The 57671-nt window shown below is 45.1% G+C and carries 55 protein-coding genes and 1 CRISPR repeat array (1 of these 56 running past the window's edge); of the genes, 32 read left to right on the plus strand and 23 right to left on the minus strand.

Going from position 1 to position 57671, the window contains the following annotated elements:
• Window positions 1–47 precede the first annotated feature (47 nt).
• The gene (locus WHS38_09220; GenBank protein MEJ5301153.1) at window positions 48–2105 is read right to left on the minus strand and encodes a methyl-accepting chemotaxis protein; all 2058 of its coding nucleotides are present in this window, start codon (window positions 2103–2105) and stop codon (window positions 48–50) included.
• 833 nt (window positions 2106–2938) lie between these two features.
• Here WHS38_09220 and WHS38_09225 point away from each other — a divergent pair.
• The 15 genes from WHS38_09225 to WHS38_09295 all read left to right on the plus strand — a co-directional run bounded on the left by WHS38_09225 (window position 2939) and on the right by WHS38_09295 (window position 23646).
• The gene (locus tag WHS38_09225) at window positions 2939–5401 is read left to right on the plus strand and encodes a glycosyltransferase (protein MEJ5301154.1); all 2463 of its coding nucleotides are present in this window, start codon (window positions 2939–2941) and stop codon (window positions 5399–5401) included.
• Between the two features lie 59 nt (window positions 5402–5460).
• Window positions 5461–7269, plus strand: a complete 1809-nt coding sequence (locus WHS38_09230; protein MEJ5301155.1) for a GNAT family N-acyltransferase — start codon at window positions 5461–5463, stop codon at window positions 7267–7269.
• Between the two features lie 407 nt (window positions 7270–7676).
• Window positions 7677–8501, plus strand: coding sequence for a substrate-binding domain-containing protein (locus WHS38_09235; protein MEJ5301156.1), 825 nt, complete (start codon window positions 7677–7679; stop codon window positions 8499–8501).
• Window positions 8498–9211, plus strand: a complete 714-nt coding sequence (locus WHS38_09240) for an ABC transporter permease (protein MEJ5301157.1) — start codon at window positions 8498–8500, stop codon at window positions 9209–9211. Before WHS38_09235 ends, WHS38_09240 begins: the two co-directional genes overlap by 4 nt.
• Complete coding sequence (locus WHS38_09245) at window positions 9202–9870, plus strand: ATP-binding cassette domain-containing protein (protein MEJ5301158.1); 669 nt, start codon at window positions 9202–9204, stop codon at window positions 9868–9870. Before WHS38_09240 ends, WHS38_09245 begins: the two co-directional genes overlap by 10 nt.
• Before the next feature lie 152 nt (window positions 9871–10022).
• Window positions 10023–12194, plus strand: a complete 2172-nt coding sequence (gene glgX / locus WHS38_09250) for a glycogen debranching protein GlgX (protein MEJ5301159.1) — start codon at window positions 10023–10025, stop codon at window positions 12192–12194.
• A 176-nt stretch (window positions 12195–12370) separates the two neighbouring features.
• Window positions 12371–14269, plus strand: a complete 1899-nt coding sequence (gene glgB, locus WHS38_09255) for a 1,4-alpha-glucan branching protein GlgB (protein ID MEJ5301160.1) — start codon at window positions 12371–12373, stop codon at window positions 14267–14269.
• A 102-nt stretch (window positions 14270–14371) separates the two neighbouring features.
• Entirely contained in the window at window positions 14372–16705 is a 2334-nt protein-coding gene (locus WHS38_09260) for a cysteine synthase (GenBank protein ID MEJ5301161.1), read from the plus strand.
• 25 nt (window positions 16706–16730) lie between these two features.
• On the plus strand, window positions 16731–17810 hold the full coding sequence (gene rlmN / locus WHS38_09265) for a 23S rRNA (adenine(2503)-C(2))-methyltransferase RlmN (protein MEJ5301162.1): 1080 nt from the start codon (window positions 16731–16733) through the stop codon (window positions 17808–17810).
• 76 nt (window positions 17811–17886) lie between these two features.
• Window positions 17887–18279, plus strand: coding sequence for a phosphoribosyl-AMP cyclohydrolase (hisI, locus tag WHS38_09270; protein ID MEJ5301163.1), 393 nt, complete (start codon window positions 17887–17889; stop codon window positions 18277–18279).
• On the plus strand, window positions 18276–19148 hold the full coding sequence (gene hisG / locus WHS38_09275) for an ATP phosphoribosyltransferase (GenBank protein ID MEJ5301164.1): 873 nt from the start codon (window positions 18276–18278) through the stop codon (window positions 19146–19148). The genes hisI and hisG overlap by 4 nt, the downstream gene beginning before the upstream one ends.
• 119 nt (window positions 19149–19267) lie before the next feature.
• Window positions 19268–20275, plus strand: a complete 1008-nt coding sequence (locus tag WHS38_09280; protein MEJ5301165.1) for a tetratricopeptide repeat protein — start codon at window positions 19268–19270, stop codon at window positions 20273–20275.
• A 4-nt stretch (window positions 20276–20279) separates the two neighbouring features.
• The gene (locus WHS38_09285) at window positions 20280–21440 is read left to right on the plus strand and encodes a pyridoxal phosphate-dependent aminotransferase (protein ID MEJ5301166.1); all 1161 of its coding nucleotides are present in this window, start codon (window positions 20280–20282) and stop codon (window positions 21438–21440) included.
• Entirely contained in the window at window positions 21421–22056 is a 636-nt protein-coding gene (gene yihA, locus WHS38_09290; GenBank protein ID MEJ5301167.1) for a ribosome biogenesis GTP-binding protein YihA/YsxC, read from the plus strand. The genes WHS38_09285 and yihA overlap by 20 nt, the downstream gene beginning before the upstream one ends.
• Before the next feature lie 213 nt (window positions 22057–22269).
• Window positions 22270–23646, plus strand: a complete 1377-nt coding sequence (locus tag WHS38_09295; GenBank protein MEJ5301168.1) for a D-alanyl-D-alanine carboxypeptidase family protein — start codon at window positions 22270–22272, stop codon at window positions 23644–23646.
• A gap of 795 nt (window positions 23647–24441) precedes the next feature.
• A CRISPR array of direct repeats spans window positions 24442–25153; the repeat unit is 36 nt; unit sequence GTCGCAATCCCCTCGAAGCGGGGCGAGTCTTCCGAC.
• Between the two features lie 269 nt (window positions 25154–25422).
• On the opposite strand, the gene WHS38_09300 is transcribed toward WHS38_09295, so the two are convergent.
• Window positions 25423–26253, minus strand: coding sequence for an inositol monophosphatase family protein (locus WHS38_09300; protein MEJ5301169.1), 831 nt, complete (start codon window positions 26251–26253; stop codon window positions 25423–25425).
• 112 nt (window positions 26254–26365) lie between these two features.
• On the opposite strand from WHS38_09300, the gene WHS38_09305 reads away from it, so the two are divergent.
• From WHS38_09305 to WHS38_09315, 3 genes are read left to right on the plus strand one after another with little or no spacing between them, the layout of a single operon-like run.
• Window positions 26366–27223: an amidohydrolase family protein gene (locus WHS38_09305; GenBank protein ID MEJ5301170.1), complete on the plus strand. Its 858-nt coding sequence runs from the start codon at window positions 26366–26368 to the stop codon at window positions 27221–27223.
• Window positions 27220–28707, plus strand: a complete 1488-nt coding sequence (gene mnmE, locus WHS38_09310) for a tRNA uridine-5-carboxymethylaminomethyl(34) synthesis GTPase MnmE (GenBank protein MEJ5301171.1) — start codon at window positions 27220–27222, stop codon at window positions 28705–28707. The genes WHS38_09305 and mnmE overlap by 4 nt, the downstream gene beginning before the upstream one ends.
• 3 nt (window positions 28708–28710) lie before the next feature.
• Window positions 28711–29157 carry a pyrimidine dimer DNA glycosylase/endonuclease V gene (locus tag WHS38_09315; protein MEJ5301172.1) on the plus strand — a complete coding sequence of 149 codons (447 nt, stop codon included), beginning with the start codon at window positions 28711–28713 and terminating at the stop codon, window positions 29155–29157.
• A gap of 65 nt (window positions 29158–29222) precedes the next feature.
• Here the strand turns inward: WHS38_09315 and WHS38_09320 are convergent, their stop codons facing one another.
• From WHS38_09320 to WHS38_09420, 21 genes are all read right to left on the minus strand, one after another.
• The gene (locus WHS38_09320) at window positions 29223–30038 is read right to left on the minus strand and encodes a site-specific DNA-methyltransferase (GenBank protein ID MEJ5301173.1); all 816 of its coding nucleotides are present in this window, start codon (window positions 30036–30038) and stop codon (window positions 29223–29225) included.
• 99 nt (window positions 30039–30137) lie between these two features.
• The gene (locus WHS38_09325; GenBank protein ID MEJ5301174.1) at window positions 30138–30770 is read right to left on the minus strand and encodes a ThaI family type II restriction endonuclease; all 633 of its coding nucleotides are present in this window, start codon (window positions 30768–30770) and stop codon (window positions 30138–30140) included.
• A 250-nt stretch (window positions 30771–31020) separates the two neighbouring features.
• Window positions 31021–32070, minus strand: coding sequence for a type III secretion system export apparatus subunit SctU (gene sctU / locus WHS38_09330; GenBank protein MEJ5301175.1), 1050 nt, complete (start codon window positions 32068–32070; stop codon window positions 31021–31023).
• Window positions 32067–32849, minus strand: a complete 783-nt coding sequence (gene sctT / locus WHS38_09335; protein MEJ5301176.1) for a type III secretion system export apparatus subunit SctT — start codon at window positions 32847–32849, stop codon at window positions 32067–32069. The genes sctU and sctT overlap by 4 nt, the downstream gene beginning before the upstream one ends.
• Complete coding sequence (sctS, locus tag WHS38_09340) at window positions 32846–33115, minus strand: type III secretion system export apparatus subunit SctS (GenBank protein ID MEJ5301177.1); 270 nt, start codon at window positions 33113–33115, stop codon at window positions 32846–32848. Before sctS ends, sctT begins: the two co-directional genes overlap by 4 nt.
• 13 nt (window positions 33116–33128) lie before the next feature.
• Window positions 33129–33770 (minus strand): type III secretion system export apparatus subunit SctR, encoded by a 642-nt coding sequence (sctR, locus tag WHS38_09345; GenBank protein ID MEJ5301178.1) that lies wholly within the window; start codon window positions 33768–33770, stop codon window positions 33129–33131.
• Window positions 33771–33774: 4 nt separating this feature from the next.
• Complete coding sequence (gene sctQ / locus WHS38_09350) at window positions 33775–34809, minus strand: type III secretion system cytoplasmic ring protein SctQ (protein ID MEJ5301179.1); 1035 nt, start codon at window positions 34807–34809, stop codon at window positions 33775–33777.
• 15 nt (window positions 34810–34824) lie between these two features.
• Entirely contained in the window at window positions 34825–35925 is a 1101-nt protein-coding gene (locus WHS38_09355) for a type III secretion HpaP family protein (protein ID MEJ5301180.1), read from the minus strand.
• Window positions 35926–36402: a YscO family type III secretion system apparatus protein gene (locus tag WHS38_09360; GenBank protein ID MEJ5301181.1), complete on the minus strand. Its 477-nt coding sequence runs from the start codon at window positions 36400–36402 to the stop codon at window positions 35926–35928.
• Complete coding sequence (gene sctN / locus WHS38_09365) at window positions 36399–37724, minus strand: type III secretion system ATPase SctN (GenBank protein MEJ5301182.1); 1326 nt, start codon at window positions 37722–37724, stop codon at window positions 36399–36401. Before sctN ends, WHS38_09360 begins: the two co-directional genes overlap by 4 nt.
• A gap of 19 nt (window positions 37725–37743) precedes the next feature.
• Window positions 37744–38367 (minus strand): HrpE/YscL family type III secretion apparatus protein, encoded by a 624-nt coding sequence (locus WHS38_09370; protein MEJ5301183.1) that lies wholly within the window; start codon window positions 38365–38367, stop codon window positions 37744–37746.
• Window positions 38346–39035, minus strand: coding sequence for a SctK family type III secretion system sorting platform protein (locus WHS38_09375; GenBank protein MEJ5301184.1), 690 nt, complete (start codon window positions 39033–39035; stop codon window positions 38346–38348). The genes WHS38_09370 and WHS38_09375 overlap by 22 nt, the downstream gene beginning before the upstream one ends.
• 11 nt (window positions 39036–39046) lie before the next feature.
• Window positions 39047–39826, minus strand: a complete 780-nt coding sequence (gene sctJ / locus WHS38_09380; protein MEJ5301185.1) for a type III secretion inner membrane ring lipoprotein SctJ — start codon at window positions 39824–39826, stop codon at window positions 39047–39049.
• 1 nt (window position 39827) lies between these two features.
• Window positions 39828–40259, minus strand: coding sequence for a type III secretion system inner rod subunit SctI (gene sctI / locus WHS38_09385; protein ID MEJ5301186.1), 432 nt, complete (start codon window positions 40257–40259; stop codon window positions 39828–39830).
• Window positions 40260–40296: 37 nt separating this feature from the next.
• A complete protein-coding gene (locus WHS38_09390) occupies window positions 40297–40668 on the minus strand; it encodes an HrpB1 family type III secretion system apparatus protein (GenBank protein ID MEJ5301187.1) in 372 nt (123 codons plus the stop codon).
• Between the two features lie 25 nt (window positions 40669–40693).
• Window positions 40694–40939 carry an EscE/YscE/SsaE family type III secretion system needle protein co-chaperone gene (locus WHS38_09395; protein ID MEJ5301188.1) on the minus strand — a complete coding sequence of 82 codons (246 nt, stop codon included), beginning with the start codon at window positions 40937–40939 and terminating at the stop codon, window positions 40694–40696.
• A gap of 19 nt (window positions 40940–40958) precedes the next feature.
• A complete protein-coding gene (locus tag WHS38_09400) occupies window positions 40959–41183 on the minus strand; it encodes an EscF/YscF/HrpA family type III secretion system needle major subunit (protein ID MEJ5301189.1) in 225 nt (74 codons plus the stop codon).
• A gap of 100 nt (window positions 41184–41283) precedes the next feature.
• The gene (sctD, locus tag WHS38_09405) at window positions 41284–42657 is read right to left on the minus strand and encodes a type III secretion system inner membrane ring subunit SctD (GenBank protein MEJ5301190.1); all 1374 of its coding nucleotides are present in this window, start codon (window positions 42655–42657) and stop codon (window positions 41284–41286) included.
• A 10-nt stretch (window positions 42658–42667) separates the two neighbouring features.
• Window positions 42668–44608, minus strand: coding sequence for a SpoIIE family protein phosphatase (locus WHS38_09410; GenBank protein ID MEJ5301191.1), 1941 nt, complete (start codon window positions 44606–44608; stop codon window positions 42668–42670).
• A gap of 6 nt (window positions 44609–44614) precedes the next feature.
• Complete coding sequence (locus WHS38_09415; protein ID MEJ5301192.1) at window positions 44615–45577, minus strand: ABC transporter substrate-binding protein; 963 nt, start codon at window positions 45575–45577, stop codon at window positions 44615–44617.
• A gap of 6 nt (window positions 45578–45583) precedes the next feature.
• Window positions 45584–45994: an ATP-binding protein gene (locus tag WHS38_09420; GenBank protein ID MEJ5301193.1), complete on the minus strand. Its 411-nt coding sequence runs from the start codon at window positions 45992–45994 to the stop codon at window positions 45584–45586.
• 196 nt (window positions 45995–46190) lie between these two features.
• On the opposite strand from WHS38_09420, the gene WHS38_09425 reads away from it, so the two are divergent.
• The 14 genes from WHS38_09425 to WHS38_09490 form a co-directional block, all read left to right on the plus strand.
• Window positions 46191–47456, plus strand: a complete 1266-nt coding sequence (locus WHS38_09425; GenBank protein ID MEJ5301194.1) for a sigma-54 dependent transcriptional regulator — start codon at window positions 46191–46193, stop codon at window positions 47454–47456.
• A gap of 72 nt (window positions 47457–47528) precedes the next feature.
• Complete coding sequence (gene sctW / locus WHS38_09430) at window positions 47529–48623, plus strand: type III secretion system gatekeeper subunit SctW (protein MEJ5301195.1); 1095 nt, start codon at window positions 47529–47531, stop codon at window positions 48621–48623.
• Entirely contained in the window at window positions 48620–48994 is a 375-nt protein-coding gene (locus WHS38_09435; protein ID MEJ5301196.1) for a CesT family type III secretion system chaperone, read from the plus strand. The genes sctW and WHS38_09435 overlap by 4 nt, the downstream gene beginning before the upstream one ends.
• A gap of 2 nt (window positions 48995–48996) precedes the next feature.
• On the plus strand, window positions 48997–49338 hold the full coding sequence (locus tag WHS38_09440; GenBank protein MEJ5301197.1) for an STAS domain-containing protein: 342 nt from the start codon (window positions 48997–48999) through the stop codon (window positions 49336–49338).
• Window positions 49339–49349: 11 nt separating this feature from the next.
• On the plus strand, window positions 49350–49730 hold the full coding sequence (locus WHS38_09445; protein ID MEJ5301198.1) for a hypothetical protein: 381 nt from the start codon (window positions 49350–49352) through the stop codon (window positions 49728–49730).
• Between the two features lie 12 nt (window positions 49731–49742).
• Window positions 49743–50081, plus strand: coding sequence for a tetratricopeptide repeat protein (locus WHS38_09450; GenBank protein MEJ5301199.1), 339 nt, complete (start codon window positions 49743–49745; stop codon window positions 50079–50081).
• The gene (gene sctV / locus WHS38_09455) at window positions 50078–52171 is read left to right on the plus strand and encodes a type III secretion system export apparatus subunit SctV (GenBank protein ID MEJ5301200.1); all 2094 of its coding nucleotides are present in this window, start codon (window positions 50078–50080) and stop codon (window positions 52169–52171) included. Before WHS38_09450 ends, sctV begins: the two co-directional genes overlap by 4 nt.
• A gap of 174 nt (window positions 52172–52345) precedes the next feature.
• Entirely contained in the window at window positions 52346–52795 is a 450-nt protein-coding gene (locus WHS38_09460; protein MEJ5301201.1) for a CesT family type III secretion system chaperone, read from the plus strand.
• A 32-nt stretch (window positions 52796–52827) separates the two neighbouring features.
• Complete coding sequence (locus tag WHS38_09465) at window positions 52828–53103, plus strand: hypothetical protein (GenBank protein ID MEJ5301202.1); 276 nt, start codon at window positions 52828–52830, stop codon at window positions 53101–53103.
• A gap of 108 nt (window positions 53104–53211) precedes the next feature.
• Window positions 53212–53715, plus strand: coding sequence for a hypothetical protein (locus tag WHS38_09470; GenBank protein MEJ5301203.1), 504 nt, complete (start codon window positions 53212–53214; stop codon window positions 53713–53715).
• 201 nt (window positions 53716–53916) lie between these two features.
• Window positions 53917–54426 (plus strand): SycD/LcrH family type III secretion system chaperone, encoded by a 510-nt coding sequence (locus WHS38_09475; GenBank protein ID MEJ5301204.1) that lies wholly within the window; start codon window positions 53917–53919, stop codon window positions 54424–54426.
• Window positions 54427–54484: 58 nt separating this feature from the next.
• Window positions 54485–55456, plus strand: a complete 972-nt coding sequence (gene sctB / locus WHS38_09480; protein ID MEJ5301205.1) for a type III secretion system translocon subunit SctB — start codon at window positions 54485–54487, stop codon at window positions 55454–55456.
• Between the two features lie 20 nt (window positions 55457–55476).
• Window positions 55477–55926, plus strand: coding sequence for a type III secretion system chaperone (locus WHS38_09485; protein MEJ5301206.1), 450 nt, complete (start codon window positions 55477–55479; stop codon window positions 55924–55926).
• Window positions 55927–55964: 38 nt separating this feature from the next.
• Window positions 55965–57671, plus strand: partial view of a regulator of G-protein signaling domain-containing protein gene (locus WHS38_09490; GenBank protein ID MEJ5301207.1) — the 5' portion only. Its footprint extends 9 nt past the window's final position; only the first 1707 of its 1716 coding nucleotides appear in the window; the start codon lies at window positions 55965–55967; its stop codon lies beyond the right edge, outside the window.

A 57671-nucleotide genomic window follows, 5' to 3' on the forward strand; every position in this document is an offset into this window, starting at 1 on the left:
TCGGATCAACTTGAAACGAATCTCCCCTGCTTTTATCTCTCAGTTAGCTAGGTTGCACTACTTTTGAACATGAGCCACAATGTTTTATTCGAAATTGGAACTGTTTTTTCAGATTTTTCTGGAAGCAGGGATGTCTTACCGTTTCCCGATGACTTGCCGTTTCCTGATGATGGAACCAGAGCCACGGCACCGATTTTTTCAAGCTGGAGTTTTTCTTGTGGAATTTGAGAAACATCAATTGTCTTCTTCCTTAAAAAGATCTTTCCTGATCCGTTCTGTTTCTGATTTTCAACCAGAGCCGCCAGTTCTTTTAAGCCCAGTCGAATCTGCTCCGCCTGTCTGTTGAGTTCTTCAGCTTCCGAAGCCGATTCTTCAGCACTGGACGCATTTTTCTGTATCACCTTGTCTATTTCAGCTACAGCTCGGTTTATTTGCTCTATGCCTTGAGCTTGTTCACTGCTGGCAGCGGCAATTTCGCTTACCAGTTCTCTGACTTTGACTACACTTTCGTGAACTTGAGTAAAAGCCAGGTTGGTGGATTCCGTAAGATCCGCTCCATGTTTGACGCGATTCACCGTGTCTTCTATGATCTGTTCCGTGCTCCTGGCGGCTTCAGCAGCACGCATGGCTAGATTTCTAACTTCATCGGCCACGACAGCAAATCCTGCTCCAGCCTCACCAGCTCTGTCGGCTTCTACGGCGGCATTAAGGGCTAGCAGGTTAGTTTGAAAGGCAATTTCGTCGATATTCTTTATGATCTTTTTGGTTTCTTCGCTGGATCGCTTGATTTCTTGTATGGAGTTCAACAGTTCCTCCATGGTGTTCTTCGCCTGTTCGGCGATTCTGGCAACCTGTTTTACCAGGTCAGCAACTTGAGCAGCATTGTGGGCATTCTGGCGTGTTATTGAGGCCATCTCTTCCGACGCTGACGAGGTTTGTTCAATGCTGGCCGCCTGCTGAAACGCTCCTTCGGCTAGCTGCTGACTTTTTGATGCTACCTGTTCCGCCGCCAGGGCCACTTGTTCGGAACTCTGCAACATTTCAGCGATAGATTTTCGAAGCACGCCATTAAGGCGACGGATGGTTAAGGTAATGAATACCCCTAGAATTGCAGCTAGAATCAAACCAGCCATAGTTACAACGGTCATTATTTTTTGCGTGTGTAACGCAAAAGAACTCGCTTCGTTGGCAGCGTTTTTTCCTGCTTTTTTGTTAATTTCAACCACTTTAGCCAGAAGTGACATGACCCCGTTTTGTGCTTCCAAAACTGGCCCTAAAATCTGCTCTTGTAAGTTTTGCATTGTTCTATGAGCTTCGTCAGCTATAGCTTCGATGGCATGAAGATTCCTAAAAACCTTTTTACTCGCTCCACGAAACTGATTATCCAACACAAGGTGTGCTTCTTCAATCCGACCTGATGCCACGAGTTCCTTAATATTTCGAACTGCTTCATGGAACTGTCGATGTGGTTCAGCCACCCGACTCACAATGCTTTTCAGTTCCGGATTATCGGTCTTAAAGGTCGAAAGCCATTGTCCAAACCAGCATGATGTGTGGTCTTCTTTCCCTTCAAAGACTTCTCCGGTCATAATCATCTGTAAAACCATGGATTCGAGCTTGTAGTGATCCGATATAAAGGCAATAATATCTTGTTTCAACATGTCGGGATCCTGAATACCCAGACTGTCAAAGTGTTGAGCCATAGCAATAGCCTTGTCATTTTCTGCCTTCCAGGTATCTAAAGCCGCCCTAAATTGTTTCCATATCTCTGCCTCTTCGGAGGTTTTGGGTAGAAGTTCGTAGGCTTTCATGGCTTCTCGATACATTTCTCTTGCCCTGGCAATTCTGTCATACTGTGCTTTTCGAGTTTCTCTATCAAGATCCGGTATGGCCAGAGTCGAAAGGCTTCCGCTGATCCTTTCCAGATGTTGGGCAATGGTGAGAGTCGTATCCACGCTGGGAAGTCGGATATGTCCCACTTCTTCCAGGGCTATAACACTGCGTCGCGCCGCCTGGTAACCCATAATCCCCAAAACAACTAAGGCCATAGCAAGAACCGTAAAGCTCACGGCCAGGCTTTTTCCAATCGACCAGTGTCTACTCATGTTGCTTTCCTCCTTTAGTCCTGTAAAACGTCTTTATTTTATGATTCTTCCTGTGTGAATTTTGGCTAATCTTTGTGAAAAATTCATATTTGCTTTGCGTATCGTCACAGTTCAGGGTGATCTAGATATAATTTTTTAACTTGCGTTTTTCCTGGAAAAATATTTAGAGCGCTGATGAACTCCCATAATCTACGGGAAAATAGATCGGAACAATTTGATATAATGGGAGTTGTTTTAGCATAGAATACCTCCTGAATTTAGGCATGATTACTACCTAATTGATCTTGCAAAGCAATCGTTTAGCAACACTTTGTCTCATCAAGGATCATGCTGAGATTAAATAAGATTTGTTCCAACAATGTGATCGCTAAATGACATAATTAAGAAAACGAGATCATTCCATCCAGGAGCGCGCACGTGCCAGGCGCACTAGATTTGTAGGGGTGACGCATACATCGCCCCTACAACTTTTGAGCCTGTTGCCAGGACAACGCTGTATCGTTACAGGGGCTAAACCAAATTTTCAAAAACTTGATCAGAATCGTAAGCAAGCCCTAACCGGTAGGAATCAGAGAACGGATGGCGAGGACGCCGTCCATCCCAAGACGGCGGTAGGATATTGGGAGAGTCGCCGTCCTCGGTGACCGATACATAGGAAATTAACTCCCATCCTGGGTGACCTATGTATTGGAAGTTTTACGGTTCCTCGTGAACCTTAACCCACGAAAGTATTTTTAAGACGGTATTCGCCAAAATGTTAGCAAATCGACGCTTACGGGTAACCTTCCCGTGGAAAATGAGATCGGATGATAAACCAAAAATAGGGGGGCTTTATGAAAGGGGACTTACACGTGCACTCTAGATTTTCCACGAGGCCGTCTCAATGGATCTTACAAAAGATCGGTTGTCCCGAGAGCTTTACTCAACCCAAAGACATATATCGCATAGCTAAAAATAAGGGGATGGATATCGTGACCATTACTGATCACAACACCATCGCCGGTGCTGAGGAAATCGCTCATTTGCCCGGCGTTTTCGTAAGTGAGGAGATTACCACATATTTCCCCGAAGACAGGTGTAAAGTCCATGTGTTGGCTTTCAACATTTCAAGTTCCCAACACGAAGATATCCAAAAAATACGGCAAAACATTTACGACCTGGTAGTATATTTAAGACAACAAAAGATTGTTCATGTTGTAGCCCATCCGCTCTTCAGTATAAATGGTAGGCTGACCATTGAACATTTCGAAAAGATGCTTCTTCTCTTTAGTGGTTTCGAATTAAATGGATCAAGAAACGACCACCAGAACCAGGTATTGCGAGCACTTATACCCAACATAACTAGTAAGAGCCTTAAGCGCCTTGCAGAGAAGCACGACAATATTCCTGTTTCATTGGATTTTGGTCGCAAATGGCTCATCAGCGGATCTGATGACCATAGCTCATTTAACATAGGACGATATTGGACATCTGTCCCTGATGCTTCCGATGTGCCTTCATTTTTAAAAGGACTTCTCGAAGGAAAAGCTCTTACCGATGGGACGCCATCCACCCCTCTTACCATGGCGCATAATTTATACGGTATTGCCTATCAGTATTATCGAGAACGTTTTCAAATAGCTAAACATGTTCATAAGGACATTCTTCTTCAATTCCTGGAACGCGTTCTTGATCTGAATCGCGAGTCTATTCCCAAACCATGGTCCAGTCGCTTTTACAACGTGGCACGTTCGATGCATTTATGGCCTCGGCAAGATCCCCCTGAAAAGGAACTGCCCCCCATAAAAGCGATATGGAAAATGTCACAAACCTTGTTAGCTCAAGACAGACAGCTTTTGACAGTTGTAGCAGGAAACAAAAAACTTTCCGAAACTGCAGCCGAAAAGGCGTGGAGTCGTTTCTTGGAACGCGCCAGCAATGCCCTGCTGGTGCATTTGTTTACTCAGATAAGCCATCAGTGGAATAACGCCAACGTTTTTGACATCTTTGGCACCCTTGGCTCTGCTGGAGCTCTCTACACTCTTATGGCTCCCTACTTTGCAGCCTTTTCCTATTTCACTAAGGACAAAATCATCTCCAGAGAGGTTGCTCGTCACTTCGATGTGTCCAACGTGACAATCCCGATGGACAACAAACTTTCTGTTGCCCATTTCTCCGATACTTTGCTTCAGGTGAACGGAGTTGCAAAAACGCTCCTTCAGCAACTACGTGTAGCCCGAAGCCTCGGTAAACAGCTTGTCTTGATAACATCAGAGGATGCAGAGGAAGAGATTCCTTCGGGAGTTGTCAATTTCAAGCCCATTGGTCGCTATACTATACCTGAATATCCTGAGCTTTCTCTAAATATTCCACCCTTTCTACAACTCCTATCCTACTGCTATGAACAAAACTTCACTCAAATACATGTTGCCACTCCTGGTCCAATGGGTCTGGCAGCTTTAGCCGTGGCTCGCATTCTGTCGATTCCTATTGTGGCTACCTACCATACCGCCTTGCCCGAATATGTGTTCCGCCTAACTGAGGATGAAGTTTTAGAATCAATTACACGGCGCTATATAATGTGGTTTTATAACCAGATGGATCGTGTCTATGTGCCGTCCAGTGCTACAGCTCGAGAACTCATAAATCAAGGACTTCCACAAGACAAAATTTTAATATATCCCCGAGGTGTTGACATCCGTAGATTCAGTCCGGAGAAATATTCTCCCAGATTTCGCTTGCAGCATCAACTCGATGGCAAAGCAGCAGCCCTTTATGTAGGACGTCTTTCTAAAGAAAAAGATCTGGATATCCTGTGCCGAGCATTCCGCCGTCTTCATGAAAAGGAACCCAAAACGGCATTAGTAATTGTAGGTGACGGACCCTATCGAAGCGAAATGGAGAAGATGCTCTCGGGCACTCATGCTGTCTTTACGGGTTACCTTACCGGAGATGCTCTCTATGAAGCCTATGCGTCATGCGATTTTTTCGTTTTCCCCAGCACGACCGACACTTTTGGGAATGTGGTTCTGGAAGCGCAAGCCAGTGGTCTTCCGGTAATTGTAAGTGACCGTGGAGGACCTCAGGAGAACATTATTCCGGGGCGCACTGGTTGGATTTTCCCCGGGAGAGATGAAGATAGCTTACTTCAAATAATGGAAAAAATGTGCCTGGATGTTTCGATACGTTCTCAGATGGGCAAGGAAGCCAGAAAAAATGCTGAAGGAAGAGCTTTTGAAGCGGCTTTTCAAGCTACGTGGCAATTATATGCCGAACCCTTTGACAAAAAAGAGGAACAATTTTCGGAAGCCGTATAGGGGCAAGTAAACAGATCGACAGTGAACTTGTAATAAGGAGATATAAACACGAGGTAAGTATGGACAAGATGAACTTTCAACTTCATTGGTTTTCCCAGGGTTCCCAATTGTGGAAACCGATCAGGCAGTGTTTGGGAAAATTTATGGCATTGGAAAAACTGGAACATACTTATAAAAGTTTGGTCCCTGCACCAAGTATTGAAAATTTCTTGAAAGATCTCGTGGATAGACTGGGAATTCGACCACTTGTTCAAGGCGATGTTGAAGCTATCCCTGCAAAGGAACCTCTGATTGTGGTGGCTAATCACCCCTTTGGAGGATTGGAGGGAATTTTAGCAGCCAAAATCCTTTTGACTGTCCGATCTGATGTGAAGATTATGGCAAACTTCCTTCTGGAACGAATTCCCGAGATGAATTCCTTGATATTCGGTGTAGACCCCTTCGGGCGCAAAGAATCCCGAGATAGAAATATCCTTCCTTTAAGGCGATGTTTAGAGTGGATTCAAAAAGGAGGTGTCCTGGTTGTTTTCCCATCAGGAACCGTTTCCCATTTTCATCTTCGTAACTTAGCCGTTCTGGATCCACCATGGAATTCCACCGTTGGACGTCTTGTCCTGAGAACGCAGTGTTCCGTGCTACCGATGCATTTTAACGGTTCAAATAGTTTATCCTTCCATCTTTTGGGTCTCCTGCATCCAAACTTTAGAACGCTTTTATTGCCTCGAGAGTTACAAAATAAAATCGGTCGAACTATTCACATTACCATCGGTAAAAAAATTCCTTTTGAAGAACTGACAAAAATAGGATCGGCTGAGGGAATCACGGAATATCTCCGAGCATCTACCTATGCTTTAGGCCTGTCCCAGGTCAACCATCGATCCAAAATATTTTTTTTAAGAACAGGATGGATGTCTCGTCGTGGAAAATCAAAACAAAAATGTCAGCCCATTTCCAATGCTATACCCGAAACACTCGTTGAAAAGGAAGTGGAAGATTTACCCACTGATCAGTGTCTTTTTACCAGTGGACATTACAAAATCTTCTGGGCTTCAGCATCTCAAATACCCAATCTTCTACTCGAAATTGGTCGGTTGAGGGAAATTACGTTTCGGACTGCAGGGGAAGGGAGTGGAAAATCGGTGGATCTGGACCGCTTCGACCTTTATTACGACCATTTATTCGTATGGAATCAAAAGACTCGCGAAGTCGTGGGTGCTTACCGTATAGGACGGGGAGATGTTATCTTGGACCAGCGAGGTCTCAAAGGGTTTTATACTCAAACCCTCTTTCGATATGATCAGGGTATTGAACCACTTTTGGAAAAGAGCCTGGAACTGGGACGGTCCTTTGTTAGACCAGAATATCAAAAAGAATATGTTCCCTTATGGTTCCTGTGGAGAGGTATTGGTCGATATGTGTCATTACACGGACATTACAGATATCTAATTGGACCAGTAAGCATAAGTGACAAATATCATACTCTGAGTCGCCACCTAATTGTTATGTATCTACGCCACCATCATTTTAGTAAAGAATGGGGAGCCTGGGTGCGACCACGCCGACCCTGGCGCTATGTGGCTCCAAAACCATGGGATATTAATCTACTGTGCAATCACATCACTGATATGGATTTATTAGGCAAACTCGTAAGCACCATTGAAGGAAACTCCCGGGCAATACCTGTATTACTTCGCCATTACATCAAACTGGGCGGGAAAGTGTTAAGCTTCAGTGTGGATCCCAAATTTTCCAATGTGCTGGATACACTCATTCTGGTGAACCTATCTCTTGTGGAGCCTTCTTTTTTAGAAAAAACCATGGGACGAGAAGAAGCCCATAAGTTTCTATTACTTCATCAAAATGCCTAGACGATTATCAGGTAAGTGTAAACATCATTCGTAAAATACTATGGAGATAAACACACCAGCAACAATCAATAAGAAACTAAAGGTATTCAAAAATTACTAGCTTCCCTTTTCGGAAGAACTTTCCGGGATAGAAAGATAGTAAACGGCTGTTGAAAAGGCAACGCATGCGTCGCCCATACATTATTTGGTGAATCACATATTGATTCGTTTACTGGCTATCTATGTCTGAGAAGGTCTTCCAAGTTGAGTTCCATCCATGTGTTTTCCATTTACTTTACCACCCAATAAAGGAAGTTTTAGAACTGTCCTACACCTTCTTTGTGTAATGCCCTTAAGTAAAACTTGAGAACCTTAAAAGCCATTTCTATAATGCGGTCGAAACTACGAGCTACAGAAGAGGTAATACGATGAGAGTTCTAAAGATTCCGGGATTTGTATCATTATTTGCGTTGTTATTCTTTGTGAGTTTTTCGATGGCTCAAGATCGGGAAAAAGTTATTATCCTTGCCACCACAACCAGTGTGGAAAACTCAGGTTTGCTAAATCATATATTGCCCATTTTCGAAAATAGAACCGGAATTAAGGTCAAGGTCGTTGCGAGAGGAACCGGAGCAGCCATTGAGATGGGCAAAAGAGGGGACGCTGATGCGCTGTTTGTTCACGCAAAAGAGCTTGAATTGCAGGCTGTAAAAGAAGGATATTTCGTAAATAGACACGATGTCTGCTACAACGATTTTGTTATCATCGGACCAGAAAATGATCCGGCAAAAGTAAAAGAAGCCAAAACAGTCCAGGATGCATTCAAAAGCATTGTGTCATCCAGGAACCTTTTTGTATCGAGAGGGGATAAGTCTGGAACTCACATGAAAGAATTACAACTGTGGCAGGCGGTGGGAATTGATCCAAAAGGACAACCCTGGTATCTTGAAGCTGGACAAGGCATGGAAAAAACTTTGAGGATTGCAAACGAAAAAAGAGCCTACACTCTCACAGATAGAGGAACATGGCTTGCGATAAAGGACAATTTAGAGCTGGCAATTCTCTTTGAAGGCGATCCTGTTCTTTTTAATCAATACGGCGTAATGGCAGTAAATCCTGAAAAACACAAACACGTGAAATATAAAGAGGCTATGGAATTGATAAACTGGATAATATCGGAAGAGGGGCAGCAAGCCATAGCGTCTTTTAAGGATAAATCTGGAAATCAGTTGTTTATTCCAAATGCGAGATGAACTTTATACTGGAAGCCTTTAAGCAGGCATTTTACCTTATCCTGCACCTTGATAAAGAACTGCTGGACATAATAATCCTGTCCCTGAAAGTTTCGGGCACAGCTCTGGCAATAGCAACAGTCATGGGCGTTCCCGCAGGAACTGTGCTTGGACTAAAAAACTTTCCCGGTAGAAACTTTATCATAACTCTGCTTAACACCCTTATGGGACTTCCTCCCGTCGTGCTTGGATTGCTGCTGTATCTTTTGCTATCCCGAAGTGGTCCCCTTGGCTTTTTAAGACTTCTTTATACTCCCACAGCAATGGTAATCGCTCAAACAATTCTTGCCTTCCCCATCGTAGCGGCGCTTACCCATTCGGCTCTTGTAAAGATAGACCCTTCGGTAAAACTTGCAGCAAAAGCTCTTGGAGCCACATCTTTTCAAATAACCATGACAATGATAAAGGAAGCAAAATACGGCATAATGGCGGGTGTTTGTGCTGCTCTTGGAAGAGTAATGGCTGAAGTGGGGGCAATTCTGATAGTTGGAGGAAATATCGCCGGATACACGAGAGTAATCACAACAACCATCGCTCTTGAAACAGACAAGGGAAACTTTGAACTTGCAATGGCTCTTGGAATTATTCTTCTCACTATATCTTTTTTAATCAACATCGTTCTGTTTTCGGTCCAGAAAAAAGGCGCAACAGGAACTATCCAATGGCTTTAACTCTGACCATTGCGAACATCACAAAATTCTATAACGCCAGGATAGTGCTTGATGACTGCTCCTTTTCTTTTGAACAAAACAAAGTGTATGCCCTGATGGGACCAAATGGATCGGGAAAATCCACTCTTTTGAGAATATGCGCATTATTAGAAGCTCCCGATAGAGGCGACGTCATTTATCACGAAGACGGAAAAGCTCTGGAACCCGATTTGAATTTGAGAAGAAGAATAACGTTGCTTCTACCAAGTATCGGCATTTTTAATACAACGGTTTTCAATAATGTTGCTTACGGACTGAAGATAAGGAAATTAAAATCCAGGGAAATAAAAGAAAAAGTTGAGGAAGCTTTAGATTTCGTTGGGCTACTACACAAGAAAAATCAGAATGCTCTAACTCTTTCAAGCGGGGAAGCGAAGAGAATGGGCATTGCGAGAGCACTCGTCATACAGCCGGAAATTCTGTTTCTTGATGAACCAACGGCATTTGTTGATTACGAAAATACAGCAGCTATCGAAGATACTCTTATCGACTTAAAAGAAAAACTCAATTCAACAATTATCCTCGCAACCCACGATGCTCAGCTAGCAAAAAGAATCGGAGATGTTTATCTGTTTCTGGAAAAAGGCAAACTAAAATGCGAGCAAAATTTGCCTGCGTAAAACCAACTACTTTTAATGGGCTTGTATCTAGTCTTCACTGATTACCAACCTTCATTTATAACAATGCCTTTTGTTGAAACGCAATTTTTACTATAAATAACTGGCTGGGGACATTTCCCCGGCATACATATTTCCCCCGGAAGGAGCAACAATTGCGCATAAAAATTCCCAAAGATCTCACTGTATGCAAAGGAAACCCCTACCCTCTAGGTGCCACATGGGACGGCGAAGGGGTAAACTTCGCCATTTTTTCCGAAAATGCTGATAGGGTAGAATTGTGCCTTTTCGATTCTGTTACAGCATTCAAGGAATGTGTTCGTATTGAAATGCCCGAATACACTAACGGAGTATGGCATGTTTACCTTCCGGGTATAAGCCCTGGACAACTCTACGGCTATAGAGTTTACGGCCCTTACGATCCTTCAAAAGGCTTTCGATTCAACCCGGCTAAGGTTCTGGTAGATCCATACGCAAAGCTGGTGACCCGCACATCATCCTGGCACGAGACATGGTTTGGTTATCGCCCAGGAGTAAGCGATGCCGATCTGGTGCGTGACGATCGTGACAACGCTCCCTATGCGCCTTTAAGCGTTGTGGTTGACGATGCCTTTGATTGGGAAGGCGATAAACATCCTCAAATTCCATGGAATCAAACTATCATCTATGAAGCTCACGTCCGCGGCATGACAATGCTCCATCCCGAAATTCCTTCTGAACTTAGAGGCACCTTCCTGGGACTTTGCTCAGATCCAATCATAAAACATCTTAAGTCGCTTGGCATTACGGCAATTGAACTCATGCCCGTTCATCAGCATATTGACGAACAGCGACTCGTCCAGTTCGGACTAACCAACTACTGGGGCTATAACACTCTTTCCTACTTCGCTCCCGATATCCGTTTTGCCTGCCGATGCGATTCTTCAGATATTATCTCCGTCATAAGAGACTTTAAAACCATGGTAAAGACTTTTCACGATCACGGGATCGAAGTCATACTGGACGTAGTTTACAACCACACAGCCGAAGGAAACCATCTGGGACCAACTCTCTGCTACCGGGGCATCGACAACCCGACCTATTACCGCCTCAATGAAGAAAACAAGCGATTTTACGTTGATTTTACAGGCTGCGGAAACTCCCTTAATGTGGGTCACCCGCAAGTCCTCCAGCTAATCATGGACAGTTTGCGCTACTGGGTGCTGGAAATGCACGTTGATGGGTTCCGCTTCGATCTTGCCAGCGCTCTCGCAAGAGAACTTTACGAATTTGATCAACTTGCAACCTTTTTTACTCTCATTCAGCAGGATCCTGTCATATCACGAGTAAAGCTCATAGCAGAACCCTGGGACCTGGGCGAAGGTGGATATCAGGTAGGAAATTTCCCACCACTGTGGACTGAATGGAACGGAAAGTATCGAGACACGGTGCGAGCGATCTGGAATCTATCTCCTCATTCGCTCATGAACGAATTTGCTTTCAGAATAACAGGGAGTCCCGATCTTTACAACAAAAGTGGCAGAAAACCTCACGCAAGCATAAATTACGTCACCTGCCACGACGGTTTTACTCTGCAGGATCTTGTAAGCTACAACAGAAAACACAACGAAGCCAACAAAGAAGAAAATCGCGACGGGGAAAACAACAACATCAGCTACAACTTCGGAGTTGAAGGACCCACAACAAACCCGGAAATTCTTGAAAAGCGCTATCGTCAAAAAAGAAATCTTATTGCGACATTGATGTTTTCCATAGGCGTTCCGATGATCTCCGGTGGAGACGAACTCGGACGCACTCAGAAGGGAAACAACAACGCTTACTGCCAGGATAACATTATAAGCTGGTATCCATGGGAATTAAGCGACCGAGACAAAAGATTTCTTGAATTTGTAAAGGGAGTAATATCAATCCGGAAAAGCCAGCCGGTTTTCCACAGATCCAACTTCTTCCGGGGAAGACCTATTCATGCGTCCAGATATAAAGACATTACGTGGTTCACTCCCAATGGGATTGAGATGTCGCCAGAAGACTGGTCAAACTTCAATATGGAATCCATTGGAGTTGTTCTGGGCGGGGACGCCATAGATGAAATAGACGAATGCGGCAAAACCATCACGGGTGATACAGTGCTTATGCTGTTTAACTTCAACCGTGAAACTGCTCAGCCTTTTACACTGCCATTTTACAATCAGGGAAAAACCCATCTGTGGGAACTTCTTATTGACACAACATACGAGATTATCCCTCCAGAGGAAAAACAATGGTGGGAAGCCGGACAAATTTATGAACTTTCTCCAATGAACTTTACTCTTTTTAGACGTGGATAAAAATACAAAAGGAGGATTTTCAAAACTTACTATCATGTGGGAAACACGAAATTTCGCTTTACTTCCTTACTCTAATACAAGGTAAACTGAATGGTGTGCTTTCAAAAGGGCTCACAACAGTGCAGCCTACAAACCTTGTTCGAACATCCTCACATAAAGAAGGGGAAATGGATAATATGAAGCAACATCAGCCAGAAGCTTTCTTAACTGATTACGAGCTTTATCTTTTCGGAGAAGGAACTTACTACCGAGCCTGGGAAAAGATGGGCTCACATGAAATTGAACTGGACGGCGTGCCGGGAACTCGCTTTGCCGTATGGGCTCCCAACGCCGAATATGTTTCCGTGGTTGGAGACTTCAACAACTGGAATGAAGAAGCAAACCCTCTTAACTGCTGTGGAAATTCTGGTGTGTGGGAAGGTTTTATCCCGGGAGTTCGTTCAGGAAGCCGCTACAAATACGCCATTCGGTCGCAATATAATGGCTATCGAGTATGGAAGGCAGATCCTTTTGCTTTTTATGCAGAAACTCCTCCGAAAACGGCCTCCATTGTTTGGAATGTTTCAGGTTATGAATGGCACGACGAAGAATGGATGGCAACACGCCATCTGAAAAACCATCACGAAGCTCCAATAACCATTTACGAAGTTCATCTGGGCTCCTGGAAAAAGGGACTTTCTTATCGTGAGCTGGCTCACCAGCTCGCCGAATATGTTTCTTCCATGGGGTTTACTCATGTGGAATTCCTCCCGCCCATGGAACACCCATTTAACGGTTCCTGGGGATATCAGGTTACTGGCTATTTTGCGCCCACAAGTCGCTTTGGCACACCACAGGATTTTATGTATCTTGTGGACGTCTTACATCAGCACAACATCGGTGTCATCATCGACTGGGTGCCAGCTCATTTCCCTCGAGACGAACACGGGCTTGGTTATTTTGATGGAACTCATCTCTACGAGCATGCCGACCCCCGCAAAGGTATCCATCCTGACTGGAACACTTTTATTTTTAACTACGGAAGAAACGAAGTGCGGTGCTTTCTTCTCTCCAATGCTCTCTTCTGGTGCGAAGTTTATCACGTGGATGGATTGAGAGTAGATGCCGTAGCGTCGATGCTTTACCTTGACTACTCTCGTAAAGAGGGCGAATGGATTCCCAATCAGTTCGGCGGCAGAGAAAACCTCGAAGCTATAGATTTCCTGAAAAAATTTAATGAACTCATATACGGCAACTGCCCGGGAGCAATGACCATTGCGGAAGAATCAACCGCCTGGCCCATGGTTTCTCGCCCCACTTACATCGGCGGGCTTGGCTTTGGTTTTAAGTGGAACATGGGCTGGATGCATGACACTCTACTTTATATGTCCAAAGACCCAATCCACAAAAAATACCACCACAACAACCTGACCTTCAGTTTGCTTTACGCCTTCCACGAAAACTTCATACTTCCCTTTTCTCACGATGAAGTCACTCACGGCAAGGGATCTCTCATAGGCAAGATGCCCGGAGATTACTGGCAGAAGTTCGCAAACCTGCGAGCGCTCTACGGCTATATGTATGCTCATCCCGGAAAAAAACTTCTTTTTATGGGAGCAGAACTTGCTCAATGGTATGAGTGGAACCACGATGCGGAGCTGGACTGGGTTCTTCTCGATTTTCCTTCCCACCGCGGCATCCAGCTCTGGCTTAAGGATCTAAACAATCTCATCAGACAGGAGCCGGCTCTTTACGAACTGGACGGATCTTACGAAGGTTTTCGATGGATTGACTGTAACGACAGCGACCAGAGCACTCTCAGCTTCATCCGCATGGCAAAAAACAGAGAAGATATAATACTTTGCGTCTTTAATTTTACACCCGTTCCGCGTGATCCTTTCATAGTGGGAGTTCCAAGGAAGGGATTCTGGCGAGAAATCTTAAACAGCGACAGCAGCTACTATGGAGGAAGCGACATGGGAAACGGGGGAGGGTTGATGGCGCAGGAAATTCCGTGGCACGGCCTGCCCTACTCTATTAAAATGACCTTGCCGCCTCTTTCGGCATCTTTCTTCAAGTGGATCCGATCCTCTTAGTTTTAAGTTTTAGAACTGGGGGTTGGGAATCAGGAATTTGTAAAAGATCACGCACGGTATGCTGTGTCTTTACGTTGTAGAAGGAGATGGAAGGAAAAAGCGATGGGAAAGAATGTTTTCAACAACGTGCTGGAAGCAATTGGAAACACACCGCTTATAAAAATAAACAGGCTCAATCCTAACCCTAACGTAACGATCTACGTCAAATGGGAGGCGAAAAACCCTGGGGGGTCTATAAAGGATAGAGCGGCTCTTTCCATGATAGAAGATGCGGAGCGAAAAGGACTTCTTACAAAAGACAAAATCATAATTGAAGCCACAAGTGGAAATACCGGTATAGGGCTTGCTGTGGTTGCGGCGGTGAAAGGTTATCGTCTGATCCTTGCCATGCCGGAAACGGCAAGCCTCGAGAGGCAGAAAATCCTTAGAGCTCTCGGGGCAGAACTGCTACTTACTCCCGGAAACCTTGGAACCGACGGAGCCATAGAAGAGGTCTATCGCCTGGTCAGGGAAAACCCAGATAGATACTTTATGCCGGATCAGTTTAATAATCCCGCCAACCCCGAAGCTCATTATCTTTGGACAGGACCGGAAATTTACGAACAGACCGACGGCAAGGTCAACGTAGTCGTGGCAACTCTGGGAACATCCGGAACGGCCATGGGGCTTGCCAGAGCATTGAAAGAAAGAAACCCGGCAATTGAGATAGTTGCGGTTGAGCCTTACATGGGGCACAAGATCCAGGGACTTAAAAACATGAAGGAATCCTATGTGCCCGGCATATACAATCCGCAGTGTCTCGATCGAATTATGCACATTGGGGATGATGAAGCTTTTGAAATGGCCAGGCGGCTTGCAAGAGAAGAAGGCATCTTTGCCGGGATGAGTTCAGGGGCGGCAATGGCTGCTGCGGTAAGAATCGCAAAGGAGCGGAAAGAGGGAATCATAGTGGCTATCATCCCGGATGGAGGAGATCGCTACCTGAGCACCAATCTGTTTACGGTGATGATCGAACCTGATTTTAAATTCTACGATTACCTGTCTCGCCAGAAAAAACAAATTGTTCCGGTGGAGGAAGGAAAGATCAGATTGTTTATCACTGGACCGCCTCTGGATTCGCCGTTAAATCTCAAGGAAGCGCGGCGTCTCTTTGTGGCGGATTTGCTGGTGAGGTTCCTACAGTTTAAGCAGTTTACCGTGCATCCTGTTATTGTTCTTCCGGATTTTGACAGTCGCACCATTACGGGTTCTGTAAACGCAAACGTGGAACTTCCTCAGTATGTGAAAAAGAAGATGGAAGAACTGGCGGATCTTTTCAAGCGATTCTCAATGGACTCCAGCTACCATTTTGTAAAGATGTCCGATCTAGAAGAAACAATGATTGAACACGTAAAAACCCTTATAGCCCGAAAAGTAGCATATGAAAAACTCAGGTCGGTTTATTTTGATGTCTCTCAAGCCGCCCGCTATGGAGAACTGGCTCACATTGACATAAGCAGACTTTACCCCGGAAAAACGGTTGATCTCTCGCGATACGAAAAACTAAGCCCGCAGGATTTTGCTCTCTTCAAGAGAGCCACCCTTTCCGAATTGAAACGGGGAGTTTATATGAAAACCCTCTGGGGTAGTGTTATTCCAACCTGGCACATAGCTGTAGCCACAGCAGCAATGGGACAAAGCAGAAGCGGATCAAAGCCCGCCGTGGACATATATCTTAGCAGTATAGAATTTCTCTTTCCTCATCTTGAAAACGTCAGAGCCATAGTGGAAGCGCTGGGAGCAAAAGACCTCACTCAGGTATGGCTTATCTGCGAACAATGCTGGACTAGCAGAGACTGCCCAGCGGAAGAAATATGCGAAGACACTTCTCTGGAGCAACTCATCCAGGAAGGATACAAACCGGAAGAAATTCGATACTTCGTTCTTACAACCCACTACCGAAAGCCGCTTCATGCATCAAGAAAAGAGCTGGATGGAGCCATCAAGGGCTTCCAGCGCATCAGGCGCTTCCTTGCGCGAGTCCACAATGCGCCGATAAACGAAAGGAAAGAAGCCGGTTCTATCGCCGACGATCTCTATGCTGTTGAACAGGGATTCATCTCGGCGCTGGCGGACGATTTGAACATACCACAGGCAATGGCGGAAGTTTTTGCTTTCATTCGAAAGGTAAATCCCAGACTTGATACAGAAGGATTGCAGGAAAGCGACAAAACCGACCTGTTAGCCGTATTCGGAAAGATTAACCAGATCCTAGGTGGAATCTTTTCACGGGATATTGAACCGTTGAGCGAAGAAGAAAAAAGACTTATAGAAGAACGTGAAAAAGCACGCCGGGATGGTTTGTGGGAGCGAGCCGATGAAATAAGAAATGAGATTCTCTCAAGGGGGATTAAACTCTTGGACACGCCTAAAGGCACAATCTGGGAGAGACTATAAAAGGCAAGACTCAGGGTAACAGTAAATGAACAAAGTGCACTTAAAAGATTTTACTTTGAGCGAACTCGAAAAGTGGGTTCAGTCTATTGGTGAAAGGACTTTTAGAGCCAGACAGATATTTCATCATCTTTACGTCCGGCATGTTAATTCCTGGGGTCAGTGTACCGATTTAAGCAGAACTTTTCGGATCAAACTGGAACAGGCGTGCATTATAAATACTCTTTCTCTCACTTCACGTCTTGTCTCCTCGGATGGAACAGAAAAATTCGTCTTCCGCCTTCCTGATGGTCATGCAGTGGAAACCGTTCTGATTCCCGACCCGCCGCGGTTTACTCTGTGTGTTTCCTCTCAGGTAGGCTGTCCTTTGAAATGCCGCTTTTGCTACACAGGAAGCCTGGGATTCAAGAGAAATCTCACCGCTGGGGAAATCGTCGATCAATACGTTCAGGTGCAACAGCTAATTGGATCCCAGCGAAGAATCACAAACATTGTTTTCATGGGTATGGGAGAACCACTCCTTAACGAAGATGCGGTTTACAAAGCTTTATCGATTTTGCTTGATTCCCACGGTGTTAACTTATCCCACAGAAGAATAACAGTCTCGACAGTGGGAATCGTTCCCGCTATGGAAAGACTTGGAGAACGCTTCCCGGTAAACCTTGCAATAAGCCTACATGCACCCAGAAACGACCTCAGAACCTCTATAATGCCGATCAACTCAACTTATCCCTTAGAAAAAGTGCTAGAAGCCTGTGTGAGGTTTCCTCTTCCACCGAGAAAGCGAATCACCTTTGAATACGTCCTTATTGAAGGTGTAAACGACGGCTCGAGGGAAGCTCGAGAATTGATAGAACTTCTTCGCCCAGTCAGGTGCAAAATAAACCTCATACCCTACAACCCCCATGAAGGATCTCCCTACAGGAGACCGTCGGATAAGGCTATTGCTGAATTTCAGTCTATGTTGCAGAACGCTCACATGACTGCTACGGTGAGAGAAAGCAGAGGAGCGGACATTCACGCTGCCTGTGGTCAGCTTGCTGGATCACTTGCAAAGAATGAATCTCTAGCGGTGGAAACACTCAAAAAAGATGGTGGTCGAGCATAATTTTTTATATAGTTACCATATTGGACGGGCATTAGTATTATGCTGTGCTCTACCCCTCTAAGAGGAGTAAAAACCAATGAGCGAAAACAGAACAGTTGAGCCAGACTTTGCAAAAGGCGGTGGATTGCTTCCGGTTATCGTTCAGGATGTTGAAACCGGTTCCGTTCTCATGCTAGCTTACATGAATGAAGAAGCCTGGAAAAAGACGCTGGAAACTGGAAAGGCTCACTACTGGAGCCGCTCTCGAAAAAAAATCTGGCTAAAAGGTGAAACTTCAGGGCATACTCAGGATGTGGTTGAAATATTGATTGATTGCGACGAAGATACCATTCTACTTAAGGTGCACCAGCGGGGAGGTGCCGCCTGTCACACAGGTTACAGAAGCTGCTTTTACAGAAAGATAGCCGGAAACCAGTGTGTAATTGTAGAACCCCGCATATTTGATCCAGAGGAGGTTTATAAGAAGTGAAGCAATTGGTTTTGGGAATACCCAAAGGAAGCCTTCAGGAAGCAACTTTACGGCTTTTCAAAAATTCGGGATGGAACATTACCATCTCTGAGCGGAGTTACTTTCCAGAGATTAACGATCCTGAGATTAGCTGTGCGATCTGTCGAGCTCAGGAAATGTCCCGCTATGTGGAAAATGGAACCTTTGACGCCGGGATTACCGGAAAAGACTGGATTCTGGAAAACAACTCCGATGTGGTGGTAGTAGCAGATCTTGTCTATTCCAAAACCTCCAACAAACCAACTCGATGGGTTGTTGCCGTGCCCTTCGATTCCCCCATAAGGGACATAAAGGACCTGGAAGGAAAGAAGGTTGCAACAGAACTTCTTCAGTTCACAAAAAGATATTTTGCGGAAGCAGGTATCAATGTGAATGTGGAATTTTCCTGGGGAGCAACAGAAGCTAAAGTCATAGCTGGGCTGTGCGATGCGATTGTGGAAGTGACTGAGACGGGAAGCACTATGAGAGCCAACGGATTACGGATAATTAAGGAACTCATGGTGTCAAACCCTCAACTCATTGCTAACAAAAAAGCCTGGGAAGACGAATGGAAGCGAGACAAGATCCAACAGATCGCTACTCTTCTTCAGGGAGCTCTTAAAGCTGATGAATTTGTCGGGCTCAAGATGAACGTTCCTGAAAAAAACGTCGTTCAGGTGATGGAAATACTGCCCAGCATTACATCTCCCACTGTGTCTGTGCTCTACAACAGCGACTGGTTTTCTGTGGAAGTGGTGGTTTCAAAAAAGGTAGTTCGAGACCTAATACCTCAGCTCATCAAAAGAGGTGCAGAGGGCATTATTGAATATCCTCTAAACAAAGTAATTTAGCGAGAATTCCTTACTCTCCCCTCGCCTGAGGGGGGATGTAAAGGAACTTCCACTTTGATTCACGCATGGATAACCAGACGCCGGTTGTATTATCAAAAAAACTGTAGGGGCACGTTAATATGAAGGAAAGAGTGCAGAGCATAACCACATCCTGGATACAATCAAACAGTTTGGTAAGGAAGGGGGCACGGCGTGTCGCAGTTTTAAGAAATGCCCTGCCCTTGCTGTCAATCATTGTTTTTGCTCTCATCTCCTGCACTCCACAACACCCCCCTGTTCAGCAACCGGATAAAGCCCAGGACGGGGCAACTCACTCACTTTCTCCCCAAACTCAAAGACAGGCTCCCAGACCACCATCACCAGCACCAGCCCCTGCAGAAAGAATCGAAGGACCTGAATCCGCTACCATTCCGCAGCGTCTTTCCGGATCTCCTGAAGAACTCAAAGCCATGGGACAAAACTATCTTGCGGCGGGCAACATCGGAATGGCTTTGAGGTATCTCAAGGCGGCGGAAGCTCGTCGTCCCAAGGATCCTCAACTTCTTTACGAAATCGCTCTTGCCTACCAGAGGAGAGGCTTTAGAGATCAAACGAAGGAATACCTTCAGAAGGCTCTAGCCGTTCAACCTGACTATGCCGAAGCCAGTAACGCACTTGGAGCTATTCTCGCAGAAGAAGGCAGATTTGAAGAGGCTCGCAAAGCTTTCGAAAAGGCATTAAACAATCCCTATTATGAAACTCCCCAACTGGCGGCTTACAATCTTGGAAGCCTCTTTTATCGCATGGGTAAATATGAGGAAGCCAAAAAATATTATCAGCAAGCCATAGAACTTTCCCCAAACTATGCCGCCGCTCACCTTGAATTGGCAAGAACACTTGAAGCTCTTGGCGATAATGCGAAAGCCCTGGACGAATACAAGGAAGCTCTACAGTATGATCCTGACTCCGTTATGGCAAATTTCGGCTACGGAAGATTGCTTTACCAGCACGGGGACTACGTTGCTGCGAAGTATTACCTTGAACGAGTCACCAAACTAGCCCCAGACACGCCAACGGCTAAAGCTGCTCTTGATTACCTCAGCAATATGGAAACTCCAGGCAGAACAAGAAAAACAATCGGGAGATAGGAAAATGGTCAACGAACAGATAGCCTCAATACGTCCCTTCATTGTTATGGATGTTCTGGAAAGAGCTCAGGAGATTGAACGGGAAGGACATGATGTAGTGCACCTGGAAGTGGGAGAACCTGATTTTGAAACACCTAAAGCAATAAAGGAAGCGGCAATTAGAGCACTTCGCAACGGGGAAACTCACTACACTCACAGTCTTGGTATTGTTGAACTTCGAGAAGCAATTTGCGATCTTTACGAACGGACCTACGGAGTAAAGGGACTTGATCCCGACCAGGTGGTTATCACATCTGGCACATCACCTGCGTTTATCGTGGCTCTTGCTCTCGTTTTATCGCGTGGGGACGAAATCATCTTGAGTGATCCCGGTTATGCCTGCTATCCGAACTTCGCTAGATTTATTAGTGCTGTGCCTCGCTTCGTGAAAGTGGAGGAAAACAACGGGTTTCAGTATGATGTGGACGCAGTAAGATCTATTATCAACGTCAAAACAAAAGCCATCATGGTAAACTCCCCTTCAAATCCTACAGGGCAAATTACCGAACCTGAGCGGTTGCAAGCAATAGCTGACCTGGGATTGTGGATCTTCAGCGATGAAATCTACCACGGGCTGGTTTACGACGGGGAAAAAGCCCATTCGGCACTTGAATATACTGATAGATGCTTTGTTTTTAACGGCTTCTCCAAGCTCTACGCTATGACGGGATGGAGACTTGGATACGTAATCGTGCCGAAAGATTTTGTAAAAACTACAAAGTGCATGGTGCAGAATTTTTTTATATCCGCCAACTCTGTATCTCAATACGCCGCCTATGAAGCTCTCACAAACCCGGAAGTGGCTCTAGACGTGGAAAAGATGGTTAAGACTTACGATGAACGAAGGCGCTTCATGGTTAAGCGCCTTAAAGAAATAGGTTTTGGTGTGGCAAGGGAACCCAAGGGCGCTTTTTATGTTTTTGCCAATGCTTCTTCTTTTGGGCAGGACGCCTACCGGCTGGCTTTTGAAATTCTCGAAAACGCTCACGTGGGCGTTACACCCGGCATTGATTTTGGCGCCAACGGGGAAGGATTTTTGCGCTTTAGTTATGCTAACTCATTGGAACGCATTGATGAAGGTTTAAGAAGGATAGAGCTATACCTGCATGAAAGCACTAAATCGTGATCCAGAAACAGCTCCTATCAAGATTGTGTCTGCAGAATTCTTTACTTCTGCTTTCACTGTTCAACAATTGCCAGAAGAGAGTCTTCCGGAGATAGCCTTTGCGGGAAGATCCAACGTGGGAAAGTCCTCTCTTATAAACGCTCTTCTTCTTAGAAAAAAACTTGTGAAGACAAGCAACACGCCGGGACGAACTCAGAGCATCAACTTTTTCACCATCAACAAAGCCTTTTACTTCGTGGACCTTCCAGGATATGGCTTCGCGAAGGTGCCAAAGGATGTTCAGGCAAAGTGGAAGTATCTTATTGAAGGATACTTGCAGAACAGAAAGACCCTGAAAGGCGTTGTTCTAATAATGGACAGCCGCCATCCTGCCATGCCCAACGACGTTCAACTCTATCACTGGCTGTCAGCTCAATGTTTTGCCGTAATTCCTGTGCTCACGAAGGTTGACAAGCTTTCAAAAAATGAACTGGAAAAGTCTCGTAGAGAATGCGCCCGAATTTTGACAATCTCCCCGGAAGACATTGTTCTTTTTTCTGCTACTGAGAAAACAGGAAGGCAGGAACTGTGGGAGAAGATACTTAGACTTACAGGCAACAACATGGTTGATAGCTGATGGAAAAATAGCAAGGTAGGGCACGGCATGCCGTGACTTATCCGTCTCTCAATATTGTAAGATCTCGTTGTTAAGTGCTCTCCAATGAAGCAAAATGTTGGGGCAATTGCGAAGGAGACAAAAAAAATGAAAGGAATGCGGCATTTCCTACGGCAACTCTCAAATATTTTTTTGATTTTGTTCTTGATGCTCATGGTGGAGGCATGGCATGCCATGCCCCTGCATTCTGCTAATGCACCCAGCGGGGGCACACAGCAACCTGCTTCTTCTCTTTTACCTATAGAATCCAAAGCGGCTGTGCTTGCAGAGCCTGAAACCGGGTCGATTCTTTACGAATATAACGCTGATATGAAGATCGCCCCAGCCTCTCTGACCAAGATACTTACGCTATACCTTGTGTTTGAAGCACTTGAAAAAGGAACCATTCATCTTGATGATGAAGTTTACATAAGCCATCGAGCCTGGAAAACCGGTGGCTCTCAGATGTTTATCGAAGTAGGTAATAAAGTTTCTCTGGAAGAACTCATCAAAGGTATAGCCGTTGTTTCAGGAAATGATGCCTGTGTAGCCGTTGCGGAACATATAGCCGGGACGGTAGAATCCTTTGTGGCTCTGATGAATCAAAAAGCCCAGGAACTGGGTATGATTCAAAGCCACTTTGCCAACCCTCACGGACTTCCTGATCCTCAAGAATATTCAACGGCTCGAGATCTTGCTCGACTTGCTATAGCATACACAAACCGTTTTCCTCAGGCTCTTGCTTATCATTCAATGAAAGAATTCACATACAACAACATTGTGCAATACAACCGAAATCATCTTTTGAACAAAGATCCTTCTGTTGATGGACTCAAGACGGGATTTGTTGCAGCGGGGGGATACCATCTTATCGCTACGGCAAAGCGTGATGGCATGAGATTAATAGCTGTGGTGCTCGGGGCAACTAAGCCGAGCATTCGCGAACGTGATGCGATGCAACTTCTCAATTACGGCTTCAGATCCTACGCTATGGTTAAGCCGGTGAATTCATCAGAGGCGGTTGGGACAATTAAAGTGTGGAAGGGAAGAAAAGATGCTGTGTCGGTATATCCTCTCGAATCCAAGACTATGCTGATGTCAAAAGGAGAAGAGAAGAAGATCAGGACGGTTGTGGAAATGTCTCCTGAATTGATTGCTCCTGTGAGATCGGGGCAGATTGTTGGCCAGCTAAGTATTTACAAAGGGGACGAGTTATTGGAAGCCGTGCCGCTTGTTGCCGGGGAAGATATTGGCAGAGCAGGATTTTTCAAAAGAACGTGGCATTCTATCCAGAAATTTTTTGCTGGAGGATCGAAGAAACCAGAAGCCACTGAAGCAACCAAGAAAACCAAAGATGTGGCCAGCGCTAAGAGCGGACAGACCAAATCAGAACAAGCTACTGAAGAGAAAAAGGAACTGTGGTTGCTTTCCGTATTTTATAGCATAAAGCCTGTGCTAATGATTGTGGGGGGAGTATTTGGGGCGATTATTCTTCTTGCGGTTGTGGTAAAGATTCTTAGGCGCCGTAGAGCCAGAAAAGTTTTACCCAGGCGAGTTGTTAGAAAGTGGTAATTTAGCGAATAAACGAAATCGTAGGGACAATCCTTGCGATTGTCTTTGAATGATAAATGATAGGGCAATAAAAACTGCAGGGGCAACCACAAGAGTTGCCCCTGTTTTTTCTCTATTTTTTAGCCTTTGTTTTATCTCGGTCACCGACCGAGCAAGCTTGAGCGCCTCAGGAAGGCAGCCCTAATTTTGGGAAAACCCATCTGGTAAGAACTATCCACCCACAAACAGCACCAATAAAAATAAGCCAATCATACATAATATTCACAACCTCCCTGGATTTAGCGCAAATTGCTAACGCAGACTAAGATTCTAAAAGGTTTCTCAAAATTCTGTGTGATCAACCGAATGGTCATCCCTACAGTTCTCAATCCCCTCAAAGCGGGGCAGTTTTGCAACCAGAGAGTAAAAGAGCTAGCAGAAGCTCAGTCTTCTATCTCGCAATCCCCTCGAAGCGGGGTGAGTTTTTAGGTCGAGAATTGGGAATCGGAAACTGGATTTAGGATAAACCTTATTAAACAACCAGTGGAAACATAACACAACAACGCTTCAATTCCAACAACAAAAACTGCTTACTGACTATTCCTATTTATCAAACCAGGGATCAAACAAACCCGATCCCCGATACAACTCGCAATTTCTTCTAAACAGTGCGAGCTTCCAAGGAAGTCCCCCGCTGATGGTATGAACTTCCAACCAATACCCCCGTTTACGGGGCGAACTTCCAAAAACTCCCCCCCATTGACGGGATGAACTTCCAAAAACTCCCCCCGTTGACGGGGGGATTCAGGGGGGCGAGTCGCAATCCCCTCGGAGCGGGGCGAGTCTTCCGACGCATAGACTCGTATGCCCCCGCGGGGAGGTGCTACCTCGTCGCAATCCCCTCGAAGCGGGGCGAGTCTTTCGACGATTATGCAGTTATTGCCCCGGAAGGGGCGGACAGTGGCGTCGCAATCCCCTCGAAGCGGGGCGAGTCTTCCGACAGAGTTTGGCAGTTCGTATAGGACTGCCAGACTTATCTTTGTCGCAATCCCCTCGAAGCGGGGCGAGTCTTCCGACGGAGAAAATGAATTCCACGCCGAAAACGTTCTTGAAATTCTGTCGCAATCCCCTCGAAGCGGGGCGAGTCTTCCGACAGAGATATGGCCACCGTGACATCAAAGAGGCTTACAATGAGTCGCAATCCCCTCGAAGCGGGGCGAGTCTTCCGACAGGAGAAATAGGAGACAAATTGAGCGGTGGTGTAAGAGTCGCAATCCCCTCGAAGCGGGGCGAGTCTTCCGACTACGGCGGGAATAGCCTGCTGTGGGGTGGGCAGAGTCGCAATCCCCTCGAAGCGGGGCGAGTCTTCCGACTCTTAGGATCGAAGAAGGTTTCGGTATCGTACAGCTGGACGGCGTCGCAATCCCCTCGAAGCGGGGCGAGTCTTCCGACACACAGTGCTTTTCACGAGGAGAGAGTATGTCCCCGAGCTGTCGCAATCCCCTCGAAGCGGGGCGAGTCTTCCGACCGCATACCTTAAAACAAAAGAAATGTCAATACTTTATAAGCCAATTTTGGGGGACCTCCCCCTTTTGCCAGAAAAACCCCCAAAAATTTCATCCTAAATTACCCCCTAAAATAACATAAGATATTGATATTGCTAGAAAAACCCGTCAGGCAGGAACTCGAATGACCGCTTTCAATAATTTCAATAACTTAGACCAATTTTTAAAAACCCCCCAGACTTCCCCCTTAAATTGAACAAAATTGTGCAATTTCACTCGCAAAACATGTAAGTTACGCATTCAATTCACTTATAAGTCTCGAAGTCCTTATAATCTTCATAATCTCTTCGTGCAGCTCCATAGACGCAGCCGCCACAATGTTCCCGTTCCACAATACTTCCCTTTCACCACGCCCCCAGAAATCAGTCACAACCCCTCCCGTTTCGATTATAAAAAGCATAGACGCAGCAATATCCCACGGCTTAAGTCCTACCTCCCAAAACCCATCAACTCTACCACAGGCAACGTATGCAAGATCAAGAGCCGCTGAACCTCCACGCCGAATATCACTCACCACCTGAAAAACGGCAGAAAAAACATCCAGATAATCCTGCAAAAGATCTTTCCGCCTAAAAGGAAAACCCGTCGCTACCAGAGCCCTGGACAGACTTAGATTCCAGCGTCGAGCATCCAAACGCCTTTCGTTAACAAAAGCCCCCTTGCCTCTCAACCCCCAGAAAAATTCCTGCCTGAGAGGATCAAATACACACCCTGCTGTCACAATCCCGTTTTCAATTCTCGCAATAGAAACCGATACCATGGGAAAGCCATGAATAAAGTTCGTGGTGCCGTCAAGCGGATCTATAATCCAGCCGGGATCTTCCCCATTGTAAGAACCATCCCAGGATTCTTCAGCTATGATTACATCATCAGGAAAGACATCCTTAATAACTTCCGTTATGACTCGCTCAGATTCACGATCTACTTCAGTCACATAATCAAAGCTCGACTTTTCCTCAAACTTCCAGCTCCTTGCCGTCTCGTAAGCCGAAACTATTATGCCGCCAGCCTTCCTGGCTGCTTCTTCCATGACATTAAGAACCTTCTCTTCTTTTCCCTTCATCTTCCCTTTAACCCCGCTTTTCACTTGCCAACGTTTTCAAATCGCTCTAGCCTTAAACACGCAAGATAACCAACTCCAACAATAAAGTTCATCAAGGAGGCACAACACAATCATGATAATTGACGTTCACACTCACATCTTCCCCGATCAGGTTATAGCAAACCGTAACGATTACAGGAATAGCGAGCCTGCGTTCGACCTCCTTTACGGACACCCAAAGGCAAAAATGTCAACCGGTAAGGAACTCATAGATGCTATGGATGAAGCCGGAATAGACAGGTCGGTTGTATTCGGTTTCCCCTGGATAGATCGCAATCTCACAATGAAACACAACGATTACGTCCTGGAATGGGCAAATCGCTACCCTGATCGGCTGATTCCCCTGGTCTGCGTTCTTCCAACGGAAGATTGGAGCGTGCGTGAAGTTGAACGTTGCATGAAAGCGGGCGCAAAGGGAGCAGGAGAACTGGCTGTTTACGGAAACTGCGACCGAGAAAAAGTCTATGACTTATATTCCCAGATAGGCGAAGTGGTAAAAAGTCATCAGGGCGTTATTCTGATCCACGCAAACGAACCCGTGGGGCACTCCTACCCTGGCAAGGCTCCTCAAGGATTGGACTTCTACTACGAAATAACCAGGCGACTTCAGGACATCCCCCTTATCTTTGCTCACTGGGCTGGGGGATTGTTTTTCTATGCTCTGCTAAAAAAAGAAGTTCCCGATCTCTTCCGTCTTGTCTTTGTCGATACTGCCGCATCTCCCTTTCTCTATTCTCCGAAAATCTACAAAATCGCCGCAGAAATCCTCGGCATAGAAAAAATACTCTTCGGCAGTGATTATCCGCTCCTTGGATTCAAACGCTACCGCAGTGAAATGGAAGCGGCCGGGCTTACGAGCGAAGAGCGAAAACTGATCGAAGGAGAAAACGCTGCAAAACTTTTTACAATTTCTCACGAAAGCAAACCATGATCCGTGACATTCTGGGTCAGGATACCATCTGCGCCATAGCAACCCCTGTGGGAATCGGGGGGATAGGCATTGTCAGGATTAGCGGCAAAAATGCCGTAAAAATTGCAGAGAAAATTTTTCGCCCCGCATCGGCGTCCTTCCCTCTGGCATCTCATCGCCTTTACTATGGCTGGATTTACGACCCGGAAACAGGATCGTTGATAGATGAAGTGCTTCTTTCTGTGATGAAAAGCCCTCGAACTTACACTCGAGAAGACGTCGTGGAAATCAACTGCCACAGCGGGTATGCCGTGCTGGAAGAGATTCTGAGAGTGGTTATGGCTCAGGGTGCTCGGCTTGCTGCCCCCGGTGAGTTTACCTACAGGGCTTTTCTCCACGGAAGAATTGATCTGAGTCAGGCAGAAGCCGTGCAGGAGATTGTATCGAGTCGGTCTCGAGCGTCCCTCGACATGGCAAGGCGTCAACTTCAGGGAGAGTGCTTCTTGGCTGTCACGAACTGGATCGAAACTCTAACGGATATCCTTGCTCATATTGAAGCTCATCTTGATTTCCCGGAAGACGTTGAAGACGAGAGCGAATCAGGCGATCTAGCATCTGACGGTGACAGCATCTTTGCCCTTAACCAGCTTTTGACGAAAAGACTTGAGGATGAACTCATTCAACCCATAAGGCGAGTTCTAAAAAGCTTTGACAGCGTTCAGCTTCTGCGAGAAGGCGTTTCGCTGGCTCTGGTCGGGAAACCCAACGTGGGAAAATCTTCTCTCCTGAATGCTCTTCTAGAAAAAGACAGAGCGATTGTTACCGAATATGCCGGGACAACTCGTGATGTTATCGAAGACTCGTTCACAATCGACGGCGTGCTGGTGCGCATCATGGATACAGCCGGCATACGGGAAAAGGCGGACTATATTGAGGCTCTCGGCATTGAACGAACTCTTCGGGTTATCAAGGAAGCCAATATAATACTGTGGCTTTTAGATGTTTCGGAAAATCTTACCCGTGAGGACGACTACATATTTGAAATAATCAAGGACAGTCGCTATCTGATGCTCATAAACAAAGCTGACTTGCCTCACCGCTGGGAAGAATCCGTTTTAAGAAGTCGCTACGACACAAGAGCTCCGGTAATTATGATGTCGGCCAAAAGAAAAGAAGACGTTGAGTCTCTTAAGAACTTTATTCGAGAACACTTCCTCAAACAGGCAATAGATGATGCATCTGAGAGCTTTGCTATAAACAAGCGTCATAATGAACATCTGGTAAGAGCTTTAGAAAGTCTTGAGCGAGCCAGGCTACTGCTGGAAGGCGAGAATGGAGAAGAAGGAAGGACGCGGCATGGCGCTCTACATTTCCTTCCGCCCTATGAACTCATCGCCTACGAGCTAGAGTCAGCACGAAAAGAACTTAACGCCATTGTTGGCAAAGAAGCGTCAATGGAGGATGTGCTGGATCGAGTGTTTTCTCAGTTCTGCATTGGAAAATAGGAAATGAGACTGTGGTCATTACATCCTGAATATCTTGATGCCAAGGGATTGGTTGCTCTGTGGCGTGAAGGACTTCTGGCAAAGGCTGTGCTGGAAGGAAAAACCAGGGGCTACGTTCATCATCCACAACTTACCCGGTTTCGATTCCAGCCGGATCCGATACAGGCAATCAATGTTTATCTACGGGCTGTGTTTGAAGAAGGAGAAAGGCGCAAATACCGGTTTAATCCATCCAAGATAGATTTCTCCGTTCAGCCTATCAGTATCTTTGTCACAACCGGGCAGCTTGAATACGAATGGAAACATCTCTTGGAAAAATTAAAAATTCGTGATCCCCGCCGTTACTGCGAACTTTTAGAAATTGCCGTCATAAAACCGCATCCCATGATGGAAGTTATACCGGGAGATGTGGAACCGTGGGAAATAGTGAAGAAAAGCGAGCAACTATAGGGCAAATGTTTCAAAGACTCTATAAGGTGTAAAAGCGCGGAAAAGACAGTAATATGCAAAGCTTTTTAGAACGTCTTAATCTTTAGTTGTCTGAAATCATACAAACCATTTATTCTTTTTTCTGCCAGTTTAACATAATCTTCGTTTATCTCGTACCCAACGTAGCGGCGCTTTGTTTTTACTGCAGCAATCGCGGTTTGTCCGCTCCCCATAAAGGGGTCCAGAACAATTTCCCCCTCAAAAGAGTAAAGCTGGATCAACCTGTAGGGCAGTTCGACCGGGAAAGGCGCAGGATGTCCAATTCTTTTTGCAGACTCAGCTGGAAATGTCCAGACACTCTTTGTAAACTCAAGAAACTCCTCTCTTGAAATCGTGCTTTTTCTTCCCAGACTCTCCCTTGAGAACATTGCTTTGGAAAAAACCAGGATGTATTCGTGAACATCTCTTAACACAGGATTTTTAGCAGAAAGCCAGCTTCCCCAAGCGGTAGAAGGGCTACTACCTGAAGCTTTGTTCCAGATGATTTCCCCTCGCATTAGAAATCCAAGGGTCATCATATCTTCAATTATAAAAGCATGGAGGGGTATGTATGGTTTTCTTCCCAGATTCGCAATATTTATGCATGCTCTACCACCGGGAACTAGGACTCTTTTGACTTCAGCCCATACCCTTTTCAAAAATTCTCTATACTCATTAAGAGAAAAGTTCCTGTCGTATTCCTTCCCCACATTATAAGGGGGAGATGTAATCATCAGGGTGTACGCTGTTATCCGGCAACTCTTCCATATTTTCGCTTGTTTTGCAAAAAATTCTGTCAAGAAACCCATCGGGAATTGGGTTTTCCACATACCTCCCTGCCTGTTCCCCTGGCAGTCCCTCATACAATCTGCTTGTATAAAAATATGTAGAGTTGTGACTAACCCTTCCTGGAGAACCAAAAGCACTTGTTTGGGTGCTAATTTTCTTCTTATTGTGCTCCACTATTCTTCTCCCCACAGGTCAACCCATCTCTTATAAATATTAGCGTCCATTTCTGATCTTTGCCAGTATATTTCTATACTTTTAGTCTCCACATCTTCAGATAATGCCAACAATGCTTCTTTGGTAATTTCAACACTCCTTGGGTTTGCTCCGGATTTAGGAAGTTTAATATATCTTTCTCGACCTATTTCATCAAAAACTCTCTTTTGAACTTCTAATGGAATATAGTAAAATCCTCCTATATCTTTCCATTTAATTTGAGCGAGCAGGATATCACAACTAGGGTAATAATTTTCGCGAAACTCTTTTGCCTTTTCTGCATCTACAGTCCATATTAGTTTGACTCCCCCAAAGTTTTTACCCGTTACAGTCTTTACCGATATTGGCTCACCAAACAATTTAACGTCTACTTCCGCCTGAGTAATAGGAATTTCAGCATCTACATTCTCTTCTCCAAATTTATAGATGAGTAAGGCAACTATTATTCTCTCACGAACAGAACCAATCTCCATTCCAATTTTACCTGCTCTTGAATTCTCTAATTCTGCAAGTTGAAATAAGTAGGACAACCGCCTTTTAATTTTTTCTACAAGTTCCACATCTTCAAATATTTCAATCAGCCGACTTGACACTATTTTCTCTCCTTCCTGTCCAGATAAAATTCCATAGTGTTTAGTCAAGTGTGTCTGCAGGGGGAGAGGCTTTCCTGAATTTAGAAATGGCTTCTCGGAATCCTGGTGAGCTTTTCTGGCTATATCCTTCGTTCATAGGGCTTTCATTCTTTAGGGTTAGTGATACTCACCAGGAGGAAAGCCTTCTCTTACCCCTATTGTCAAGCGGGCACAATTAATGAAACACCACCAACTGCCCTATCGCACCACATCACTGAGAGGAGGATGTGATCTGATATACCCACTTTAAAACCTGTGCTACAGGCTCTATAAGGTCTGAAGGAATATAGTCGTCGAGGGTTCCTCTTTCAAAGAGATCGTGAGCCAGGGGAACATCCATCATGATGGGAATACCTTCCTCCTTTGCGATTTCAACAATACGCCTGGCCAGAAGATTTTCGCCCTTCCCTACAATTACGGGAAGCTTTGTCTTGTCCTTATCGTAAAAGAGGGCTACGGCAATGTGGGTAGGGTTGGTGACTACTACCGTTGCTTTTCTTACATTCTGAAGCATGGATTTTGTAAGAAGCTCCTGATGAAGCTGGCGGCGCTTACTTTTAATATGAGGGTCTCCTTCCATTTCTTTATACTCCTGTTTTACTTCCTGTTTGGTCATCTTCAATTCATTCAGATGCTGACGCTTTTGAAAAAAATAGTCCCCTGCCGCAAGAATTATCAGCACCATGGAAAGGTATATGATAAAGGGCTTAAGGATTGCTTTCAAAAGATCGAAAATAAAAGATACTTCTCCATAGGGAGAACTTATCAAAGCGGGAAGGACCATCCGAAGAACAAAAAAGACCACAATAAAGAGGCAGGTTATCTTTATAATTGACTTCACAAACTCTATAAGATTTTTTTTTGAAAAAATCCTCTTGAAAGCGTTGGCAGGGTTAAGCTTTTTGAGATCAGGTTTGACCGTTTCAAAAGCAAAGAGAAAACCAATCTGAAAGAAGTTCGATGCTATATCAAGGACAATGACCAGAAGAAGAAGGGGAAAGGAAAGTTTAACAAAAGTAATGGCAAGCTCATGGACCAAGAATGAAAAGGCTTCATCAAAGGGTTTAACCGACCAGCTTGCGGCAGTAGTAATCATGGTCTGTAGCGAATCAAGGTAGTGTTCCCGGAAAAGCCACATAAAAAGAAAAACGCCAATGATATTTGAGGCCGAGGCTATTTCCTTACTCTTTGCTACCTGTCCTTTCTTCCGGGCATCTCTAAGGCGTTTCTGGGTGGGCTGTTCTGTCTTCTCTCCGCTCACTTTATCCACTCCCTTAGAAGATCAATGATGTGGTCAATCTTTTCACCACTTTCGATGTAGTAGGAGGCGATAACGGTCAGATAGAGAACAAACAAAAAACTTGCTATGCCGCTCTTTACAGGCATTGAAAGGAAAAAGACATTCAGTTGTGGAACAAAGCGATTGATGACACCGAGGGCAAGATCAACGATAAAAATTGCAATAAGAAAGGGAGCTGCCAGCAAAAACGATGTTTTCATAAGCTGATCAACTTTACCAAGGAAAAAAACAGGAGAGAGACCTTCAAGGGATGGAAAGAAGTCAAAGACAGGCCAGAATTGATAACTTTCAAAAATTCCGTCAAGAAACACCAGAAAACCACCCGTTGCAAAAAAAAGAGCCGTAACCATCTGAAGTAATAAAACCCCGAGGGGAGAGCTACTTTCCCCGTAAAGGGGATCCAGGGCGCTTGCCATACTGGAGCCCCGCTGGTTGTCCACCAGAAAGCCAACTATTTCTGCAGACCAGAAGATAAGTCCTACAGTAAAACCAATAATTAAACCCACCAGCACCTCCTTCATTAGAAGGATAAAACCCGCAAGATAGGAAAGATGCGCCGGAGCCGAAGGGGCCACGAGAGGATACGTTACGGTAAAGAGGGCAAAGACAAGGGCATTTCTAATATAAGGAGGTAAAATGTTTCCCCCGAGAAAAGGCAGAATGGTAAAACAGGCAAGCATTCTGGCTGTCGAGATAGCCGTAATAATGAGAAAACGAAGGAAATCAGATCCTTCCGTCATCGCCCTAGAATCGGCAAAAGGTCAAAAATTTTAAGAGCATAAGTAAAAATTTCCGAGCCAACCCAGCGAGCTGAAAAAATTATAGCGGCAATTACCGCAATGAGCTTAATGGCAAAGGAGAGAGTCTGTTCCTGGATTTGCGTAAGGGCCTGGACAAGACTTACAAGAAGACCCACTACGGAAGCCACAATGATCGCAGGAAGAGACAGGAGCAAAACGAGTATCAGAGCATGACTGGTAAATTCCAGAATAGATGAATGACCCATCAGCTTTTCCCCATCAGGCATAGCTCAAGACAAGACCATGGATGAGCTTGGTCCAGCCATCTAAAAGAACAAAAAGTAATAGTTTAAAGGGCAGCGAGATGGTCATGGGAGAAACCATCATCATGCCCATGGCCATGAGAATATTAGAAATAACAAGATCAATCACAATAAAGGGAAGATAGAGAAGAAAACCAATTTGAAAAGCCGATGTAAGTTCACCAACGGCAAAAGATGGAATAAGCACCAGTAAGTCTCTTTCTTCAAGCTTTTCAGACTTCTCTTTGGGCCACATTTTTCGGGCCGATTTCAGGAAAAACTGTCGTTCCCTTTCTTTCGAATGTTTAGATAGAAATTCTCTGAGGGGTTCTGATGCCTCAGGAACGATTTCCTTTAAGTGCTGGAAGGTAACCTTTTCTGCAGGCAGTTTCTGAAGGACCCCATATACTTCGTAACCCACGGGGGCCATAATGTATATGCTCAGAATAACAGCAAGCCCGTTAATTACCATATTTGGGGGAATCTGCTGAATCCCTAGAGCATTCCTGATAAGAGAAAAAACTACCACAAGCTTGACATAGGATGTTACCATCACCACCACGAAAGGCGCCAGGGAAAGACCCGCTAAAACAACGACGAGAAAATAAGGATCCTGCATAAAACTACTCTTTAGAGAGATTACTGTTCAGTTCTGTTACCCGGACACCAACGCGACCGTCAACCTCAACTAACTCTCCAAAGCCAACGGGACGGCGATTGACCAAAATGGTCACTATTCTGGAAAGGGGGGTCTCAAGAGTAAAAATGTACCCTTCTCCAATATTTTCCAGCTCTTCCAGGGTCATCGTCTTTCGCCCAACGGAAAACTGAACCTCTACCTCCACATCGCGCAGGGAGATCTGCTCAGGTTTTACTTCCTTCGATTTCTCTTCATCGCTCATTACCAGCTCCTTCTTTTTCACGACAACGATCTTCCCATCATCACCGTATTCGCCCCAGAAAAGGTTCCCCTCTGATACAATCAGGAGACGGCCATTCCCGATGCCATAGTCTCTCTCCACAAAGATTACATCACCGACTTCAAGGTTTTTGAGTTCCTCCAGAGGAAGGATCGTCTCTCCCACCACAAATCTTACAAAAAAGGGGATGGAACGAGTAAAATAGGTCTTCTCTCGGGGAAGACGAGATAGTCTTGAAGCAATTTCATGAAATCCCTGGGGGTCCAACAAAAACTTCCCTTCTCCTGTAACATCTCCTTCTCTCTCCGAGATCATCTCTACCCTAAGCCTGTAGTAAGGAATTTTTTTTGGCTCGTCCCCTTGAGCCGTCAGGGTTTGCCGTCTTGAAAATTCCAGTCCCAGGACTTTTCCTCCTTTCTCCAGAAGCTCTTCCCCTATAACTTCCACGGCTATTTCCCGCACCTCATCGGGAATGAAGGTAATCTCCTCCTCTTTTTTCCCGAGAGTGCTGGCTATATGTTTTTTTATAAGCCTTTCACTGAAATAGAAGCTTCCCAAAGCTTCGGAACTTCCAACATTAAGGGTCCAGAGCGGACTTTTCATGTTCGTTTCCGGAGCCGGATACAGGCGAAGCCGAAAGACTTCACCTAACCAGGAGAAACGGAAGTGACCACAGCATATCTTATTCCAGCCATCCACATCTCTGGCATTAATCTTCTCAAAAGTGAGAACTTTCAAAGTGGTTCCCCTCACCTACCCTTCGTATTCCTCCCACACCGACCGTTGCTGTCTTGAGCGTCCCTCGTTCTGTTCCCTTTCCCCTTCTTTTCTCATCTCTACAGAAACCATAACGGTATCCCCCTGCCGACTCTCAAGCTGATCCTTAAGAGATGAAAGGTTTGGTGAAAGCAGCCGATGAGCATCCTCAGATCCCGTTACAAATTTTACTTTCAGAACCCCATCTTCCCTCACCAGCCGCACTTCTGTATCCGGAAGGACATCATTACTCAGGGATATGCGCACCTCCTGCTTGTTAGAAGAGTCGGGAACCTCCACAAGGATGCGCTCTACCATTTTCCTGACTGGTTCCGGAAGGGAGCCAACTCCCTGAGATTTCTGAACAGATGGGGAAACTTCAGAAAAAACCATAGTTGAAAAGCGATTCATCTGAAGAACAGCCTCTGCTACCACATCATCGGGCTCCTGTTCCTGTCTGGAAAGGGACAACTTGCCACCGGTGGTATCCACTGGCGAGGATGTCTCACCGGAAAAGTTCTTGTCGAGCATGCCAGAGATGATGGTATCCTTACCTTCCCGAGGATTACCCTTTCCTGATACACCCATCATAAAGGCATTCTCCTGATTCAATTCAACACCATTGAAAACCTGCTCCTGTTGAAAAGAGGGGATGTCTTTCTTTGTGCTTTCTACCGGCACGGAATTTTCACCAAGGAAACCCTTACCAAGAGATTCAACCAGAGTAGCCCCTTTCCCTCCTGGAGGATTGTCCTCTCCTGATGCTTCCGTCATAGAAACATTTTGTCTCTCTGATCCAATCCTTTGCTCATTCTCTCCTTCGGGGGAAAAAGGTAAAAAATTTCTTAAAAGACCTTCCGGAGCCTTTTTTTCTTCTCCCTTCATTTCTTTTAAAGGAATCTCCCCTGTCGAAGAAAACTCTGACGCTCCGGGCTCTAATGGATCTCCCTCCGGCGATTCTTCCGAAAAAGAAGTCCCTTCAAGAAGGGAAGAAAAATCCTTCGAGGTCTTCTCAAGGTCCTCTCTTTGTCCTTCTTTAGGTAAGGTTATTCCTCCCTCTTTGAGATTTTTATCGGGTTCTAGAGGTAAAATTCTCATTTAAAACTCCACCTTTATAGTTGAAGAAAACTCTTCTAATTCCTTATCTGACTTCTCTTCTTCCTGCTTTTTTGCCTCAAGAAGCCACACTTTCCGGTGTTCTTCTATCTTCTGTCTCCCCTGAAGGGCTTCTCGATAGGAATTTTTTGCTTTATTAAAAAGATTCTCTGCTTCCTGAAGTTTCCTTTTTGCTTCCTGAACCTCCCCCTCTTTTGCTATCTCCCTCTCTCGAAGAAGTCCTATCTTTATCCGAAGGTTTTCCACATCTTCCCGTTTTACAAGCTTGTTTTGAACCTCTTTGAATAGTTTTTCTTCTTCAAGGGGCCGCCAAAGTCTGTACCGAGCTAGATCCTCTTCTCGTTCCCGAAGGAACCTTATTGCATTGTTCAATTCCTGCCGTCGCATTAACAATTCCCTTTCGGCCCTTTCTTCCCTCAACAGGCGAATACGAAGGAGATCATCGAGGACATATTTCATCGTGAAGAACCTGCAAGTTTAATAAGCCATGAGACAACTTCCTCGAAAGAGTTTTTCTCGTTGGTCCCCTGTCTCAGGAATTTTCGAATCTCTTCAATCTTCCCAATGGCTTCATCCGCAAGGGGGTCTGCTCCTTTCTTGTATTCGCCGATACGAACAAGAAGCTCCACCTCCTGGTATTTTGCAAGGAGTTCTCTTAGACGGGAGGCCGCAGCTTTATGCTCCTTCGATACCACCGCACCCATAACTCGACTGGTGCTGGCCAAAACATCTATGGCAGGATAATGATTTGCCGCAGCAAGGGCCCGGCTCAAAATGATATGACCATCCAGGATGGATCGCGTTTCGTCCGCGATGGGCTCCGTCATGTCATCCCCTTCCACAAGAACCGTATAGAGGGCCGTAATAGAACCTTTGTCGGAATAACCGGCTCGCTCCATCAATTTCGGAAGTGTTGCAAAGACTGAAGGAGGAAAACCCCGGCGGGTAGGAGGTTCCCCCGCAGCAAGGCCGATTTCTCGCTGGGCTCTGGCAAAGCGGGTTACTGAGTCCATAAGAAGGAGAACCCTTTTATTCTGATCCCTGAAATACTCGGCAATAGCCGTAGCCACATAAGCTGCTTTAAGTCTCTCCATAGAAGGACGATCGGAGGTAGAAACAACCACCACAGATCTTTCAAGTCCATCAGGTCCCAGGTCTTTTTCTATAAATTCCCGAACTTCACGGCCCCGCTCTCCTATTAGAGCCAGCACCGTAACATCTACTTCCGCTCCCTTTGCAAGCATGGCAAGAAGGGTGCTCTTTCCTCCACCGGCGGCAGCAAAGATGCCCATGCGCTGCCCTATACCGCAGGTAATAAGGCCGTCAAGGGCGCGGATGCCAAGGGGAAGGGGCTCCGAAATGATCTTTCTAGCAAGGGGATTAGGGGGATCCGCGTAGACGGGATAAAATGTCTCGGGAGTCAAGGGACCCCTGAGGTCCACATCCACAGGGCGACCACTTCCATCAAGAACCCTTCCCAGAAGAGAAGGCCCCACAGGAACCATCATAGCTCGTCCGGTGACAATCACCTCTGTATGAGGAGAAAGACCGTAAATGTCTCCAAGGGGCGTAAGAAGAGCCATTTGCTTTGCAAAACCCACGACCTCCGCCTGAACTTCTTTGCCAGAGCCGGGATCCCTGAGAAGGCAGATTTCGCCTATTTTCACCTCAGGAACTATTGCCTTTATGATAGTTCCAATAATTTCAACAACACGACCCTTCGTCTCAACGGTCTGGGTCTCCGCTAGAGCATTACGAAAAAGTTCTGACACATCCAGCATAATCCGTCTCCCGAACCACTCAGGTCATTTTTTTAACCGTCTTCATAAGGGCGTTGCGAAGGGCTTTAAGCTGAACTTCAACGCTGGCGTCAACAATGCCCATTTCACTTTCCAGAATACAACTCTTTGGAGCAAGACGACTATCTGATACCACTTCAATAAATTCAACAGCAGGAAACTGTTGTAAGAGACTGTTTACTTCCATTTTAACAAACTCGGCATCCTGAGGCGAAACTTTTATCACCACATGTTTCTGGCTTCTCACTACAGCCATGGCGTTTCGAACAATCCGTATAACCAGGTCTCTATCGTCAAACTCACCAATTACTCGTCTTACAGCATTAATTACGATATCGCAGAGCATTTCTTCAGAAGAAGCCAGGTAATCCACTGTCTTCTGAACCGTCTCAAACATCTTCTCTGCAATCTTTTGCTTACCTTCCATAAGGCCCTCTTGGTATCCTTTCTTCCGGATAGCCTCTACGGTCTCTTGAGCTTCAGAAACAATGCGATTCGCTTCCTCTTCAGCAGCAGCGATAAGCCCGGAAGCTTCAACAAATGTCAGGTATTCCCGGGCTTTCAGCACCTTCTTATCCGGCGAAAGAATTACAGAGCCTTTTTTTATTGCAAAAGAGAGAGCCATTTTGCTCCTCCTTCCAGGCTCTTTACAACCCGTCTTACGACACTGAAAGCCTTTTCCTGAGAAATTGGAAAAGGAGAAACTGTGCCTCCCTCATCAGAAAGATGGGAAGAAAGCTTTATAAGGAGTCTCTCAAAAGATCCAGGACCTGCAGGTTCCAGAACCCTTTTCCAGAGAGAAAATCCCTGGCGGAAACACTCCTTAGAAAAATCGGATAAATCATGAGGAAGAGAAACTTCAAATTCCAGTGGAGCGAAAAAAAAAGGCACCTTTTTCAAAGCAAAATAATACCACTTTTGACCAAGCTGCTTCTTAAGACTTCTAACCCGATCGCCTCTTACTTCCTTAGCAATTTCTCCAGAGTAAATAACAAGGCCCGTTGCAAAAACTGCTTCCTCCAGAAATAAACTATCCGTTAAAAGAAGTCGTTTTTCCCGTCGTTCAAAATGATGCAGGTCCTCTTCCCATTTCAGAGATTTCAAAACAAGGCGATTTACACATCTTTCGTAGCGAAGACTCTTTTCCGCCAGATGACCCAAAAGGGGGTTCTCTTCACCAAAAAAAATTCTTCCATGATCCGGATGGGCTGACCTCAAGGGGAAAAAGTGATAATCAACAATGGTCATCAAAAGAGAGGGATTTTCTTTAAGAAGTTTCTTTAAGTAAGACATTTTCTTTTCCCTCAGGAATCAGAGGACAAACCTCTTTTAGGATAAAAAAAACCTTTTCGAGCAACAAGGTAAAAGCCAAGCCCTCCCATTGTAAAACCTAATAAAAGTAAAGCTACCCCGAGGAGTATGAACATCCCTGTACTTGATTGCGGCCTGGTCTCGGGAGAAGAAGCTGCTTTTGAAGTAGTACTCTGGGATTCCACAAGAACAACGGCTACCCTATCGTAGCTAAGACCTTCAATGCTGTGAGCCACAAGAGATTTGATTTTCGGAAGAAGGGAGGCCACATCCAGCTCAGGACGATGCTTTATAAAAACAGAGGCCGCTGAGGGAAGAGTCTTGTCACTCAAAGGGTTATTCTCTGGTAAAACAATGTGAACTCTGGCAGAAAGAACTCCATCAATGTTACTTATAGTTCCGGCCAACTCTTGAGAAAGGGCGTAGATAAAGCGAACCCTCTCTTCCATAGGAGAAGAAACCATGCCCTCTCTCTTAAACACTTCCCCCAGGTTTTTAAACTTCGGCCTTGGGTAACCGTATTCTCGAAAGAGTTCAAGAGATGTAGCTATTTTCTTTTCATCAACGAGAAGCGTAAAGGTCTGCTCCTGGCCGGGAACCTTTTCACAGGCGATATTATGCCTGAGAAGAAGAGACATCATCTCGTTGACTTCTTCTTCCTGAAGATTCGTGTAAAGTTCAACCTTGCACCCAGAAAGCAGAAATAAAAGAGAGAGCCACCAGAACACCACTCCCAGCATTCGCCCCTTTGCCATAAGACCTTTTACTTTCATCTCAGCCCTGATTCTTAAGAAGGGTTGAAACCCCCTCATTACCCTTTTCCACCACCTTTGTAGTAACCTCAAGCTCAAGACTTGCCTGCTGAAGCTTCCACTGAAGGCCTAAAAGTTCTGCAGGAGATACATTTTTATCCTCTGTAGCTCTACCGAGAGCCTGATCTATTTCTTTAACATATCCTTCAAAGGACTCTCTTTGCGCATCCAGAGATCGAAGAATTTTATCCCCGGGAGAAATTGCTTCCGGTTGCTGAGAAGGAATTTTTGTCGTCTCTACATGATTTTCCCCCGAGACACCCTGGGAAAGGGCAGACTCAAATTTTTCTACATCCCCCTCTTTTGGCGTGGAGAGCTTCTCTGAAGATGCCCCCTTCCCTGCTTCTTCAATTCCCTGTTCTACAATTTTCTTTGTTTGAACAGATTCTATCATGCTTGTTTACCTTCTTTAAAACCTTCATACCAGTCGCTTACATCTCCTTTAAGAGATTCTCGACAAATTGAAGGGCTTTTTCATTCTTGCCTGCGGCAATAAGCTCCCGGGCTACCTGCTCGCTTTCACTAGTTCTGCCTGAAAGTTTGAGAGCAAGAGCCAGATAAGCCTTTACAACCTCGCTTTCGGGATGACGGGAAAGGGCTTCATTTTTCAAAATCTGAACGGCCTCATCGTTACTTCCAGCCATCATCCACATCAGGGCAAGACCTATAAAGGGCTCTTCTGCCTGAGGTCTCATAACCCTTAGACCCGTGAAAATCTTTTCAGCATCATCCTTCCAGTGGTATCCGCTGGCCATCATCCCAAGTTCCATCAATATTTTAACAAGCCGGCTCTCAAATTCCATATTTATTCTCCCTCAGCAACAGTGTTTACTTCAGCCCTTCAGGATGAAAAGCAGACCATGTTTTTTGCAAAACATCTTTTGCTCGCGAAAGGGCCGTCTCAACCTGCTGAAACTGGTTGAATTCATCTACGGGAAGCCCTTTGTCCATGTGCCTTTTCACTTTAAGACGCCATTCTTCCAGATAGTCCTCCAGTTCCTGCCTCAGGACACCTTTATCGTCATTCAGAAGCTGCTTCTCAAGCTCCAGAAATAGCTCCTCTTGCTGCTCCATCAGAAATCCCTCCTTTTAGTTAGCGAATGTTCTGCACCACCTCTTTGGTCATCTCCTTCAGAGTGTTCATCATGTTCGTCGAGAGATTGGTCGCCATGGTCCACTTCTGGGTAAGCATCTGAAGTTTCAACATATCTGCACTGTCGTTAGGATCCATGGTGTTCATGTGGGTTTCCAGATTACTCTCTGCCTTCCCCACAAAATCAGACATCTTGCCATAAAGACTGTCCAGTGAAATACCCATTTTTTACTCCTTTCTACCTTGTTGTTTTTACAAGCTTAAGGACATGCCCCCTATTGAGTGCCTCTCATGTTGGCAGGTGACTCAAATGTTGGCAGGACCTTCACCAACTATACTTTATAACAGCGGTCGGCTGCACCGGAATGACCTTCTTGGTTCCATCGCTATAACGGAGAACCACCTTGTTCTCTTCGATCCCTTCAACGGTGTAGCCATTCTCCACCTCTTCTCCTACCCTTATCTTCCGACCGGAAGAAGTTATAATAAAACTGTTTGAACCTATTGCCACCGTCTCTATATTAAGAGCAGGAGGAGGCGGTGGCGTCATTACCTCTATTTTTGCTTCTTCCTTAAGAAAACCAGCACCGTAGCGATTTTCAAACTCCTTAATGAGCTTCCGATACTGATCTTTCCTGCTCTCAGAAATAGAACCACTAATTAAAAGATAATCCTTTTCTCGCGTTATCTTTAACCCTTCAAAATAATTTTCTTTCAAGATCTGTTCCAGATACCTTTCCATTTCCTCTATGGTGCGGATCTTCCATTCAAGAGATAGAAAATCCATAAAAGAGATTTCACTTTGAATCCTCTGACGAACTTTTTCGGCCTCCTTAGAATCTTCAAGGATACAGGAGATAAGGATTTTTCCATCTTCGCTCACATCAACAGAGCTCTCGCCAATAACTGACGGAGCAAGCATACTCTTTACAAGATCCTCCACTTCTTTTACGGTTACCACCTGAGACTGAATGGGATAGGGTTTATTTGCCAGGATCTCTTTCAGTTGCATCCTCTTTTCGTCAGATGCAATCACACCTTCTACTCTAAACAGACCAGCCGATTTAGAGGTCACGCGCACAAAGGGATAGCCCTGGGAGGAAATAAAAGCTTGAATTTCTTCAACTCCAGGTTGCACCACAGGAGGAAAAGCCTTTTCCTTTTCTCCTCTCCCTTTGTAAGAGAGAAAAAATATGGCCAAAAAGATTATAGCTACTGTCAATCCAGCAGTTCCGACCAGTAGTGTCCACTTTCCAGGAAAGGATATATTTTTATCTTTCGGTAACTCGGATTTTATCTCCTTTTCACCTTCCTTCTCATTCTCTATAGAAGTTTCTTTGTTTTCTTCTACAGAAGCTTCTTCCCTGCTCCAGATGTTAGGAATCGAAAGGTCTTCTAAAGAATCACCTTCACGAAAAACATACGCTACAGTCATGCCAAAGCGAACAAAAGTACCAGGTGATATCAAGACAACTTCACCCTTTGCAAACTCTCTGGTGCCGTTAGAAACAGCCCCTTCCAGGACTGTAATTGAGAGGGTATCACCCTTTACATCTAAAGTGCAGTGATTGGAGACAATATCTGAATCGGCTAGAATAATATCACAGAGGTCACTCCCCCCCAGGACATAGGTTCCGTCCTCTAAGAGGAGTTCAGCCCCCCTGTGGGATCCGCTCAGTATTTTTATTATCAGCGACATCTGTTTGCCTCTAAAAACCATTAAATTTCATTATCATTATGGTAATATCGTCAGCTTGAGGGGCGTTTCCAGAAAAATCTTTTATATTCCTGAGAAGCTCTTCAACTATTACCTTCGGCGAGGTTCCCTTAAAGTTTTCAAGAAGAGACTCAAGCCTTACCGTTGAAAAAAATTCCCCCTTCTCATTGACGGCTTCCGTTACCCCATCGGTGTAAAATGTGATTATATCACCAGGTTCCAGCTTAACCGTTCCTTCCCGGTATTTAAAACCATCGTGGACTCCCAGGGCCAGTCCTTTCGTGGTGGGAAGCTGCCGGGGTTTTACCTCTTTACCATTAGTAAGATAGGGGGAATTATGACCGCCATTTGCGTAAGTAAAAAGACCCGTTCTGGTGTCGAGCATACCTAAGAAAATAGTTACAAAAAGAAGGGAAGGATTGTCACCACTGAGATCCCGATTTACCGCCTCAAGGACCACCCCCGGTGAAGTTGCCCCATTAGCTTTTGCCTTGATGAGAGTTCTCGTTACTGCCATAAAGAGAGAAGCAGGAACCCCTTTACCCGATACATCCCCTACAGCTACCCAGAAGCGATCTTTTTCAGTGAAGAAAAAGTCATAAAAGTCTCCTCCCACCTCTCGGGCTGGATGAAGGACCGCATGAATGTCAAATTCCTCTCGATCCGGAAAGGGTGGAAAGACTTTTGGTAGAATTCCCATCTGGATTTCCCTGGCAATTGTGAGCTCACTTGCAATACGCTCTTTTTCTGCAATGGTTCTGGAAAGCTCCTGAATGTAACCTTTAAGAGATTCTTGCATCGAAGCAAAAGAAGAGGCAAGCAAGGCAATTTCATTTCCCGAAGATACAGCCGGAAGGGATGCCTCCAGATTACCCTGGGCAATTTCATCGGTTACTTTACAAAGGGTAATAAGAGGACGGGTTATAGAATTACTTACCAGAACCACAATAATACAGAGTATAGCAAGTCCTGAGGCCCCGATAAATACTACTATCCAGTTAAGCTTTGTGATGTTTTCAAGAAGTTCATCTTTCGGGAAAATTACCCCCACGGACCACTCTGAGGAAGGAAGAGGCATAAAAACGAGCCAGGCCTCTTTATCTGTTTTCCAGTCTGTTATAGCTTCATAGCCGGTTTCTCCCCGAATCATGCGACGGCCAATCTCTCGTAGAGCTCTGTCTTTTCTTGCCTCAGCAATGGTAAATATGGTCTCGTTCATTATCAACTGGTCATCAGGGTGCATGACAAAGGTTCCATTTTGACTTATTATGAAAGCATAACCACTCCGGCCGATTTTTATTGACTCGACAATATCCTGAAGTTTTTTAAGGGAAATATCCACGGTGACAACGCCGGAAAAGACCTTTTTCTCCCCCTGATTCGTAAAGAAAGGAACTGAGTAAGTGGTCATGAGACACTCACCGCCGCCTTCATCAAAATATGGCTCGGACCAGCAGGGTTTTTGAAGTTCTTTAGGCATCAGATACCAGTCCGATCTCGTGTAATCATAGTTAAGGTAACGAAAGCGAATATCCTGATCACTCCGATACCAGTAGGGGGCATAGAGCATTGTCGCCTCTCCACCATTAAAACTCGTCGTAAAAGAAGGCTCCATGGCAAAAGTACTGCCATATATCTCCGGGTTATTCTTCACCATCTCCCTTATAAGATTCTCTCTCTCTTCGAAGGTATTGTCAGCAGCTTCTATACCAATAGCAGTGGTTGTAGTCACCTTTTCTATGCCGCGCAAAAACACTTCAATCTCATTCACGGTAGATGAGGTAAGATGAAATGCATTTTTTCTTATCAGGTCTTCAACAATAGACCTGGAATAAAAATAGTAACATAAAAAGATTACAATAAACAAAAAGCCAACAGCAGAAAGGATTGATGCAATAAGGGTAAATCTAAGACCTTTAGGGAGCATTTTCATTTTCTCTCACCTTTTCCCTCTGTAGAAGCTATCGTAAGTAATCGTAGAGGAAATTATCCCCAGATCTTTCAGAGTCTCCCTGGTGGCTTCGTAATCCTTTTTCCTTAAAACGCCGGCACTAGCATCGTCGGGCAGTATAAGTTTTTTCATTTTCTCAAGCATCCATCTTTGATGAACCCGGCTGGTGGGAACATGGGCCCGACGAAGATGATCCATTATAACATCAAGGGTCTCCTCAGGATGTGAAAAGGCATACTCCCATCCCTCCAGGGAAGCAGTAACAAAGGAATTCCACATCTGCGGGTTTTTCTCAAAAGTTTTCTCCAGAACATATAGCCCATCTTCAGGAAAACCAAGACCAAAATCGGCAAAAGAAAAGGTAATCAGTTCATCCGCATTTATACCAGACATTAGTATCTGATAATACTCATTATATTCCATCACAGAGGCTACATCCACAATCCCCCTAAGAAAAAGATTCACAGAATATCCCTGAGGAAGAATGAAAACATGAAGGCCATATTTCTTAAAAAAAGCTCTCGCTTGAACGCCGAAGACATCATCCCAGAGGCTAACCCGTTTCCCTTTCAAACTTTCTAATGTGTTTATCTCGCTCGATTTTTTTGCCGCAAGCATTAGAGCCGACCGCTGAATAATCTGACCTATGTTGACAATCATGAGACCTCGATCCCTGAGCTGAATCCCTCGTATGAGCCACAGGGAGGAAACATCAACGCGGCCATCGGCAAGGTACTCGTCGGGAGGTTTCTCGGGGCCTCCCTGGACGATGGTGACATGAAGATTGTATTTTTCGTAGATGCCTTTATGGTAAGCCATGTAATATCCTGCAAATTGAGCCTGAGGAACCCACTGGGGAAGAAAGGTTATCATTTCCTGGGAGAAACCTTTACCAGGAGAAATTTCAACGACAAAAGCCACCCCGAACAAAATAAACCATTTAAGCCACATCGAAAGCTAAGCCTCTTTACGAATGATCATCGTAAGGATGTTCTCATCTTTCTCACGCCGATACTTTACCTCATCGGCGATCTTTTTTATGAGAAAAATCCCGAGGCCTCCGATCGGTCTTTCTGTTACCCCTGCTGTGAGATCCGGATCAGGTGCATCCACAGGATTGAAAGGACGACCTTTATCTCTTATCTCAAGCATAATGGATTCGTCTTCTTCCCAACAGCGAACTTCCACAGGACCGGGCTCTTCCCCACCATAAGCATGGTTTACTACATTGAGCAGGGCCTCCTCCATAATTAAAACAAGCTTCTGAGTTTTTGAGGCGGGAAAGGATAGACTTTTTGCAAAGCCTTCCACAATATCAAGGAAACTTTGAAGATGTCCTATCTCCGCGGGAAGGATTAGTTTAACCATGAAATTATTACCTCTTTATTTAAAAACCATTATTGCTCAAGGCTTATACGCTAGATTTAGCTAGACTTGTTTAAGAGGCAGTGTATAATAAATATGATTTTGTGAGTGTATGCGTATTCACCTTTTCCACACTTACCATACATATCATGAAATCCCCTTGAAAGTAAATTTTTTCTTTGTATAGGGTCGTTATTTGATGGCAGAACATTATATACCCCTTGAGCTTTTTAAAGAGTTAATACGCATTACCAAAGATATTTCCCAGGGAAAGCGTCCGGATCCCAAGCCCCTTTTTGAGCTTACAAAAGAAGGTGTTTATCCCCTGCCTATTACAGAACTAGCGGAGTCTTTCGGCATAATGGTGGTAAAGATTGAAGCTCGAGAGTTCAAGCTCCGTCAGATAATCGAGAGACTCAAGACTGCCAACCAGGAGCTCAGAGCAACTCAGGAGCTTCTCAAAGAACAGAACCGATTTCTCAAGAAGGATTTGAGAGATCGTTTTGCCAATAATCTCATTGGATCCAGTGAAGCTATTCAAAGGCTGATAAGATCCATCGAAAAGGTAGCGGATACACCTTTAAATGTTCTCATTGAGGGTGAGACGGGAACGGGGAAAGAACTCGTTGCAAAGGCCATACATTACGATAGTTCCAGGGGAGAGTTTCCCTTCGTCGCTCTTAACTGTGGAGCCCTTCCGGAATCCCTTCTCGAAAGCGAGCTTTTTGGCATAGAAAAGGGGGTTGCCACCGGGGTTAGCTCCCGGATGGGAAAAATTGAACAGGCTCACCGGGGCACCCTTTTTCTAGACGAGATTGGCGATATGCCTCTTGCCAGTCAGGTGAAATTTCTTCGGGTCCTTGAACAAAGAGAACTGGAGCGTATCGGCGGTCGTCAGCCCCTCAAAGTAGATGTGAGAGTAATATCGGCAACGAACAAGAGTCTTGAAGAAGAAGTGGAAAAGGGCCGTTTTAGAGCAGATCTCTATTACAGACTGAATGTGGTAAAAATATTTATTCCTCCCCTTAGAGAAAGAAAGGAGGATATTCCCCTTCTCGTAAACCATTTTGCTGAAGTCTCTTCCTTGACCATGAAAAGGGAAAAGGTTTCTTTCTCAGAAGAGGCCATGAACCTTCTTAAGAACTACAACTGGCCCGGGAATATTCGAGAGTTAAGAAACGAAATAGAGCGATGCGTGGCTCTTGCATCGTCATCCATTATACTTGAATCCGATCTGAGCGAAAAAATTCAACACAACTCGTCTTCTGTAGAGAGACCAGAAGAAGTGATACCTGCCGCCATAACTTCCGGATCCATCAGCCTGGAGAAGATTGAGCAGGAGGCCCTAAAAAGAGCTCTTTCTGATGCAAAAGGCAATAAATCGGAGGCCGCCAGGAGGCTTGGCATCAGCCGGGAGGGCCTCAGAAAAAAACTTATCCGTTATAACATGGCCGTTAAAGACTAAGATGGTCCGCCTTTTGCTTAAAACCGGATGGTATTGCCGTATAGATTTTGCAGAAGAGAGGAGGCAGAAAACATGCTTGAGCGGTTAAGAGGAGAAGGGATCTCCCAGGCTGATAGAACCGGCGGGGAAGCACCGGTAGATAGAGCTGGAAAGGAAATGCTGGATGGAGGGGCTATTAGAGTAGTGGACGATGCCTCATCCCTTATTGCAGACGCCGCGGAAGAGCTGACCTTTGAAGCTTCAGAAACGGTAGAGAAAAAAGCAGAAGAAAGAAGAGTAGAGAAGGAAAAACCATCACCACTCATAGTTAGAATTAAAGAATGTTGTAAGCTTCTTCCAGATTTTGACAAAGATAAATTTCAACTCTGGCTTAAGGGAATTTTCAAGAATCCGCCGAGATCCAGAGAAGATCTTCTGGAATCCCTCAAAGAATTTTCCGGAGAGGTTTCTCACCAGTATCTGGCTTTATCTGTCCTTGAAGAATTTTCCACAGGGGATCCTGCCTTAAGGGAACTTGCAGAAGAAGCAAAAAAGGAGCTGGATGACAAAGAGGGTCCCTCTATCCGGGCCGCCTTCAACACGGGCCAGATCGTTGAAACCTACGCTGAAAGAGGCCTGGATTCAACGGAAAATCTAAGAGATTTCTACCGTAAAACCGTCCTTCACTACGAAGGAGCTACGGAGACCTTTAAGGCTGTGCTGGATCGGTTTCCGGGGGAGTCCCTTCCTGAGGCTATCCAGTATCTTATTAGAGCAGTAGGTAATGATCTTCATAGTCGGGGTTCCAGCATAGACAAAGAAGAGCTGAGAACAATTCTCAATGATCTCTATTATCTGGAAACCCTAGGTCATCTTCACGGAGCTTTTGAAACCCTTATGAAGAAGGTTCAGGAAGGATTCCATGCTGTCTCTGCCCTTGGTCCGCGAGAGCTTCTCGGTCAATTTCTTGCACTGAAAGACAACAAATGGCTCAGCGAATCGAATGTCCTTTCTCTTCTGCAAGAGATGGGACTCCAGGACAGTTCTACCCGCATTTACTTTCTTCAGGGTTTTATAAACATCGCAAGATCAGCTCCTTTAAAGCTGTTCTCCGGTGATGATGAAAGAAACCTTCTAATTTCAAAAATACAGGACGCCCTTGATAGATGCATAGAGGAGGAGGTATGAGCTGGGTAAAGGAAGCGCTCCAGGCTCTGGGAAGACAGTTGGGTATCGAGAATCTAAGAACGGACGAAAAGGGGCTTTGTCTCCTTCAGGAGGGAAGTGATACATTTATCGGTATTGAAGACAGAGAAGATACGGTTCTTCTGTACATATCCAGAGAAACTAATTTTCTCGATAAAGAGGTGATGGAAAAAGCCCTTCAGTCCACCTTTTATCGTTCTCTGGGATCCAATGAAGCAGGGGTTTGCCTTACCAGGGACTCTCGCCTCACCTTTTTTTCGCATATTCCAAGATCATCTGTTACCTTTCCCCGCCTGAGTGAAACACTGGGATTGCTCAGGAAATTACTCTTAACTTCAATTGAAAGGAGATAAGATTGCAAATTCAGGTATCACAACAAAAAGATGTCGTTATTGTGGCCTTTTCGGGAAGGCTTGATGCCATTACCGCTTCCGATTGTGAAAAAGCTATTGATGAAATCATCGCCAAAGGAACTCTTCTATTAGTTATTGATCTCAAGGACACGGATTATGTGAGCAGTGCCGGTCTCAGGGTAATTCTTAAAGGAGCCAAAAGCCTTTATGGCACCGGAAAACTTGCTCTGGCAAGGCCTCAGGAGTCAGTGAAAGAGGTTTTAGAAATGACAGGTTTCGGCGAAATAATGCCGATCTATGACTCCCTTGAGGAAGCCCTTGCGGATCTTTCAAAACCTCTATAGGAGAAAATTTTATGAAAATAAGCCCTTTAGAGCAAAGCATTGAAGACATTCACTGGCAGAGTGAACCATCCTCGGTAACCTTCGAAAGCCCTTCTCTTATTCCCGGGGATGTTACTCAGGAACACTTTCTTGACGAAATCCTGGACATACCGAACCTCAGGGGCCAGATCGTAGAGTCTTTATCCCCAAATGTTGTCCACCGTCACATCCTTCAGCCCTCCTTTTTTGCATCTTTTGCGAAAGACCTTGTAGAAAAACTCAGAAGTAAAGGAAAAGAAGCGGAATCTCCTCGATTAAAAAGGATATTCATGGCGGCTTCTGAAGTACTGGAAGAACAGCGGCAGAATATGGACATTTTAAAGGTATATCGGTCACTTCTTCTAAAAGGATAAAGATCATAAAGAATGGCAGATACATTAAAAGATGAAGAAATAGAATACCTTAAGGTCATTGCCTTTGTTTTCTTAAGGTATGGAAAGTGGGAAAAAGCAAGCGTTATTTATGAACTCCTGCGAGAAGTCATACCAGAAGATCCTGGCGTCTTTAAGGGTCTCGGTCTGGCCTATTTAGAAACAGGGAAACTCCCTCAGGCCCTTGAGTATGTAGATAAGTGGTTAGAACGGAGCAACCAGGAAGAAGAACGGAAAGTCGCAAGGATGCTGAAAGGAAGAATACTACGACAGATGGGAAAGTTAGAAGAAGCCAGAAGAGAGATGACTTCAGAAAGGGGTGAAGGGGTATGAAGTTTGACTCTACGTTATTCCAGAAATCAGCGTCTCAGATAACGCGATTTGCCGATCTTGCCCTGGCTGTTCTTGTCATTGCCATCATAGGCCTTATGATTTTACCCATTCCGCCCTTTCTTCTGGATACCCTTCTTGCAACGAACCTGTGCATTTCCGCGGCTCTTCTTCTTGTGGCCATGTATATTCCTTCGGCACTTCACCTGTCCACCTTCCCTTCCCTTCTTCTCTTTACCACCCTTTACAGGCTTGCCTTAAACATAACCACTACCCGTCTTATTCTGCTCAAGGCCCATGCCGGTCAGATCATCTACACCTTTGGTCACTTTGTTGTGGCGGGAAACTATGTGGTAGGAGCCGTGATCTTTCTTATTATTACCATTGTGCAGTTTCTCGTAATCACAAAGGGCGCCGAGAGGGTGTCGGAAGTGGCAGCCCGGTTTACCCTTGATGCCATGCCTGGAAAGCAAATGAGCATTGACTCTGACATGAGAGCAGGCCTCATAGACCTGGATGAGGCAAGGCAAAGACGAAGAAGTCTGGAGAAAGAGAGCCAGCTCTTCGGTGCCATGGACGGAGCCATGAAGTTTGTAAAGGGTGACGCCATTGCAGGTCTTATCATTACGGCTATCAACATTATAGGGGGACTCATCATTGGCGTCCTTCAAAAGGGTATGCCCCTCATGAAGGCCGTTCAGACTTACTCCATTCTAACCATCGGAGATGGCCTTGTGAGTCAGATTCCGGCCCTTCTAATTTCCATCACCTCCGGGGTGGTGGTAACCCGCGTCTCTTCCGACGAAGAACAGGCCAACCTTGGAAGGGACATCGGACAGCAAATGCTTTCTCAACCCAAAGCCCTTCTTATTGCGGGAGGCATGCTCCTTGGATTTGCTCTTATCCCTGGTTTTCCGAAGATTCAGTTTGTCCTTCTCGGGTTAGCCGTTGGAAGTATCGGCTATGGTCTTTTCAGGTCGGTCAAAAAAAAGGATGACAGGGAACCCACCTTTCAGGCCCAGGTCATGAGAGCTAAAAAGAAGCAGCCCTCAAGCGCCCAGCCAAGGGAAGAGTTTTCTATTACTATTCCTCTTCTTATAGACATTGACTCAACCACCGAGACCTTTCTTGACCCTGGCGAATTTAACGGTGAGCTCGCTCGAATCAGGTTAGCCCTCTATCACGACTTAGGTGTTCCCTTTCCAGGGGTTCATCTTCGCTTCAATGAAAATCTCTCAGAAGGAAACTATATAATTTTCTTACAAGAAATTCCTGTAGGGTCCGGGAGGATCCGGCGAGAGGGCCTATTTTTCCAGGAAAAGACCGATATCTTGGAAAACCTTGCCATTCCTTACGAACAGGAAGAAAAATTTCTTCCTGTCTGTGATACCATCTGGGTGTCTCCTCAATACAGGGAAACCCTTTTAAATAGCGGTTTACCTTTTATGGAAGGCTCCCGAATCATCAGTTTTCACCTCACCCTGATCCTTAAAAAGTATGCAGGGGAGTTTATCGGTCTTCAAGAAACCAAGACTTTACTGGAAAAAATGGAAAAGACCTTCCCTGAGCTCGTAAAAGAAGCCTCTAGGGTGCTTCCCCTTCAGAAAATGAGCGAGATATTCAGAAGGCTGGTTCAGGAACAGATTTCCATACGAGATCTCAGAACTATCCTGGAGGCCCTTGTTGAATGGGGACCTAAGGAAAAAGATGTGGTTCTTCTAACAGAATATGTCAGAAGCAGTCTTCGTCGCCAGATCAGCTACAAATATAGCGGCGGGAAGAATCTTCTGGCGGTTTATATACTGGATCCCCAGATAGAGGAGACAATACGACAGGCTGTGCGCCAGACATCTGGAGGAAGTTATCTGGCTCTTGATCCCTCCAAGGCGAAAGCCATCGGGCAAAGTATTAAAAGGGAGGTAGGAACCATTACGGGGAAAACCATGCGGCCGGTGCTACTTACCTCAATGGATGTAAGGCGCTATGTGAGAAAACTTATTGAAACAGACCTAGAGGAGCTCCCCGTCCTTTCCTATCAGGAACTCACACCAGACATTTCCCTTCAGCCCCTTGGAAGGATCACTATAGCCTAGAAAGTTGGCAGCAATTTGCAAAGCACTGCCAGGTAAGTTGGCATAAGTTTAAGATAACCAGCCTCGAAAGGATCGGTAAAGATATACATTAGAAGAAGCCCTGATCTGTTATTCAAGCTGGCACAGCTATTGCTCAAAGGAATTGTTGAAGGGTTTTGAAAAGGAGGAAACACCATGGATGTAAGGCAGACCCTGGAGCTTATAGCCAGACATTTCAATGTGGATGGGTTTGGTGAAGGCAGGGAAGGATTAAAACAACTGGTCTTTGACGACGATCTGGTGGTTCTTTTCAACGACAGGGCAAGAAGGGATGGTATCTGGATGGAGATGGAGATTGGTCTTCTGCCTGAGGAAGAAAAAGAGGAGGTCTTGCGTTCTCTTCTTAAAAGAAATGTCTTCGCCGCCCATAAAGATTATCCCTGGTGTGTCCTTCGAGAAGATCAGATAATACTTCAGGAGTTTTTGAACTGTGAAATCCTTTCTCCCTATCAGGTTGGTGAAAAGGTGGAAGCATTCATAAACCATGGAGAAAGCTGGAGGAAATTTTTAAGTAAAAAAATGCTCAGGTCTTACGAGACCGGGTTCAGTCAGAAAAGTATATTTAATGGAATGATTAAACCCTGAGTAAGAACACTTAAAGCCAGAAGGGGGTGTCAATGGAAGACGCAGTTAAGAAATCCCTGGAGCTTGAGAAGCGTTTCGAAGAACTTCAAGAACAGTTTGAGGAAGGTTTAAAGAAAAAGGAGGAGATGCTCAAAGAGTTAGGCGTAACCGAAGAGAAAATTGAAAACTTTGAAAAGAGACTGGGGCCTGAGGAAAGGGCTCAATTTGAGAAAGTAAAAGCCCAGATGGAAGAGACCCTGAATCAGATGGGGTCTGTGGAAACCCCACCGGCCAGGTCAGCTCCCAGGGTAAAAGGAATACGGATTTAAATAAAATCAGCGAGCATAAGAAAGGATAAAACAATTATGGAAGTAAAAGGTAATGTCTACAACCCAGCAGAAATTTACATAAAAAGCATAAAAAGGAGGAATGATGTTATGCCAGAAGTAACTGGTCCCGGGACTACGGGAGGAACACAAGCAATCGTAACGGAGACGCAAACATTGCCTATAGATGATCTTGCTTTCATTTTCGCCATCATGCAGACCAAAAATCTGGATGATCAACTGAAGACCGCTATGAAAAACATTCAATCCAAGCAAAGCGATCTTGCCTATGCCAGAAAGATGCTGGAACTGGCACAACAAGCAAAAGCTGATAAGAATCAGAGTGGACCTCAAGGTGAATTAGCAACATTTTTGACAAAAAACGGTGTAACCTGGTCATGGAGCTCAGGATTAAAAGACGACGAACTCAACAACAAGTGGGATACAATTATTACAAGTATAAACAATATCATTCAAAATAAGAACAGCGGTATCGAACTCGATATGCTCAGTCTTCAGAGCCTCATGAACAAGAGAAACCAGGCCCTTGAAATGGCTTCTACAATCATGAAAAAGGCGGCCGACTCCAAGGAATCCCTCATCCGAAACCTTTAGTAAGAAAAGGAAAAAGAGGCTGAAGTTATTGTCGAGATCTTCGAAAGAACGGTTGCTGTAAGGACTCTAACTATAGAGTAAGTCAGAGTTGGTAATTATCTCATACAGTAAAAGCTACAGGCCGGGGTTATCTCCAGATACGGCGGGTCCCCGTTCTTTCCGAAGATCCTGAATTTTTAAATAATCAAGAAAGGAAAAACAATGGTTGAAATGATACCCGTTAAGGATCTAAGTGAAGAGCAGATGATAGACATCGTCACCGCCGTAGTAAAAGGGGAGACCACCCTTCAAGAGGTAAAGGGTTTTTCGGATGAGCAAATGGAGGCCATTTACGCCATAGCCTTTAACCTTTATCAGGGGGGCAAGTATAAGGATGCCGTGGAGGTCTTTACCTGGCTCGGCATGATGAACCCCTTCGTAAGTAAATACTGGATGGGCCTGGGAGCATCCCTTCAGATGCTAAAAGACTTCAATAACGCCTTGAATGCTTACGCTGTGGCAGCGATAACCTCGAAGCCGGAGGATCCTGTTCCCCATCTCCACGCAGGTGAATGCTACCTGGGTCTTGGGGATAAGGAGGAAGCCCTTAAAGCCTTTACAATGGCTTCAGATTTCAGCAAAAACAAGCCTCAATACAAGAAAGTTTTTGCTAAAGCCCAGGCCTTCAAAGAAATCATAGAATTAAAAGTAAAGGAGCAGAAAACCCCTTAGATCTTAAAGGGAAGCAAAGTCAAAACAATTACTGTTGTAAAATTAAGGAGAAATAAAGATGGGTGACATTACGGTTAGAGTACAGGACAGCTCTGTCCTTCAAACATATTTACAGGAGATGAGCGATACAGAAGGTCCCGGAAGGCTCCAGGGGCTTACCCTCACAGAAAGTGGTGACATTATCCTTGAAGGAGATGATAACAAGACCAAACTGAAACCTGATCTGGATCCCCCTTTAACAGATTCTCTAGATTATCAGGGAACCTATGATGCTTTCTCAAGCAAGGTGGACTCACTCTTTCAGTTAATGGCCCTTTTGATGCAAGCCCTTAAGGAAATGAAGAGTGCGAACAGGCAAAGCCGGGAAGCGGAACATCAGGCCCAGATGAGCGAGATGATGCAAGCGGCGGAAAAGATTAAAGAAGCTGGCATGAAAGCTCTTGTGGGCGCCATTGTGGGCTTTGCCGTGGCAGTTGTCACAAGCGTTCTTTCCGTTCTGGCATCCTTAAAGTCCGCAAAATCACAGCTTGGCAAGGATATGCGTATGCAAACAGGCGCTACAGAAACTGCTACTACGCAAAAGAGTGTCACAGAAGCCACTACGCCAAAGGCTGCCACAGAAGCTACCACTACTACCACTAGCACTACAAAGGGCGTCGCAGAAACTCCAAGTACGCAGGAGGCTGTCACAGAAACTGCGCGGACGCAGGAAGCCGTTACAGAAGCTGTTAGCGCATCTGTTCGCAAATCTGCAATGTCTGCCGCCAGATGGGGGGCTCTGAGCCAGGTGAGCACTCAAATGGCGGGGTCTTCCGCTCAGCTAGTAGGCGGCATCACTCAGTATGCCCAATCGGAATCCCAGGAAGAGCAGAAAATCCATGAAGCCCGGTCGGAAGATCATCAGTTTCAGGCTCAGAAAGAAGGAGAACAGATCCAGTCCCTTCAAGAAGTCATGCAGGGTGTTCTGGAGAAATTGAAAACAATCATGGAACTTCAGCAGCAGGCCATGGACCATGCGTCAAGGGTATAACTTTCAAAAGGGAAAAAGCCATGGAAAGACTTGAGAGCAGTTTTGTTATTGAAGAGTTTATAAGAGGGATAGGTCTTACGAAGACCCTTAAAGATTCCCATGGAAGTGAAAGCTTTATAGTAGATGATATGCTTGTGGTCATTCAGGACAACCCGGAAGAGAAATGTATTGAGTGCTTTTCTTTTATAGGAGAAATACCAGCATCCAGTGAAAAGCTCCTGGAAACCCTTCTCGAAGCAAACTTTTTATTCAGGCAGACCGGTGGCGCTACCATCGGCTTGAGTAAGGCTACAAGGGTGGCAACCCTTTTCTATCGAATTCCCACTACAGATCTAACTACCTCCAGATTTTTTGAACAGATGGAGCATTTTATTAATGTGTCTTACCACTGGAAACTTCGCATAGAAGAAATGTCAGGAGAAATTCCATCCGAAACTTCGTTGTCTTACGATAACACTTTAAGGGTATGAGAAAAAGGCACTGAAACAAACGGCAGGAGGAATGTAATATGGTTAAAATAGGTGACTTTAACAGGGCCGCTCAGGAGAATGGTTATGTCCGCCTCAGGGGATCAGGATCAGAGGAACTCGTCACCTACGGAAAGGGTATATTTGGAAAAACTATAGCGTGGCTAAGAACTAAACTGCGTCCTGGAACAGTTGTTATGGAAGAAAATCGTCAGGTTCTCCAATCCTTTGTGAAAGCCCTTAAGGAACGGTATGGCGATCGCTGTATTTTGAGAAACATTGATCTCACCGGTGCAAAGCCTCTTTCGGCCAGAACTATCCGTGAAATTACGAGGGCTAACGAAGCGCAAGAAAAGGCTATCAGGAAATTCAATCACACCATAGCTCACCATGCTGCATTTGTTGGTTTTGATGACTGCGTTGAGGAAATCAAACTCAAACAGGGGATACAATTACCCTCAAACTCTCTTGCTCATGCCCGTCTGAGTAAGGAAATAATGGAAGCTATAGAACAACTTCAGGGAACACCGCCCAGGGTTATCTCAAGGAAAGAGGCTGAAAGTGTAGCAAGAAGAAAAATAGAAGAGTTTCTGAAGGCCAAAAAAGAACTTCTTGACTACATAAAGACAAAAAACCTCAGCGAACCAGAAGAAACCATTTTGAGAGAATTGGTCATGTCACAAGAAGACATCACAAGGGAACATCTCGACTTCTTTATGAATGCGCCTACCGCAAGAGAAGAAGCCACCAAGCTGGCCAGCCTCTTGAAGCATGATCCTCCCCCTTCAGCAGAACATATTATCAGGGCTCTGGGAGAGCTTTCTAAAAAGGTTTCCCTTGCTCTGGAACAAACTGGAAAAAGCAATAAAACAATCCCTGGAACTGACATTATAAGCCTTGTAAGCAAGTGTATTCAACTTGCTATGCAAACGACACCCTCAAGTCGAGAGAAAGCTGAAAACATCTACAAATTCTTTTCCTCTACAGAAGGTCTAAAACTGATAGCTACCCTGAGGGCCATATCATTCGGTGATGTTCCGAGTGCCTCTGGCGGAAAAGAGAGGGCAGCCATAATGTATGGGATCCTAAGTGGTATGATCATTCAATCAGGTCACCTTCTTGGAAAGAGAGATGATGAAATTAGAGAAGCCACGGCAACTCGACTCAATATGCAAAGTCTTCAGGATATCCCCAAAGATATAGCAGTCATCCTCCAGAGTGAAAATATCTATAGTGTGGAGGACTTGAATTCCGTTCTAACTTCCAGGCTTGGATTTGATAGTCTTCTAAGTTATGCTATACTGCAGCGTAATGATGAGAATCTTCTCTTCTGGAGAGAGGTTGAAGAATTTAAGCGTCTTCCGGAAAGCGAAAGGGAAAAGAAGGCAAAAGAAATAGTAGAAAAATTCATAAAAGAAGATACTCCTGGTAGATTTTTACCCAGTGACATTGAAGACAGATCCAGATCAGAGACCATTAATATCTCCTCGACAATTCGTAAGGAAAAAGAAATAGTAGAAAAATTCATAAGAAAAGATACCTCTGAGGGCAATAATTTCTTCGACTCTATACCAAAGTCAAGGTCAATGACCATTAATATCTCCTCGACAATTCGTTCTGAAATTGAAAGAAAAATGAGGGAGAATCCGAAAGATCCATCGCTTTTCGAAAATGCTCAAAGTGAGATTTATAACTCGATTATGAGGAATATTTTCCCCGAATGGCTTGGGAAAATTAGAGGAGGTCAA

It is taken from the genome of Thermodesulforhabdaceae bacterium (genome assembly GCA_037482015.1).
Taxonomy (GTDB): domain Bacteria; phylum Desulfobacterota; class Syntrophobacteria; order Syntrophobacterales; family Thermodesulforhabdaceae; genus JAOACS01.

Excerpts from the sequence above, each read along its gene's own strand:
- sctD (MEJ5301190.1), bottom strand. The coding sequence starts at position 42,657 with ATGTCGCTGATAATAAAAATACTGAGCGGATCCCACAGGGGGGCTGAA.
- WHS38_09425 (MEJ5301194.1), top strand. The coding sequence starts at position 46,191 with ATGGCAGAACATTATATACCCCTTGAGCTTTTTAAAGAGTTAATACGC.
- WHS38_09230 (MEJ5301155.1), top strand. The coding sequence starts at position 5,461 with ATGGACAAGATGAACTTTCAACTTCATTGGTTTTCCCAGGGTTCCCAA.
- WHS38_09470 (MEJ5301203.1), top strand. The coding sequence starts at position 53,212 with ATGCCAGAAGTAACTGGTCCCGGGACTACGGGAGGAACACAAGCAATC.
- WHS38_09280 (MEJ5301165.1), top strand. The coding sequence starts at position 19,268 with ATGAAGGAAAGAGTGCAGAGCATAACCACATCCTGGATACAATCAAAC.
- WHS38_09410 (MEJ5301191.1), bottom strand. The coding sequence starts at position 44,608 with ATGAAAATGCTCCCTAAAGGTCTTAGATTTACCCTTATTGCATCAATC.
- WHS38_09390 (MEJ5301187.1), bottom strand. The coding sequence starts at position 40,668 with ATGGAATTTGAGAGCCGGCTTGTTAAAATATTGATGGAACTTGGGATG.
- sctN (MEJ5301182.1), bottom strand. The coding sequence starts at position 37,724 with ATGCTGGATGTGTCAGAACTTTTTCGTAATGCTCTAGCGGAGACCCAG.
- WHS38_09225 (MEJ5301154.1), top strand. The coding sequence starts at position 2,939 with ATGAAAGGGGACTTACACGTGCACTCTAGATTTTCCACGAGGCCGTCT.
- mnmE (MEJ5301171.1), top strand. The coding sequence starts at position 27,220 with ATGATCCGTGACATTCTGGGTCAGGATACCATCTGCGCCATAGCAACC.
- sctS (MEJ5301177.1), bottom strand. The coding sequence starts at position 33,115 with ATGGGTCATTCATCTATTCTGGAATTTACCAGTCATGCTCTGATACTC.
- WHS38_09400 (MEJ5301189.1), bottom strand. The coding sequence starts at position 41,183 with ATGGGTATTTCACTGGACAGTCTTTATGGCAAGATGTCTGATTTTGTG.
- WHS38_09305 (MEJ5301170.1), top strand. The coding sequence starts at position 26,366 with ATGATAATTGACGTTCACACTCACATCTTCCCCGATCAGGTTATAGCA.
- WHS38_09245 (MEJ5301158.1), top strand. The coding sequence starts at position 9,202 with ATGGCTTTAACTCTGACCATTGCGAACATCACAAAATTCTATAACGCC.
- WHS38_09475 (MEJ5301204.1), top strand. The coding sequence starts at position 53,917 with ATGGTTGAAATGATACCCGTTAAGGATCTAAGTGAAGAGCAGATGATA.
- WHS38_09360 (MEJ5301181.1), bottom strand. The coding sequence starts at position 36,402 with ATGAAATATGTCCTCGATGATCTCCTTCGTATTCGCCTGTTGAGGGAA.
- WHS38_09315 (MEJ5301172.1), top strand. The coding sequence starts at position 28,711 with ATGAGACTGTGGTCATTACATCCTGAATATCTTGATGCCAAGGGATTG.
- sctW (MEJ5301195.1), top strand. The coding sequence starts at position 47,529 with ATGCTTGAGCGGTTAAGAGGAGAAGGGATCTCCCAGGCTGATAGAACC.
- WHS38_09235 (MEJ5301156.1), top strand. The coding sequence starts at position 7,677 with ATGAGAGTTCTAAAGATTCCGGGATTTGTATCATTATTTGCGTTGTTA.
- sctT (MEJ5301176.1), bottom strand. The coding sequence starts at position 32,849 with ATGACGGAAGGATCTGATTTCCTTCGTTTTCTCATTATTACGGCTATC.
- sctB (MEJ5301205.1), top strand. The coding sequence starts at position 54,485 with ATGGGTGACATTACGGTTAGAGTACAGGACAGCTCTGTCCTTCAAACA.
- WHS38_09395 (MEJ5301188.1), bottom strand. The coding sequence starts at position 40,939 with ATGGAGCAGCAAGAGGAGCTATTTCTGGAGCTTGAGAAGCAGCTTCTG.
- glgB (MEJ5301160.1), top strand. The coding sequence starts at position 12,371 with ATGAAGCAACATCAGCCAGAAGCTTTCTTAACTGATTACGAGCTTTAT.
- WHS38_09220 (MEJ5301153.1), bottom strand. The coding sequence starts at position 2,105 with ATGAGTAGACACTGGTCGATTGGAAAAAGCCTGGCCGTGAGCTTTACG.
- sctJ (MEJ5301185.1), bottom strand. The coding sequence starts at position 39,826 with ATGAAAGTAAAAGGTCTTATGGCAAAGGGGCGAATGCTGGGAGTGGTG.
- WHS38_09295 (MEJ5301168.1), top strand. The coding sequence starts at position 22,270 with ATGCCCCTGCATTCTGCTAATGCACCCAGCGGGGGCACACAGCAACCT.
- WHS38_09375 (MEJ5301184.1), bottom strand. The coding sequence starts at position 39,035 with ATGTCTTACTTAAAGAAACTTCTTAAAGAAAATCCCTCTCTTTTGATG.
- WHS38_09240 (MEJ5301157.1), top strand. The coding sequence starts at position 8,498 with ATGAACTTTATACTGGAAGCCTTTAAGCAGGCATTTTACCTTATCCTG.
- rlmN (MEJ5301162.1), top strand. The coding sequence starts at position 16,731 with ATGAACAAAGTGCACTTAAAAGATTTTACTTTGAGCGAACTCGAAAAG.
- sctV (MEJ5301200.1), top strand. The coding sequence starts at position 50,078 with ATGAAGTTTGACTCTACGTTATTCCAGAAATCAGCGTCTCAGATAACG.
- WHS38_09445 (MEJ5301198.1), top strand. The coding sequence starts at position 49,350 with ATGAAAATAAGCCCTTTAGAGCAAAGCATTGAAGACATTCACTGGCAG.
- WHS38_09485 (MEJ5301206.1), top strand. The coding sequence starts at position 55,477 with ATGGAAAGACTTGAGAGCAGTTTTGTTATTGAAGAGTTTATAAGAGGG.
- WHS38_09370 (MEJ5301183.1), bottom strand. The coding sequence starts at position 38,367 with ATGGCTCTCTCTTTTGCAATAAAAAAAGGCTCTGTAATTCTTTCGCCG.
- WHS38_09285 (MEJ5301166.1), top strand. The coding sequence starts at position 20,280 with ATGGTCAACGAACAGATAGCCTCAATACGTCCCTTCATTGTTATGGAT.
- sctI (MEJ5301186.1), bottom strand. The coding sequence starts at position 40,259 with ATGATAGAATCTGTTCAAACAAAGAAAATTGTAGAACAGGGAATTGAA.
- WHS38_09450 (MEJ5301199.1), top strand. The coding sequence starts at position 49,743 with ATGGCAGATACATTAAAAGATGAAGAAATAGAATACCTTAAGGTCATT.
- sctR (MEJ5301178.1), bottom strand. The coding sequence starts at position 33,770 with ATGCAGGATCCTTATTTTCTCGTCGTTGTTTTAGCGGGTCTTTCCCTG.
- WHS38_09465 (MEJ5301202.1), top strand. The coding sequence starts at position 52,828 with ATGGAAGACGCAGTTAAGAAATCCCTGGAGCTTGAGAAGCGTTTCGAA.
- WHS38_09300 (MEJ5301169.1), bottom strand. The coding sequence starts at position 26,253 with ATGAAGGGAAAAGAAGAGAAGGTTCTTAATGTCATGGAAGAAGCAGCC.
- hisI (MEJ5301163.1), top strand. The coding sequence starts at position 17,887 with ATGAGCGAAAACAGAACAGTTGAGCCAGACTTTGCAAAAGGCGGTGGA.
- WHS38_09260 (MEJ5301161.1), top strand. The coding sequence starts at position 14,372 with ATGGGAAAGAATGTTTTCAACAACGTGCTGGAAGCAATTGGAAACACA.
- WHS38_09355 (MEJ5301180.1), bottom strand. The coding sequence starts at position 35,925 with ATGAGAATTTTACCTCTAGAACCCGATAAAAATCTCAAAGAGGGAGGA.
- WHS38_09435 (MEJ5301196.1), top strand. The coding sequence starts at position 48,620 with ATGAGCTGGGTAAAGGAAGCGCTCCAGGCTCTGGGAAGACAGTTGGGT.
- WHS38_09320 (MEJ5301173.1), bottom strand. The coding sequence starts at position 30,038 with ATGAGGGACTGCCAGGGGAACAGGCAGGGAGGTATGTGGAAAACCCAA.
- WHS38_09460 (MEJ5301201.1), top strand. The coding sequence starts at position 52,346 with ATGGATGTAAGGCAGACCCTGGAGCTTATAGCCAGACATTTCAATGTG.
- WHS38_09415 (MEJ5301192.1), bottom strand. The coding sequence starts at position 45,577 with ATGTGGCTTAAATGGTTTATTTTGTTCGGGGTGGCTTTTGTCGTTGAA.
- yihA (MEJ5301167.1), top strand. The coding sequence starts at position 21,421 with ATGAAAGCACTAAATCGTGATCCAGAAACAGCTCCTATCAAGATTGTG.
- WHS38_09420 (MEJ5301193.1), bottom strand. The coding sequence starts at position 45,994 with ATGGTTAAACTAATCCTTCCCGCGGAGATAGGACATCTTCAAAGTTTC.